This is a genomic window from Streptomyces sp. NPDC004721 (assembly GCF_053601495.1).
In genome coordinates this window covers 57672-114141 of record NZ_JBSGBZ010000002.1, presented here as the reverse complement: position 1 = coordinate 114141, position 56470 = coordinate 57672, and the positions used below count along the sequence as shown (strand labels likewise).

Annotated in this window: 53 protein-coding genes and 1 other RNA gene (2 of these 54 only partly in view); 10 read left to right on the top strand and 44 right to left on the bottom strand. The window is 71.4% G+C overall.

The window, feature by feature from the left end; translation table 11 throughout:
- Together ACWEK3_RS02175 and ACWEK3_RS02170 are read right to left on the bottom strand one after the other, a co-directional pair.
- A protein-coding gene (locus tag ACWEK3_RS02175; protein WP_365427236.1) for a hypothetical protein crosses the window boundary here: on the bottom strand, positions 1-178 show its 5' portion. 161 nt of this gene lie to the left of the window's left edge; the window shows 178 of its 339 coding nt (coding positions 1-178); the start codon lies at positions 176-178; its stop codon lies beyond the left edge, outside the window.
- Positions 179-299: 121 nt separating this feature from the next.
- Positions 300-2648: an immune inhibitor A domain-containing protein gene (locus tag ACWEK3_RS02170; RefSeq protein WP_450544550.1), complete on the bottom strand. Its 2349-nt coding sequence runs from the start codon at positions 2646-2648 to the stop codon at positions 300-302.
- A 462-nt stretch (positions 2649-3110) separates the two neighbouring features.
- On the opposite strand from ACWEK3_RS02170, the gene ACWEK3_RS02165 reads away from it, so the two are divergent.
- Entirely contained in the window at positions 3111-3404 is a 294-nt protein-coding gene (locus ACWEK3_RS02165; RefSeq protein WP_450544552.1) for a hypothetical protein, read from the top strand.
- A gap of 44 nt (positions 3405-3448) precedes the next feature.
- Here ACWEK3_RS02165 and ACWEK3_RS02160 read toward each other — a convergent pair whose 3' ends face one another.
- Both ACWEK3_RS02160 and ACWEK3_RS02155 read right to left on the bottom strand, forming a co-directional pair.
- On the bottom strand, positions 3449-4309 hold the full coding sequence (locus ACWEK3_RS02160; protein WP_453248688.1) for an RDD family protein: 861 nt from the start codon (positions 4307-4309) through the stop codon (positions 3449-3451).
- A 109-nt stretch (positions 4310-4418) separates the two neighbouring features.
- Positions 4419-5978 carry an RDD family protein gene (locus tag ACWEK3_RS02155; protein WP_453248687.1) on the bottom strand — a complete coding sequence of 520 codons (1560 nt, stop codon included), beginning with the start codon at positions 5976-5978 and terminating at the stop codon, positions 4419-4421.
- A 241-nt stretch (positions 5979-6219) separates the two neighbouring features.
- Between ACWEK3_RS02155 and ACWEK3_RS02150 the strand changes: the two genes are divergently transcribed.
- The gene (locus ACWEK3_RS02150) at positions 6220-6636 is read left to right on the top strand and encodes an SsgA family sporulation/cell division regulator (protein ID WP_453248686.1); all 417 of its coding nucleotides are present in this window, start codon (positions 6220-6222) and stop codon (positions 6634-6636) included.
- Between the two features lie 11 nt (positions 6637-6647).
- On the opposite strand, the gene ACWEK3_RS02145 is transcribed toward ACWEK3_RS02150, so the two are convergent.
- Positions 6648-8054 carry an FAD-binding oxidoreductase gene (locus ACWEK3_RS02145; protein ID WP_453248685.1) on the bottom strand — a complete coding sequence of 469 codons (1407 nt, stop codon included), beginning with the start codon at positions 8052-8054 and terminating at the stop codon, positions 6648-6650.
- A gap of 180 nt (positions 8055-8234) precedes the next feature.
- The gene (gene hppD / locus ACWEK3_RS02140) at positions 8235-9383 is read right to left on the bottom strand and encodes a 4-hydroxyphenylpyruvate dioxygenase (RefSeq protein ID WP_450544561.1); all 1149 of its coding nucleotides are present in this window, start codon (positions 9381-9383) and stop codon (positions 8235-8237) included.
- Between the two features lie 125 nt (positions 9384-9508).
- Here hppD and ACWEK3_RS02135 point away from each other — a divergent pair, with 125 nt between their 5' ends.
- The 3 genes from ACWEK3_RS02135 to ACWEK3_RS02125 all read left to right on the top strand — a co-directional run bounded on the left by ACWEK3_RS02135 (position 9509) and on the right by ACWEK3_RS02125 (position 10843).
- Positions 9509-9979, top strand: coding sequence for an Lrp/AsnC family transcriptional regulator (locus tag ACWEK3_RS02135; RefSeq protein ID WP_365436992.1), 471 nt, complete (start codon positions 9509-9511; stop codon positions 9977-9979).
- An 85-nt stretch (positions 9980-10064) separates the two neighbouring features.
- Positions 10065-10649, top strand: coding sequence for an ArsR/SmtB family transcription factor (locus ACWEK3_RS02130; RefSeq protein WP_450544563.1), 585 nt, complete (start codon positions 10065-10067; stop codon positions 10647-10649).
- Positions 10650-10660: 11 nt separating this feature from the next.
- Positions 10661-10843, top strand: coding sequence for a hypothetical protein (locus ACWEK3_RS02125; RefSeq protein ID WP_361415051.1), 183 nt, complete (start codon positions 10661-10663; stop codon positions 10841-10843).
- A 67-nt stretch (positions 10844-10910) separates the two neighbouring features.
- Here the strand turns inward: ACWEK3_RS02125 and ACWEK3_RS02120 are convergent, their stop codons facing one another.
- The 13 genes from ACWEK3_RS02120 to ACWEK3_RS02060 form a co-directional block, all read right to left on the bottom strand.
- Complete coding sequence (locus tag ACWEK3_RS02120) at positions 10911-11702, bottom strand: S16 family serine protease (RefSeq protein ID WP_450544565.1); 792 nt, start codon at positions 11700-11702, stop codon at positions 10911-10913.
- Positions 11703-12633: 931 nt separating this feature from the next.
- On the bottom strand, positions 12634-13275 hold the full coding sequence (locus ACWEK3_RS02115; RefSeq protein WP_450544567.1) for an IclR family transcriptional regulator: 642 nt from the start codon (positions 13273-13275) through the stop codon (positions 12634-12636).
- A 322-nt stretch (positions 13276-13597) separates the two neighbouring features.
- Positions 13598-15397, bottom strand: a complete 1800-nt coding sequence (locus tag ACWEK3_RS02110; RefSeq protein WP_450544569.1) for a DEAD/DEAH box helicase — start codon at positions 15395-15397, stop codon at positions 13598-13600.
- Positions 15398-15515: 118 nt separating this feature from the next.
- Complete coding sequence (locus ACWEK3_RS02105) at positions 15516-15905, bottom strand: type II toxin-antitoxin system death-on-curing family toxin (protein ID WP_453248684.1); 390 nt, start codon at positions 15903-15905, stop codon at positions 15516-15518.
- On the bottom strand, positions 15902-16102 hold the full coding sequence (locus ACWEK3_RS02100) for a ribbon-helix-helix protein, CopG family (protein WP_159767990.1): 201 nt from the start codon (positions 16100-16102) through the stop codon (positions 15902-15904). The genes ACWEK3_RS02105 and ACWEK3_RS02100 overlap by 4 nt, the downstream gene beginning before the upstream one ends.
- A gap of 41 nt (positions 16103-16143) precedes the next feature.
- Positions 16144-17610: an MFS transporter gene (locus ACWEK3_RS02095; RefSeq protein WP_453248683.1), complete on the bottom strand. Its 1467-nt coding sequence runs from the start codon at positions 17608-17610 to the stop codon at positions 16144-16146.
- 93 nt (positions 17611-17703) lie between these two features.
- Positions 17704-18312 (bottom strand): SUKH-4 family immunity protein, encoded by a 609-nt coding sequence (locus tag ACWEK3_RS02090; RefSeq protein ID WP_450544575.1) that lies wholly within the window; start codon positions 18310-18312, stop codon positions 17704-17706.
- A gap of 201 nt (positions 18313-18513) precedes the next feature.
- Positions 18514-20817: a xanthine dehydrogenase family protein molybdopterin-binding subunit gene (locus ACWEK3_RS02085; RefSeq protein ID WP_453248682.1), complete on the bottom strand. Its 2304-nt coding sequence runs from the start codon at positions 20815-20817 to the stop codon at positions 18514-18516.
- Positions 20814-23030, bottom strand: a complete 2217-nt coding sequence (locus ACWEK3_RS02080; RefSeq protein WP_453248681.1) for a 2Fe-2S iron-sulfur cluster-binding protein — start codon at positions 23028-23030, stop codon at positions 20814-20816. The genes ACWEK3_RS02085 and ACWEK3_RS02080 overlap by 4 nt, the downstream gene beginning before the upstream one ends.
- Entirely contained in the window at positions 23027-23920 is an 894-nt protein-coding gene (locus ACWEK3_RS02075) for an FAD binding domain-containing protein (RefSeq protein WP_450544580.1), read from the bottom strand. Before ACWEK3_RS02075 ends, ACWEK3_RS02080 begins: the two co-directional genes overlap by 4 nt.
- 263 nt (positions 23921-24183) lie before the next feature.
- Positions 24184-25839 (bottom strand): beta-N-acetylhexosaminidase, encoded by a 1656-nt coding sequence (locus tag ACWEK3_RS02070; RefSeq protein WP_450544582.1) that lies wholly within the window; start codon positions 25837-25839, stop codon positions 24184-24186.
- Between the two features lie 141 nt (positions 25840-25980).
- A complete protein-coding gene (locus ACWEK3_RS02065) occupies positions 25981-26262 on the bottom strand; it encodes a DUF3039 domain-containing protein (RefSeq protein ID WP_141360526.1) in 282 nt (93 codons plus the stop codon).
- 28 nt (positions 26263-26290) lie between these two features.
- Positions 26291-26860: a YqgE/AlgH family protein gene (locus ACWEK3_RS02060; protein WP_361415031.1), complete on the bottom strand. Its 570-nt coding sequence runs from the start codon at positions 26858-26860 to the stop codon at positions 26291-26293.
- 275 nt (positions 26861-27135) lie between these two features.
- Here ACWEK3_RS02060 and murA point away from each other — a divergent pair, with 275 nt between their 5' ends.
- Positions 27136-28482: a UDP-N-acetylglucosamine 1-carboxyvinyltransferase gene (gene murA / locus ACWEK3_RS02055; protein WP_376396418.1), complete on the top strand. Its 1347-nt coding sequence runs from the start codon at positions 27136-27138 to the stop codon at positions 28480-28482.
- Positions 28483-28730: 248 nt separating this feature from the next.
- Here the strand turns inward: murA and ACWEK3_RS02050 are convergent, their stop codons facing one another.
- The 15 genes from ACWEK3_RS02050 to ACWEK3_RS01980 all read right to left on the bottom strand — a co-directional run bounded on the left by ACWEK3_RS02050 (position 28731) and on the right by ACWEK3_RS01980 (position 46412).
- A complete protein-coding gene (locus ACWEK3_RS02050; protein WP_003990598.1) occupies positions 28731-29012 on the bottom strand; it encodes an HU family DNA-binding protein in 282 nt (93 codons plus the stop codon).
- Between the two features lie 297 nt (positions 29013-29309).
- Positions 29310-30725: an NAD-dependent malic enzyme gene (locus tag ACWEK3_RS02045; protein ID WP_361415027.1), complete on the bottom strand. Its 1416-nt coding sequence runs from the start codon at positions 30723-30725 to the stop codon at positions 29310-29312.
- 376 nt (positions 30726-31101) lie between these two features.
- Entirely contained in the window at positions 31102-33423 is a 2322-nt protein-coding gene (locus ACWEK3_RS02040) for a HelD family protein (protein WP_450540382.1), read from the bottom strand.
- Positions 33424-33487: 64 nt separating this feature from the next.
- Positions 33488-34297, bottom strand: coding sequence for an anti-sigma factor family protein (locus ACWEK3_RS02035; RefSeq protein WP_450540380.1), 810 nt, complete (start codon positions 34295-34297; stop codon positions 33488-33490).
- Positions 34297-34818 (bottom strand): sigma-70 family RNA polymerase sigma factor, encoded by a 522-nt coding sequence (locus ACWEK3_RS02030; RefSeq protein WP_019056398.1) that lies wholly within the window; start codon positions 34816-34818, stop codon positions 34297-34299. The genes ACWEK3_RS02035 and ACWEK3_RS02030 overlap by 1 nt, the downstream gene beginning before the upstream one ends.
- Positions 34819-35161: 343 nt before the next feature.
- Entirely contained in the window at positions 35162-35755 is a 594-nt protein-coding gene (locus ACWEK3_RS02025; protein ID WP_453248680.1) for a CGNR zinc finger domain-containing protein, read from the bottom strand.
- A gap of 204 nt (positions 35756-35959) precedes the next feature.
- Positions 35960-36997: a hypothetical protein gene (locus ACWEK3_RS02020; protein ID WP_453248679.1), complete on the bottom strand. Its 1038-nt coding sequence runs from the start codon at positions 36995-36997 to the stop codon at positions 35960-35962.
- Positions 36985-37644 (bottom strand): hypothetical protein, encoded by a 660-nt coding sequence (locus ACWEK3_RS02015; protein WP_453248678.1) that lies wholly within the window; start codon positions 37642-37644, stop codon positions 36985-36987. The genes ACWEK3_RS02020 and ACWEK3_RS02015 overlap by 13 nt, the downstream gene beginning before the upstream one ends.
- A gap of 225 nt (positions 37645-37869) precedes the next feature.
- Positions 37870-38772 (bottom strand): MauE/DoxX family redox-associated membrane protein, encoded by a 903-nt coding sequence (locus ACWEK3_RS02010; RefSeq protein ID WP_450540373.1) that lies wholly within the window; start codon positions 38770-38772, stop codon positions 37870-37872.
- A 34-nt stretch (positions 38773-38806) separates the two neighbouring features.
- Positions 38807-39424, bottom strand: coding sequence for a cell wall protein (locus ACWEK3_RS02005; RefSeq protein ID WP_450540371.1), 618 nt, complete (start codon positions 39422-39424; stop codon positions 38807-38809).
- Between the two features lie 13 nt (positions 39425-39437).
- The gene (locus ACWEK3_RS02000) at positions 39438-39641 is read right to left on the bottom strand and encodes an RlpA-like double-psi beta-barrel domain-containing protein (RefSeq protein ID WP_324838204.1); all 204 of its coding nucleotides are present in this window, start codon (positions 39639-39641) and stop codon (positions 39438-39440) included.
- 527 nt (positions 39642-40168) lie between these two features.
- A complete protein-coding gene (locus ACWEK3_RS01995) occupies positions 40169-41638 on the bottom strand; it encodes an acyltransferase family protein (RefSeq protein WP_450540370.1) in 1470 nt (489 codons plus the stop codon).
- Complete coding sequence (locus ACWEK3_RS01990) at positions 41635-43863, bottom strand: glycosyltransferase (protein WP_453248677.1); 2229 nt, start codon at positions 43861-43863, stop codon at positions 41635-41637. The genes ACWEK3_RS01995 and ACWEK3_RS01990 overlap by 4 nt, the downstream gene beginning before the upstream one ends.
- The gene (locus ACWEK3_RS01985) at positions 43863-44864 is read right to left on the bottom strand and encodes a translation initiation factor IF-2 (RefSeq protein ID WP_450540366.1); all 1002 of its coding nucleotides are present in this window, start codon (positions 44862-44864) and stop codon (positions 43863-43865) included. The genes ACWEK3_RS01990 and ACWEK3_RS01985 overlap by 1 nt, the downstream gene beginning before the upstream one ends.
- Before the next feature lie 546 nt (positions 44865-45410).
- Positions 45411-46412, bottom strand: coding sequence for a LysR family transcriptional regulator (locus tag ACWEK3_RS01980; protein WP_453248676.1), 1002 nt, complete (start codon positions 46410-46412; stop codon positions 45411-45413).
- A gap of 83 nt (positions 46413-46495) precedes the next feature.
- Between ACWEK3_RS01980 and ACWEK3_RS01975 the strand changes: the two genes are divergently transcribed.
- Positions 46496-47791: an MFS transporter gene (locus ACWEK3_RS01975; protein ID WP_453248675.1), complete on the top strand. Its 1296-nt coding sequence runs from the start codon at positions 46496-46498 to the stop codon at positions 47789-47791.
- Positions 47792-47887: 96 nt separating this feature from the next.
- Here ACWEK3_RS01975 and ACWEK3_RS01970 read toward each other — a convergent pair whose 3' ends face one another.
- The 3 genes from ACWEK3_RS01970 to ACWEK3_RS01960 are packed head-to-tail and all read right to left on the bottom strand — an operon-like array spanning position 47888 to position 49377.
- Positions 47888-48358, bottom strand: a complete 471-nt coding sequence (locus ACWEK3_RS01970; protein ID WP_450540362.1) for a hypothetical protein — start codon at positions 48356-48358, stop codon at positions 47888-47890.
- Between the two features lie 12 nt (positions 48359-48370).
- Positions 48371-48562 carry a DUF397 domain-containing protein gene (locus tag ACWEK3_RS01965; RefSeq protein ID WP_453248674.1) on the bottom strand — a complete coding sequence of 64 codons (192 nt, stop codon included), beginning with the start codon at positions 48560-48562 and terminating at the stop codon, positions 48371-48373.
- Entirely contained in the window at positions 48559-49377 is an 819-nt protein-coding gene (locus ACWEK3_RS01960) for a helix-turn-helix domain-containing protein (RefSeq protein ID WP_453248673.1), read from the bottom strand. Before ACWEK3_RS01960 ends, ACWEK3_RS01965 begins: the two co-directional genes overlap by 4 nt.
- Positions 49378-49514: 137 nt before the next feature.
- On the opposite strand from ACWEK3_RS01960, the gene ACWEK3_RS01955 reads away from it, so the two are divergent.
- Positions 49515-49961 (top strand): ATP-binding protein, encoded by a 447-nt coding sequence (locus tag ACWEK3_RS01955; RefSeq protein ID WP_450540356.1) that lies wholly within the window; start codon positions 49515-49517, stop codon positions 49959-49961.
- Between the two features lie 161 nt (positions 49962-50122).
- Positions 50123-50359 carry a hypothetical protein gene (locus ACWEK3_RS01950; RefSeq protein ID WP_453248672.1) on the top strand — a complete coding sequence of 79 codons (237 nt, stop codon included), beginning with the start codon at positions 50123-50125 and terminating at the stop codon, positions 50357-50359.
- Between the two features lie 108 nt (positions 50360-50467).
- On the opposite strand, the gene ssrA is transcribed toward ACWEK3_RS01950, so the two are convergent.
- The 5 genes from ssrA to ftsE all read right to left on the bottom strand — a co-directional run bounded on the left by ssrA (position 50468) and on the right by ftsE (position 54417).
- Positions 50468-50867, bottom strand: a transfer-messenger RNA (tmRNA) gene (gene ssrA, locus ACWEK3_RS01945).
- A 120-nt stretch (positions 50868-50987) separates the two neighbouring features.
- On the bottom strand, positions 50988-51467 hold the full coding sequence (gene smpB, locus ACWEK3_RS01940; RefSeq protein ID WP_361414989.1) for an SsrA-binding protein SmpB: 480 nt from the start codon (positions 51465-51467) through the stop codon (positions 50988-50990).
- 68 nt (positions 51468-51535) lie between these two features.
- Positions 51536-52708 carry a S41 family peptidase gene (locus ACWEK3_RS01935; protein WP_450540352.1) on the bottom strand — a complete coding sequence of 391 codons (1173 nt, stop codon included), beginning with the start codon at positions 52706-52708 and terminating at the stop codon, positions 51536-51538.
- Positions 52709-52776: 68 nt separating this feature from the next.
- Positions 52777-53694 carry a permease-like cell division protein FtsX gene (gene ftsX, locus ACWEK3_RS01930; RefSeq protein ID WP_450540350.1) on the bottom strand — a complete coding sequence of 306 codons (918 nt, stop codon included), beginning with the start codon at positions 53692-53694 and terminating at the stop codon, positions 52777-52779.
- Positions 53695-53727: 33 nt separating this feature from the next.
- Positions 53728-54417, bottom strand: a complete 690-nt coding sequence (ftsE, locus tag ACWEK3_RS01925; protein ID WP_384179555.1) for a cell division ATP-binding protein FtsE — start codon at positions 54415-54417, stop codon at positions 53728-53730.
- Between the two features lie 252 nt (positions 54418-54669).
- Between ftsE and ACWEK3_RS01920 the strand changes: the two genes are divergently transcribed.
- On the top strand, positions 54670-54861 hold the full coding sequence (locus ACWEK3_RS01920; protein ID WP_141360499.1) for a hypothetical protein: 192 nt from the start codon (positions 54670-54672) through the stop codon (positions 54859-54861).
- Between the two features lie 120 nt (positions 54862-54981).
- Here the strand turns inward: ACWEK3_RS01920 and ACWEK3_RS01915 are convergent, their stop codons facing one another.
- Complete coding sequence (locus ACWEK3_RS01915) at positions 54982-55809, bottom strand: hypothetical protein (protein ID WP_453248671.1); 828 nt, start codon at positions 55807-55809, stop codon at positions 54982-54984.
- 318 nt (positions 55810-56127) lie between these two features.
- A protein-coding gene (prfB, locus tag ACWEK3_RS01910; RefSeq protein WP_450540346.1) for a peptide chain release factor 2 crosses the window boundary here: on the bottom strand, positions 56128-56470 show its 3' end. 770 nt of this gene lie beyond the right edge of the window; 343 of the gene's 1113 nt are visible here — the last part of the coding sequence; its start codon lies beyond the right edge, outside the window — the gene reads right to left on this strand; the stop codon is at positions 56128-56130.

Sequence of the window (56470 nt, the reverse complement as noted above, 5' to 3'; positions counted from 1 at the left end):
TGCCCCGCAGGTAGACCGCGCGCAGGCCCAGGTTGCGCAGCCGGGTCAGGGCCCGGGCGCGGTTGTGCGCGTGGACGAGGACGCGCACGCCGCCGGTGCCGTCGAGGGTGGGGCTGGGCAGGTTCAGCGCCACCACCACGGTGCCGTTCGGCAGCTTGCAGAAACCTCCTGCGGCCATGCGGTCACTCCCCCGTTCCGGTCGGTGTCAATAAGCGGGTCACAGGACGCACCTAAACACGATCGGCGACAACCCGCCAGGGGGTTGCCGCCGATGTGCGCTTGACCTGCGTAAACGATGATTACTTCAGCGCGCTGCCGATCTCGATCTCGATCGTGGAGCCGTCCTCGGCCTCCTTGGTGATCTTGATCTTGGTGTTGGTGTCAGTGATCTTGACACCGCCGGCCGGGTTCGCCGGGTCGTAGTAGGTGTTGGCGCGGTCGTTGAAGACCGACACCCCCTTCGACGACTTGATCTTGGTCGCGACGCCCGCCTTGTGCAGCGTGATGCCGTCCGTGCCGTACAGGCTGAACGTCGAGTCGTAGGTCTGGATGCGGTTGCGCATCAGCGTGCCGTCGGACCACCGCAGCGCGTCGGGGTGCGAGTCGACCGGGAGGATCCGGCCGGTGCCCGGGTGCTTGCTGGTGTTGTTGTCGGCCTGGGAGGTGTCCCACTTCCAGATCAACAGGCCGTTCTGGTACGGGAAGTGCTCGACCCAGTCCGGACGGTCGGCGAAGCCGAAGTTGTACGGGCCGGTCTCCAGCGTGGTGTCGTACGACACGTACTGACGGTTCTCGGCGATGTAGTACTGCTTGTAGTCCTTGGTGAAGGACGCGCCGATGCGGGAGAAGCCGTTCGCCGTCCACGCCGGGTCCGCGCTCTCGGCGTCGTCCGCGAAGACCACCGAGCCGTCAGCGGTCAGCGTGATCCGGTCGGCGGTGAAGCCCTTCAGCGCCACCCCACCGTCGGTCTGGTAGCGGAAGCGGAGCTGGATCTTCTGGCCCGCGTAGGCGTCCAGGGAGTACGACAGCTTCTTCCAGCCGTCGACCGAGCCGTGCAGGGCCGGGTTGCCGCTGCCGTCGCGCGGGATCGGCTGCCCGTTCACCGTGCCGTCCAGGGCGGTGTAGTTGGCGCCGCCGTCGGTGGAGACCTCGGTGTAGAGGAAGTCGTAGTTGGCCTCGATGTCGTACCAGCCGTCAAGGGTGAGGGCGGCCGACTTCTTGCCAGTGAGGTCCACGGACCGGGTCAGGGTGTTCTTCAGGTTGTTGGCGCTGCCGCTCCACCACTGCATGGCACCCTGGGCCGGGGCGACGATCGTCGTGGTGACCGCCTTGTCGGGCAGGGAGACCACCACGGCCTGCCGGTGCTTGGTGTTGTACTCGGACAGGCCCAGCTTGTGCGCGGAGCTCACACCGGCCTTGGCGGTGTCGTAGTTGAGCCAGCCGAGCTGGAGCTTGTCCCAGGCGTTCATGTCGCCGGGCAGGTCGCCGATGGCTTCCTTGCCGCGGCCGAGCCAGGAACCGGAGGACATCAGCGTCCAGAAGCCGGTGGAGTTCTCGCCGCCGGCGGTGTCGTACTCGTCCGGCAGGCCGAGGTCGTGGCCGTACTCGTGGGCGTAGACGCCGAGGCCGCCGTTCTCCGGCTGGATGGTGTAGTCGCCGACCCAGATGCCGGTGTCGCCGATCTGCGCGCCGCCGAGCTTGTTGTACTCGGGGCCGGTGGCGCCGGCGTCGGTGCCGAAGGCGTACCAGCGGTGCGCCCAGATCGCGTCGGTGCCCTGGGCGCCGCCGCCGGCGGACTCGTCCTCACCGGCGTGCACGATCTGGAAGTGGTCGATGTAGCCGTCGGGCTCGTTGAAGTTGCCGTTGCCGTTGTAGTCGTAGCGGTCCCACTGGTCGTACTGGGCCAGGTCCGCCTTGATCTGGGCGTCGGTCCGGCCGGCCGCCTTCTGCTGGGCGACCCAGGCGTTCACTCCGTCGCTGACGATGTTCCACACGCTCGGGCAGTTGGTGGAGCCGCACGCGTTGTTGCCGTAACGGGCTTCGTTCCAGGGCACCTTGACCCAGTCGGAGACCTCGCCGTCGACCGAGTAGCGGCCCGAGGACTGGGTCTCGTAGTACTTCTTCACCGACTCGGTGTTCTTGCCGGTGCCGAAGTACAGGTCCTGGAAGTGCTGCTGGTTGTAGTCCTTCTGCCAGGCCGTGGAGTTGTCCTTCTTGCGGTCCGGCGCGGCGATCTCGTTGTGCAGCGGGCCGGGGGTGCCGCCGTACTTCGGGTCCGTCTTGTCGCCGAACTCGACCAGGATGGTGAAGATCTTGTCGGTCTTCTCCCGGCCCAGCTCGACGTACTTGGTGTCGCCCTTCTTGCCCTTGAGCTCCACGACCTTGGAGCCCTGGCGGTCCTGGACCTTGGTCTTGCCGGCGATGACCTGGCTCAGGGCCTCCTGGCGCTGGGCCTTCTGGGTCTTGCTCAGCGGGCCGTCCAGGTCGTGCGAGTGCTGCTCCACCGGCTGCGGGTCGTGCCGGGTCACGGAAGCGGAGTCGGCCGTCGTCGCGGCCTCCGCCATGGCGAACGTCGAGAACGTGGCGGTGGCCGCCGCGAGCGCGACACCGATCGCGGTCGTTCTGAACGTCCAGCGTCTACTGGTCACTTGTGGTCCTCCCCTGCCGCGTCCGTGCGCGCGGAAGGGGGGTCATGGGCCATGGAAAGGTCCGCGCACGATGAACGCGTGTAGTCAAGTGACGTCATTCGACTAGACGTTCGCAAGAAAAAACAGACCTTGACTTGAACCCGTCAAGTGCACTATGCGGAGCGGGTGTTCGGTTTACGGACACGGGTGTACCAGGGCCGAACGGCCCCGACGGGCGCGTGCGCCGGTCCACTCCGTGGACCGCATGACTCCGTGCGCCCCCCGTGCACCGGCACCACGGGTTAGGTCGTGCTTACCAACGGTTCCACTCGGGCAAACAGGCGAATAGAGTCGATCGGCGGACCGCCGGGAAACCGGTGGAATGCCAGGCCGACACCGTGTCACACCTACAGATCCCTGTCCGCACCCTCCCCCGCAGCGAGAGGCACGGAGGGAGACCGCCACTTCCGAGGACCGATTGCCATGCCTCGTCCCACTGCCGCACAGCTCGCCTACGGTTCCTGCACCGTGATCTTCTCGACGCTCGCCATGCTGCTGCTGTCCCGGACGACTTCGGGCCTGGGGATCGTGGTCATCGCCCTCGCGGCCCTCGCGCTGGGGCTCCTGGTCGCCATGACGGTCCCGATGCCGAAGGCGCACACGGCCGAGCAGGCCGGCGCCCGGCAGGCACGGGCCCAGACGCGGGTGCGGGCGCGGACGCACCGGGAGCCCGTCACGGCCGGAGTCGAGCCCGTACGGGGGCCGACGGCCTCCTGACCTCCTCCGGCTTTCGCCGGCCTCCTCGCCGCCCCGGGCCGGGGTCAACCGGTGCTGACCACCACCGTCTTGGCCACCTTGTCGTGCAGGCCCTGCTTGTAGGGGCGGTCGAAGAAGCTCCAGCCGCCGCTGATCGCCAGCCACAGGCAGGCGCAGCAGAACCAGAAGGGCACCCAGAGCACCGCCGCGCGTGCCAGCGCGGTCGGGACGGACGGGGTGGAGCCGTCGTCGAGGTTGGCCACCCGCATGCCCAGCCACTTCTTGCCCAGGGTCTGCCCGTATTTGGAGATCATGAAGGTGTCGTAGGCCACGTAGAGCACCACGCCGACCACCGACTGCGCCACGGACTTGCCGACCTGCACGTTCTCGGCGTTGACCGCGTACTCGTTGACCCGCAGGCCCCAGGTGATCAGGGTGACGACGATGCCGACCAGGACCAGGTCGACGATCCGGGCGAGGGTGCGTTTGCCGCTGTCGGCGAGCGGGGGCATGCCGGCGAGCGGGTCACCGCCGTAGGGACCGCCGCCCTGCCCGGCTCCGCCGTAGGGGCCGCCACCGCCGTAGCCGCCGCCCTGCGGACCGTAAGGCCCTCCGCCGCCCTGCGGACCACCGCCGTACGGCCCACCGCCCGGGGGCCCGCCGCCGGGCGGTGGTTGCTCTCCGGGCGGCGGAGGCTGCTCTCCGGGGGGCGGGGGCATGCCTGCTGACGGGTCGTCGGAGTACGGGGAGCCGCCGGACCGTCCGCCTTCCTGGCCGCCGCCCCACGCGCCGCTGCCCTGCCCGCCGCCGCCCTGCCCGTCGTCGCTCCGCGCGTTCCCGCCCCACGGACCCTCGCCGTGGGGTGGTCGCCGTCCCCCGGGGGAAGGGGGCCGCGGTCCGGAGCCGGGGGGCGGTTCGGTACTCATGCGCCGAGTGGATCGCGAGCCCGCCCGCCTCGCATCCGGTGCGCGGCCGTACGGATGAGACCGGCACGGATGAGACCGGCGCGGGTACGGAGCCGCCCCGCCGGCCTCGTCAGCCCGCCACGAAGGTGTGCGCCGCCTTGTCGTGCCAGCACTGGCGCCACGGCCGGTCGAACAGGCACCACGCCATGCCCACCAGACCGATGCCGAGGAGCCCCGGGACACCCCAGACGAGCCAGCGGCGCAGGGCCGGGCCGAACGACGGGGGCTCGTGGCCCTCGATGTCCCGCACCTCCAGGCCGCACAGCTTCTTGCCCAGGGTGCGGCCCCACTTGGCGGTGGGCAGCACCTCGTAGACCACGCCGAAGAGCAGCAGGACGGCGAGGACGACGCCGAGGTACGTCCCCGTGGTGCCGTCCAGGAGCCAGACCGTCACCGTGCGGCCCGAGAGCCGGGCCTCTTCGATCTTGCCGTTGACGTGGTCAATCGCCTTGGTGCCGAGCGGTACGGCGGCCACGGCGGTGACGCACCCGAGGACGACCGAGTCGACGATCCGGGCGGCCAGCCGCTTGCCGAGGCCGGCGGGCCGGGCCGCCGCCTGCCGCCGCGCCGCCGCCTGGAACGGGTCCTCGACCGGCGGCTTCCAGGGCGTTACGGGCTGCTGCTCACCCGACCCGGCGAGCCGGTGCACCTGCTGCGCCCAGGAGGACTGCCCACCACCGGCACCACTGGTCAGCGGCGTCGCGGTGGGCGCGCCGGGGCCCTGCGGTCCACCCGGCTGAGGGGGCGGGGCCGACGGGGAGGACATCGGGGGCGCGGCCGGGGCGGAAGCCTGTGCGGCGGCACCACCGGCCCGGGATCCGGCCTGGCCCGGCGCCTGCGCGACTGCCGCCCGCGCGGCGGCGGCCTTTCCGGCCCCGAAACCGGGACCGCCGGCACCTCTCGCGGCGGGCCCTCCGGCGGCGGGGGCCCCGGCCGCCCCGGCGCCGCCCGGGGAGCCGGCGCCACCGGACAGGCCCGGCCCGCCGGAGCCGGACGCGGCCTCGGAGGCGGGCGAGCCCTGCCCGGGAAGGCCCGGCACGCCTGCCCCCGGAGTCGAGGGAGGCACCGCGCGGAAGGTCATCGTGCCCTCGTCGACGGGCGTGCCCGGTCCCGGAACGCCGGGGACGGCGTCACCCGGGGTCCCGGGAGCGCCACCCGTCGTGGGGCGGCGGAAGACGAACGTGCCGTCGGAGCGGCCCCCGTCCCGGGCCTGATCCGCGTCGGCCGGTGCGGGGTCCGCCGTGTGGGCCACCCTCGGGTCGGCCGCGGCCGGGGCGCCCCAGGAGACGCGGCGGTCCTGCTCGCCGCCGAAGCCGGACTGCCGGTTGCGGTCGGCGCCCCACGCCGACGCCGGTTCGGGCCGGCCGCCCTGCGGTGCCGCGGCGGGATTCGGGTCGGCGACGGGGTCCTCGTCGAAGAAGTGCGGTCCCGTCTCCTCCACCGCCGGGACCGCCGCGGTGTGCACGCCGGGCGGCGGTCCGAGCGGCTCGCCGTCGGTCGGTGCCGGGCGGCTGGTGCCCGGCACCCAGGCGGCTCCGTTCCAGTACCGGACGTAGCCAGGGATGGACGGGTCCGGGTAGTAGCCTTCGCGGGGCCTGTCGTCACCGGGTGCCGGGGTTGGGGCGCTCATGTCCGTCGTCCCGTATCTGCTCGGAGGTCGTCTTGAGGGCCTCCACATCTATCAGACCGGGGCAGCCGACACCGCCGGTCCGGCCGGACCCACTCCTTTCCGGGCAACCTCGTACACATACTTCACGATCGCGCGAGATCCGGATCGAAAAAGTTCGGACAACCCGCGTAATGCCCGGCGTCCACCGCCCTCTCCCTTCCCACGGGCCCACCGAGGGGCCCGTGGGAGAGGGGAGAGAACCATGCGGCACATCGTGGTGGTGGAGCGCGAACTGGAGCTGAGACTGATCCTGTCGCCCGAGTGCGGCATCCCCGTCCCGGCACGGCTCTCCTACCGCACCGACGACCCGTACGCCGTGCACGTCGTCTTCCACGTCGACTCCGAGCACCCCGTGCACTGGACGTTCGCCCGGGAACTGCTCGTGGAGGGGGTGTTCCGGCCGTGCGGGGAAGGGGACGTGCGGGTGTGGCCGTCGAAGGCGTTCGGCCGCAGCGTGGTCCTGCTGGCGCTGAGCGCGCCCGCCGGCGAGGCCCTGCTGGAGGCGTCCGCCGCGCTGGTGTCGGCCTGGCTGGAGCGCACGCTGCGCCTGGTGCCGCCGGGCAGCGAGGGCGAGCAGCTCGGCATCGACGACGAGTTGGCCGGACTGCTCGCCCAGTGAGCGCGGGGGCGTCAGAACAGCTTGCCGGGGTTGAGGATGCCCAGCGGGTCGAAGGCCTGCTTGATCGCCCGCTGCATCTCGACCCCCACCGGGCCGATCTCGCGCGCCAGCCACTCCTTCTTCAGCACGCCCACGCCGTGCTCGCCGGTGATGGTGCCGCCGAGTTCGAGGCCGAGGGCCATGATCTCGTCGAAGGACTCGCGGGCGCGCCGCGACTCGTCGGGGTCCTGCGCGTCGAAGCAGACGGTCGGATGGGTGTTGCCGTCGCCCGCGTGCGCGCAGACCCCGATGGTGAGTTGGTACTTCTCGGCGATGCGTTCGATGCCGTCGAGCATCTCGCCGAGCCGGGAGCGGGGCACGCACACGTCGTCGATCATCGTCGTGCCCTTGACCGCCTCCAGCGCGGTGAGCGACAGCCGCCGTGCCTGCAACAGCATCTCGGACTCGGCGGCGTCGTCGGCGGGGACCACCTGGGTGGCGCCGGCCGCTTCGCACAGCGCGCCGACCGCGGCGAGGTCGGCGGCCGGGTCCGGCGTGTCGAACGCGGCCAGCAGCAGCGCCTCGGTGGTCTCCGGCAGGCCCATGCGGGCGAGGTCGTTGACGGCCTTCACCGTCGTACGGTCCATGAGTTCGAGCAGGGAGGGCACATGTCCGCCCGCCATGATCCGGCACACGGCGTCGCAGGCGGTGGCCGCGGAGTCGAACTCGGCGGCCAGCACGAGTTGTTGCGGCGGCTGCGGCCTGAGCGCCAGAACGGCCCGCACGACGATGCCGAGCGAGCCCTCGGACCCGACGAACAGGCGCGTCAGGTCGTACCCGGCGACGCCCTTGGCCGTGCGGCGGCCGGTGGACATCAGCCGCCCGTCGGCCAGCACGACGTCCAGGCCGAGCACGTACTCGGCGGTGACCCCGTACTTCACGCAGCACAGACCGCCGGAGGCGGTGCCGATGTTGCCGCCGATGGTGCACATCTCCCAACTGGAGGGGTCCGGCGGGTAGTACAGGCCGTGCTCGTTGACCGCGCGGGAGAGCGCGGCGTTCACGACGCCCGGCTCGACGACCGCGACCCGGTCGACCGGGCTGATCTCCAGGATGCGGTCCATCTTGGTCAGGGACAGCACGATGCAGCCGTCGGAGGCGTTGGCCGCGCCGGACAGGCCGGTGCGGGCGCCCTGCGGTACGACCGGGACACGTAGTTCGGTGGCGGTGCGCATGACGTGCTGGACCTGTTCCACCGTGCGCGGCAGGACGACGACGGCCGGGGCGCCGGACGGGCAGAAGCTGGCCATGTCGTTGGCGTAGGAGGCTGTGACATCGGGATCGATGAGGACAGCCTCGGCCGGCAGGCCCGTGAGGAGCCGATCGGTGAGGTTGCCCTGGGCTTCGTCGGGTGCGGCTTCAATGCGGCTCACGATCACAGCGTCGCACCCGGGGCCAACCGTGTGAACCCCGCCGGACCCGCCCCTCGGCCTGCCGGGTGACGGTCGCCGCCCTGACGCCCCGGTCCGGTGAGCGGTGCGACGGCGGCCCGCCCGCCGCGCGGGTGTCGCGGCGGGCGGGGTGCCCGTGGACGCGGGGCCCGTGGGCGGCAGACGGGTTCAGAGGTTCCCGCGGCGCTCCTGCTCGCGCTCGATCGCCTCGAACAGGGCCTTGAAGTTGCCCTTGCCGAAGCCCATCGAGCCGTGCCGTTCGATGAGCTCGAAGAAGACGGTCGGGCGGTCCTGGACCGGCTTGGTGAAGATCTGCAGCAGGTAGCCGTCCTCGTCGCGGTCGGCGAGGATCTTCAGCTCGCGCAGGGTCTCCAGGGGCACGCGGGTGTCGCCGACCCACTGGCCGAGGGTGTCGTAGTAGGAGTCGGGCGTGTCCAGGAACTCGACACCGGCGGCGCGCATCGTGCGTACGGTCTGCACGATGTCGTTGGTGTTGAGCGCGATGTGCTGGACGCCGGCGCCGCCGTAGAACTCCAGGTACTCGTCGATCTGGGACTTCTTCTTGGCGACGGCGGGCTCGTTGATCGGGAACTTGACCTTGAGCGTGCCGTCGGCCACGACCTTCGACATCAGCGCGCTGTACTCGGTGGCGATGTCGTCGCCCACGAACTCCTTCATGTTCGTGAAGCCCATGACCTTGTTGTAGAACTCCACCCACTCGTTCATACGGCCGAGTTCGACGTTGCCGACGCAGTGGTCGACGGCCTGGAAGACGCGCTGGGCGGGCGACTCGACGATGGGCTTCGCGGCCACGTAGCCGGGCAGGTACGGACCCTCGTAGCCGGTCCGCTCGACCAGGGTGTGGCGGGTCTGGCCGTAGGTGGCGATCGCGGCGAGGACGACCGTGCCGTGCTCGTCCTTCAGCTCGTAGGGCTCGGTCACCGAGCGGGCACCGTGTTCGATGGCGTACGTGTACGCGGCGCGCGCGTCCGGGACCTCGATGGCGAGGTCGATGACGCCGTCGCCGTGCTCGGCCACGTGCCGGGCGAGGAAGGTGCCCCAGTCGGTGGCGGGCTTGACCACCGAGGTGAACACGAACCGGGCGGAGCCGCTCTCCAGGACGTAGCTCGCGGTCTCGCGGCTGCCGTTCTCCGGTCCGGAGTAGGCGACCAGCTTCATGCCGAAGGCGGTGGAGTAGTAGTGCGCCGCCTGCTTGGCGTTGCCCACGGCGAAGACGACCGCGTCCATTCCCTTGACCGGGAAGGGGTCGGCCTGCCGGGCGGTCGCGTCGGGAGTGAGGTGTGTGGTCTGCGTCATAGCGGAAGCGTCACCCGGTCTCGCAAGGTGCGCAATAGTTCGCACATTCACTGGGCAATGTGCTCGGTGAAGGCGGCGGGCCTTCAGACTTTCTGTACAGGATGACCATTGGGGAGGCGGGACGCGTGGCGATCGATCATCTGGACGGCCGCATCATCGTGCTGCTGGCGCGCGAGCCGCGCATCGGCGTGCTGGAGATGTCACGGCGGCTGGGGGTGGCGCGAGGGACGGTCCAGGCGCGCCTTGACCGCCTTCAGGCGCGCGGGGTGATCCGCGGTTTCGGCCCGGAGGTGGACCCGGCAGCGCTCGGCTATCCGGTCACGGCGTTCGCGACGCTCCAGATCCGGCAGGGGCAGGGCCCGGACGTACGCGCCCATCTGGCGACCGTGCCGGAGGTGCTGGAGCTGCACACCACGACCGGCACCGGCGACATGCTGTGCCGCCTGGTCGCCCGCTCCAACGCCGATCTCCAGCGCGTGATCGACCGCGTGGTGGGGTTCGAGGGCATCGACCGGGCGTCGACGGCGATCGTCATGGAGAACCCGGTGCCGCTGCGGATCATCCCGCTGGTGGAGCAGGCGGCGGAGGAGGAGTGACCGGGGCGGCGGCTGGGCGACCGGCCTAGGGCGAGTTACAAAGAACTCGTTGCAAGGGACTCTTTGCAACGCTATCTTTGTACGCATGAACGAGCCCAGGGAATGGCCGGTCCGCCCTCTCGACGCCCGCTCACTGCGAGGCCTCGCCCATCCGCTGCGCATGCGCCTGCTGACCACGCTGCGGCACGGCGGGCCGGCCACCGCCTCCCAACTGGCCGCGAAACTCGGCGAGTCCAGCGGAGCCACCAGTTACCACCTGCGCCAGCTCGCCGCGCACGGGTTCGTCGAGGACGCGCCCGAGCACGGCAAGGGGCGGGAGCGCTGGTGGCGCGCGGCCCACGGGGGAGTGAGCTTCGACGACGCGCTGCTGAAGGACCCCGACCCCGAAGTGCGGGGTGCCGCGGACCTGTTCCTGCACGAGGTCGCGAACCAGCACACTCGGGAGCTGGCGACCTGGGGCGGCACCAGGACCGACTGGCCCGAGGCCTGGCGTCGCGCCTCGGACATGAGCGACTGGACACTGCGTCTCACGCCGGCGCTCGCCCTCGACCTCATCGAGAAGATGCACGAACTCGTGGAAAGCTACCGGGCCCTGGCCCCCGAGGACGGCACCGCGGACACCGAGCAGGTGCGCGTCCACACGCACGTCTTCCCCACCCACACGGACTGAGAGGCCGCCCCATGCATGCCGAGACCCATCTCGTACTGCACCGCACCCGCGCCACCGAGTTCCGGGCCGAGGCCGACGCGTACCGGCTGGCCGCCCGGACCGACGGGCCCGGCGCCCTGCGCACCCGGCTGGGCTGGACCCTCGTGGAGCTCGGCCTGCGTCTGGCCGCGCCGAGGACGGCTCCCGCCCTGTAGGACGGGGTGGAGGGCCGGGCCTAGTGCTGTGGCCGGAAAGGTTGCCGGAACCTTTCCGGTCGCAGCACTAGCAGCTCGGGACCGTGTCCAGGCCCTTGTCCAGGACCAGCAGGGCGTTGACCGCGCTCTTGAGGGTGGTCACCGGGACCAGGCGCAGACCCTTGGGGAGTTCGGACTTGGCGTCGGCGCACTCGGCCTCGGGGACCAGGAAGACGGTGGCGCCGTCCCGGCGGGCGGCCTGGGTCTTGAGGGCCACGCCGCCGACCGCGCCGACCGTGCCGTCGGCGTTGATGGTGCCCGTACCGGCGATGGTGCGGCCGCCCGTGAGGTCTCCGCCGTTTCCGTTGCCGTGGAGCTTGTCGACGATGCCGAGGGAGAACAGCAGGCCCGCACTGGGGCCGCCGACGTCGGCGAGCTTCAGCGTGACCTTGACCTTCTTGTCGCTGATGCCGAGGTACTTCAGGGCGGCCTGCGTGGCCGCGTCCTGGGACTGCCGCATCTGCTCCGCGTTGTGCTGCTCGATCTCCTTGACGCTGTTGCCGCTCGGGTAGACCGCGTCGCGCGGCATGACCGCCCGGTCGGTGGCGAACCAGCCGTCGATCACGTCCCCCAGCGAGACGTTCGCGTCCGGGCCGGTGGCCTCGATGGTCGTCATACGGAGCTGGCCGCTCGTGCTGCGGATGGGCGCGCCGGAGATGGTGATGACCTGGGTGCCCTTGTTCTCCCCAAGCACGTTCGCCGTCATCCCGGGCTGGGCCACCGAGAACGGCAGCGGCGCGAACACCGCCGTGGCGATCAGAGCCGCGACGGGCACCGCGCAGACGGCGAGGGCCTGGGAACGTGTGAGACGAGAGAGCACGGGATCAATCTATCCCCCGAACGACATCCGGCCACCCGACAGCCGTTCCCGGCCCCCAGGCGACGGTCGCACCGCCGACGGCCAGGACGGGGGTGGGCTCGACGGCACGGCACGGGTGGGCTCAGCGCACGGCACGAGTGGCCTCGGCAGCACGGCACGAGGTGCACCCGCCGCCACAGGGACAGCGAGAAGTAGCCGCCCCCACGGCACGAAGGGCGCCCGCCGCCACAGCACGACGTAAGCCGCCGCCAATGCACGCGGTACCCCCGCCGACACGGCACGAGATAAGCCGCTGCCACAACACGAAGTGCACCCGTCGGCACGGCACGACGTGGCCGCCGGCACAGCCCGAGGTGGGCGGCCGGGACAGCACGGGGCGACCTCCCGGGACGGCACGAGGTGGGCCGCCATCGCGGCACGAAGTGTGCCGCTGGCACAGCACGAGGTGGTCCGCCGGGACAGGACGGGGTGAGCCGCCGGGACAGCACAGGGTGGACCGCCACCGCGCGGCACGAGACGGGCCGCCGCCAATGCACGCGGTGCGCCCGCCGGCACAGCACGAGGTGGTCCGCCAGGACAGGACGGGGCGAGCCGCCGGGACGGCACGAGGTGGGCCGCCACCGCGGCACGAAGTGTGCCGCCGGCACAGCACGAGGTGGTCCGCCGGGACAGGACGGGGTGAGCCGCCGGGACAGCACAGGGTGGACCGCCACCGCGCGGCACGAGACGGGCCGCCGCCAATGCACGCGGTGCGCCCGCCGGCACAGCACGAGGTGGTCCGCCGGGACAGGACGGGGCGAGCCGCCGGGACAGCACGAGGTGGGCCGCCACCGCGGCACGAAGTGTGCCGCTGGCACCCCACGCGGTGCGCCCGCCACCACCGCACGGCGTAGGCCGCCGGCGCGGGGCCAGGCAGACCCCGCGGTAGCGGTTAGCGGAGGGCTTCCGCCACCTCGCGGGCCGCGTGTACGACGCGTGGGCCTACCCGTTCCGGTACGGAGTCCGCCAGCATGACGACCCCGACGCTGCCCTCGAGGCCCGTGACGCCGAGCAGCGGGGCCGCCGCCCCGCAGGCCCCGGCCTCCAGTTCGCCGTGGGTCAGGGTGCAGCCGGGGTCCACGGCCGGCTGCCGGCGGGCCGCGAGTATCGCCTTGCCCGCGGCGCCCCGTTCCAGGGCGTGCCGGAAACCGGCCCGGTAGGCCACGTGGTAGTCGGTCCACGTCGGTTCGACCACGGCGACGGCCAGCGCCTCCGTGCCGTCCACCAGCGTCAGATGCGCGGTCGCCCCGATGTCCTCGGCCAGCGACCGCAGCGCGGGCAGCGCCGCCTCCCGTACCAGCGGATGCACCTGGCGGCCCAGCCGCAGCACTCCCAGCCCGACCCGGGCGCGGCCGCCCAGGTCACGGCGGACGAGCGTGTGCTGCTCCAGGGTGGCGAGCAGCCTGTACACCACGGTCCGGTTGACGCCCAGTTTGTGCGACAGCTCGGTGACGGTCAGCCCGTGGTCCGTTTCGGCCAGCAGTTTGAGGACTCTCAGTCCCCGGTCGAGCGTCTGGGAGGTCTCCGCGGTCACGACGCCCACTCCTTAGTGGTGAGGTCGGCGGCCCTCTTCGCGTCGGGCACGTCACCGGGTCCCGTCGGTGACGTGCCGCAGAGGCCGCCGATCGGCCGGCGGTCCGGGCCGCCCCGGACTGAAGTCGCTTCACGGCTGCGCTCCGCGGCGGCCCTGCCACGGTGCGTCGGCGTAGCGGGACATTAGCGAAGCCGGTTCGCTGAGCGGAAGCCTCCGTCCAGAATCCGGTCACCGTCCGGTACGGAGTGCGGTGTTCCTCCCGATACGTACTCCGGCGGTGCCGTCGGACCACGCATCAGGAACGCGCGGTGGCACCCCCGTGTCACTTCATCCGCGTCGCCCACTCCTGCACCTTGGCGATGCGCTGGCTCAACTGACCCGCCGTCGCCTCGGCGCTGGGCGGGCCGCCGCACACCCGGCGCAGCTCGGTGTGGACGACCCCGTGCGGCTTGCCGCTCTGGTGGACGTACGCGCCGACCATCGTGTTGAGCTGTCGGCGCAGCTCCATCAGCTCCTTGTGGGACACCACCGGCCGCCGGTCGGCGGGCAGTTCGAGGAGGTCGGCCTCGGTGTCGGGCCGCTTGCGGCTGTGCGCGATCTGCCGGGCCTGCCGCTTCTGCAGCAGCATCTGCACCTGTTCGGGTTCGAGCAGGCCCGGGATGCCGAGGTAGTCCTGCTCCTCCTCGCTGCCCGGGTGGGCCTGCATGCCGAACTCGGCGCCGTCGTAAAGGACCCGGTCGAAGACGGCGTCGGACTCCAGCGCCTCGAAGGGCAGCATGTCCTGCTCGCCGGTGTCCTCGTCCTGCTCCCGGTTCGCCTCGTCCATCTCCTTCTCGGACTCGGCGTACGGGTCCTCCTCGCCGTCCTTCTTCGGCTTGTCGAGGGCGTGGTCGCGCTCGACCTCCATCTCGTTGGCGAAGGTCAGCAGGTCCGGGACGGTCGGCAGGAACACGGAGGCGGTCTCGCCCCGCCTGCGGGACCGTACGAAACGGCCCACGGCCTGGGCGAAGAAGAGCGGGGTGGAGATGGTGGTGGCGTACACCCCGACCGCGAGCCGGGGCACGTCGACGCCCTCGGACACCATGCGGACGGCGACCATCCAGCGGTCGTCGCCGCCGCTGAAGTCGTCGATCCGGTTCGAGGCGCCGGCGTCGTCGGAGAGGACGAGTGTCGCGCTGCTGCCCGTGATCTCGCGGATCAGCTTGGCGTAGGCGCGGGCGGAGTCCTGGTCGGAGGCGATGACCAGGGCGCCGGCGTCCGGGATGGCCTTGCGGACCTCGGTCAGCCGCTGGTCGGCGGCGCGCAGCACGGCCGGCATCCACTCGCCGCGCGGGTCGAGCGCGGTGCGCCAGGCCTGGCTGACGGCGTCCTTGGTCATCGGCTCGCCCAGCTTGGCCGCGATCTCGTCGCCCGCCTTCGTGCGCCAGCGCATGTTGCCGCTGTAGGAGAGGAAGATGACGGGCCGGACGACGCCGTCGGAGAGGGCGGAGCCGTAGCCGTAGGTGTAGTCGGCGGCCGAACGCCGGATACCGGCCCCGTCCTCCTCGTACGTGACGAACGGGATGGGGTTGGTGTCGGAGCGGAACGGCGTACCGGTGAGGGCGAGCCGGCGGGTCGCGGGCTCGAAGGCCTCCAGGCACGCCTCGCCCCACGACTTGGAGTCGCCGGCGTGGTGGATCTCGTCGAGGATGACGAGGGTCTTGCGCTGCTCGACGCGGTTGCGGTGCAGCATGGGGCGCACGCCGACACCGGCGTACGTCACGGCGACGCCGTGGTACGACTTGCCGAGCGGGCCCGCGCTGTACTCCGGGTCGAGTTTGATCCCTATCCGTGCGGCGGCCTCCGCCCACTGCTTCTTCAGGTGCTCGGTGGGCGCGACCACGGTCACCTGCTGGACGACGTGGTGGTGCAGCAGCCAGGAGGCCAGGGTCAGCGCGAAGGTCGTCTTTCCGGCGCCGGGGGTGGCCACCGCCAGGAAGTCGCGGGGCTGGGTCTGGACGTACTTCTCCATCGCGGCCTGCTGCCAGGCGCGCAGCTTCCCGGCGGTACCCCAGGGGGCGCGACCGGGGAAGGCGGGCGAGAGGTGATGCGAGTGGGACGAGCTGGCGGCGGTGGTAGTCACGGTCTCCGGTTCGCTGTGCTGGGGGGCTCGGCTACGTATGACGACCGGGCCACCCTACCGGCGGCCCGCCGGTGTCAACGCGCCGACGGCACGGCGTCACCCGGGGATGGGACTGAGGTCACATCTCTCGCTCCGCGAGCTCCCGCAGCGCCTCACCGATCACCTTGACTTCTTCGAGAGCGCCCGTCGCCACGCCGATGACCAGGCGCTCGGCGGCGTCGATGTCCGGGCGCAGCTGCACGTTGTTCAGCGCCAGGAAGACGACGCAGGACGTCCAGGCCGTGCGCTTGTTCCCATCCATGAAGGGACGGTTGATGGCCAGCGACTGCAGGAGTGCCGCCGCCTTGTCGTACAGGTCGGTGTACGCCTCCTGCCCGAACATCGAAGCTGACGGCCGGTGCACCGCCGACTCCAGCAGGCCCGCGTCACGCACGACGACTTTCTGATCGTCCACGGCGAGTTCGGCGATGGCCAGGACGCCCTCGGCCGACAGATAGATGCACGTCACTTCAGCCGCTCCAGGAGCTCTGCCCACTTGGCGGTCTGCTCCTTGGCCGCCTTGCGGACCAGCGCCTCGTGCGCCGTCCTGGCCAGGTAGTCGTCCACGGCCCTCAGCACTATCGCGTGCATGCTGACGCCCTCCTCCTCGGCACGCAGCTTCAGAGCTTCCGTCTGGTCGTCACGGAGACGCAGGTTCATGGCCATACCAGAACAGTACCAACGAGGTGGGGTCAAAGTGGTACCAGTCAGGAGTGAACCCGCAGCCGCCGCGTCACCCACACCCCCGCCAGGGCCACCGCCGCCATCGGCAGGAACACCACCGCGAACGCCGCCGGGTGGGAGGCGGAGGTCGTCGCGGTCGTGTGGGCCACCGTGCCGCCGCCGAGCGCGGCGAAGGCGGCGCCGCCCGCGGCGAGCAGGACGACGTTGGAGAGGGCGTCGGAGATCTGCAGGGCCGCGGAGTTGGTGCCGGCCTCCTCAGGGGCGGACAACCGCAGCAGCAGCACGCTGGTGGAGGCGATGACCAGGCCCATGCCGAAGCAGCCGAAGGCCCAGGCCACGGCGACCGTCCAGACCGGGACGGCCTCGATCAGCACACTGGGCGCGGCGGCGATGGCCGCGGCCACCAGCACCATCCCGAGGGTCATCAGCCGCTCCCGGTGCTGCGCCATCCGCGGCCGCGACTGCACCCATGAGCCCAGCGCCCAGGTGACCCCGCCCGCCGCGAGGGAGAACCCGGCGAGCGTCGGGGACAGCCCCCGCTGGGTGACGAGCATCAGCGGCACGAAGGACTCGGCGGCGATGAACGAGCCCGCCGCGACCCCACGCAGCAGCACCACGGACGGCAGTCCGCGCGCCGCCCGGTACGTGCCGCGCGGCAGCAGCCCCCGCACGGCCGGGACCAGCAGCGCGGCCCCCGCCACTCCGGGCAGCAGCGACAGCCAGCGCAGGTCCTGGGCCGCGTACTGCAGCAGCCCGGCGCCCAGGGAGATGCCGAGGGCGAGCCGGATGCGGCGCAGGTCGAAGGAGGACCGCTCAGCGCCCTCCCCCGCACTCTCCCCCACCGGGCCGCCCGCCCGCCGCCGTATCTGCGGCAGGGCGATGGCCAGCGGGAACACCACGAGCACCGGGATGCCGACGAACACCCAGCGCCAGCCCAGGTGTTCCGTCACGGCGCCCGAGGCGAGCGGGCCGACGATCGACGGGACCACCCAGGCCGCGGCGAACGCCGCCATGATCGACGGGCGCAGCCGCTCGGGGTAGGCCCGGCCGACGACGACGTACAGGGCGACGATCACCAGGCCGCCGCCGAGTCCCTGCACGGCCCGCCCCGCGATGAACACCCACATCGTGCTCGCCGTTCCCGCCAGCAGCAGCCCGGCCACGAACGAGCCGATCCCCGCGGTCAGCGGTGCCAGGGGGCCCCGGCGGTCCGACCACTGCCCGGAGAGGACCATCCCGAACAGGCTGGTGGTGAAGAACCCGGAGAACGCGAACGCGTACAGCGACACCCCGTCCAGTTCCCGCGCCGCGACGGGCATCGCCGTACCGACGGCGGTCGCCTCGAAGGCGATCAGCAGGACGACGGAGACGATCCCGATGCTCAGCGCCCGGTGGTTGCGGCTCAGCACGGTGTCGGTCGCCACGTCGTGGGGACCGGATCTGTCAGAGATGTCCGCGACCTCGGTGTCGCGTGGTTCCAGGGCGCTCATGGTCGCCAGCGTAAGGTGCGCAGCCCACTTTGGCCCCTGTCGGGAGTCGGCCCGTGGCCGGGACCTTGGTCGTAGGCCGTGCGACCGAGCGGTTCAGCGGCGGGCGGCCCGGCGGCGCAGGAGCCAGAGGGTGAAGGCGAGGGTGGAGACGTCCTTGGTGAGGGGGGCCGGGGCGGCTTCGGGGCCGGTCCAGGTGAGGACCGCGCCGGTGGTGCCGTCGACCAGCAGGCTGCTGCCGCCGGCGAAGCGTCCGAGGCGTATCAACTGGTGTGCGCGGGCGGGGAGTTCGTCCGGCCAGAAGTCGTCGGGGCACTCGTCGGCGCAGAACTCGGCGAGCGTCGGCAGGGGTACGTCGGTGTCGGACTGGAGGAGTACGCCGTCCTCGGGCAGGCCCGTGTCGCGCAGGAAGCGGCGGGTGGGCTCGTGGGTGAGCGTGGCGGGGAAGTCGACTTCCTCGTAGCGCGCGATCCGGCCGTGGCCGAACTCACGGTGCAGCAGGCGGGCGCGCAGGTCGAGGGTCAGCCCGGAGGCGGTGCCGGGCCTCACGGCCGGCACCGCCGGGCGGACACGGGCCGCCGGACGGGTGGGAGCCGCCGCCGGGCGGAACGCGAACTCGCCGTACCCGCGGCGCAGATCGCGGCGCAGATCGCGGCCCGCCTCGGGCAGGGTGATCACCCTGACAACGGTGTCGGTCGTGCTCATCGCTCCCCCGTGCGGTTCGGTTCAGGTTCCGGAACGGACGGCGTCCCGGGCTGGGCGGGTCCGGCGCCGCGCCTCGGGCGACGGCCCTCGTCTCCACTGCCCGAAGACTACGCCCCCTCACTGACAACGCCCCAGAACGGAAGACGCCGGGCGGGCGCCCGGCGTTCCCTTCCGGCCCGGGTCACCGCGGGCGAACACCGCTCACTGCGTGGTCACGACCGCGGCCTGCGGGCGGATCGGCAGGCGGTTGACGGGACGGCCCGTGGCGGCTCGCACCGCGGAGGCGACGGCCGCCGGGGAGGTCACCACCGGTACCGCGCTGACCGCCTTCGCTCCGAAGGGGGCGACGACGTCCCGCTCCTCGACCAGTTTCACGATCCGGACGTCGGGCGCGTCCAGGGCGGTGGGCAGGGCGTAGCCGGTGAGGTCGGGGTGGCGGACCAGTCCGCGCGGGGTGCGCAGGTTCTCGGTGAGGGCGATGCCCACGCCCTGGGTGACACCCCCCTCGATCCGGGCGGCCAGCTGGGCCGGGTTGAGCACCCGGCCCACGTCCTGGGCGAGAGCCATCTCCACGACCCGCACCGAGCCCAGTTCGATGTCCACGTCCACCACCGCGCGGATGGCGCAGAAGGCCAGGCCCACGAAGGCGTCGCCCTGGCCCGACTCGTTCAGCGGCTCGGTGGGGTGCGGGCGGCACTGGGCGGTCGCCCACAGCTCCTTGCCGTCCAGCGCCTCCGTGACCGTGGTCGACAGCACGCCGTCGTACGACGTGATCTTGCCGTCGGTGATCTGGAGCAGCTCGGTGGACATGCCGAACTTGTGGGCGAGCGGCTGGAGGAGCTGGGTGCGGACCATCTTCGCCGCGCGTTCCACCGCGCCGCCCGACACCCAGGTGTGGCGGCCGCGGCAGCCGGCGCCGGCCGGCGGCTGGTCGGTGTCGACCGGGGCCACGTGCACCTCGTCGATGCCGAGCGTGTCCTGGACGATCTGCCGGGCGAGCGTCGTGAAGCCCTGGCCGGACTCCACCGCCGCGCACAGCACCGTCGCCACGCCGTCCTGGACCCGCACGGTCGCCGTGGAGACCTCGTCGGCGCCCTCGGCGCCGAGCATGTGCACCATGCCCAGGCCGTAGCCCACGCCCCGGCGCACCGCGCCCGGTTCGCCCGCTCCCTCGAGGCCGCCGGGCAGCAGCCACTCGTCCTCGGGGACGTCCTTGGGTAGTGGCGGCAGCGGGTGGTCCCGTACGGCCTGGAGCAGTTCGGCGACCGGGGCCGGGCACGTCACCGTCTGGCCGGTCGGCAGCACGTCGCCGGTCGCCATGACGTTGCGCAGGCGCACCTCGGCCGGGTCCAGGCCGAGTTTCTTGGCCAGCTTGTCCATCTGCGCCTCGTAGGCGGCGCACACCTGCATCGCGCCCTCGCCGCGGACATGGCCGGAGGGCGGGTTGTTGGTGCGCACGGCCCAGCCCTCGATGAAGGCGTTCGGGACGACGTAGGGACCGCAGGCGAAGGACACGGCGGCGGCGAGGGCGTCGGAGGACGTGTCGGCGTAGGCGCCCGCGTCCAGCAGGATCTGCGCCTCGACCTTGACCAACGTGCCCTCGGCGTCGGCGTGGTGGCGGTAGCGCAGGAGTGTCGGGTGGCGGTGGGTGTGGCCCAGGAACGACTCCTCGCGGGTCGCCGTGAGCTTCACCGGGCAGCCGGTCCTCAGCGCCAGCAGGCCGAGCGGGAGCTGGAAGCCCTGGTCCTCGCGGTCGGCCGTGGCACCCGGCACACCGGTGACGACGATCTTCACGCGCTCGGGTTCCAGCCCGTAGCAGGCGGCGAGCGCGTCGCGGTCGGCGTGCGGGTCGGTGGAGGCCAGGTACAGCTCCACGCCGCCGTCGGGGCGGGGCACCGCGAGACCGGCCTCGGCGCCGATGGGGGCCGGATCCTGGCGGCCGATGCGGTACAGGCCCTCGACGACGACCTCGCCGGCCGCCTCCGGGTCGCCGTGGCGCAGCGGGATGTGTCGGATCAGGTTGCCGTCGGGGTGCAACGGCTCGGCCTCGAAGGCCTGTTCGGGGTCGGTCACCGGGTCGAGCACCTCGTACTCGACGATGACGGCGGCGGCGGCCATCCGCGCGGTGTCCGGGTGGTCGGCGGCGACGGCCGCGATGGGCTCGCCGTGGTGGCGTACGACCTCGGAGGCGAACACCGGGCGGTCGGGCGTGCCGCGGCCGTACACCGGGCGGCCCGGGACGTCCTCGTGGGTGACGACGGCCCGTACGCCGGGCATCTCGCGCGCGTGTGCCGTGTCGATGGACACGATGCGCGCGTGCGGGTGCGGCGAGCGCAGTACGGCCGCCCACAGCAGGCCCTCGGCCCACAGGTCGGCCGCGTACGGGAAGGTGCCCTCCGTCTTGGCGCGGGCGTCGGCGGCCGGCAGCGAGGAGCCGAGACCGTGCGGCAGGGGTTCGGGCGCGGGGGCGGTCTCCGCGGCGGCGGTGGCGGCTTCGTTGCTCACGCCTGGCCTCCGTCCTGGCCGTAGGGGTCGTGCGGTGCCGGGGTGTCGAACGCGGAGGGGTGGACCCCGCCGGCGCCCGGACCCGCCTGGTGGGGGATGCGCGGCTCGTCGGCCTCCTGCTCGGCCTCGTCCGCCGCGGTGTGCGCCTCGCGTTCGGTGACGACCTCCTTGACGGCCTGGAGGACGCCCCGGTAGCCCGTGCAGCGGCACAGGTTGCCGCACAGTGCCTGGCGGGTCTCCAGCTCGGTCGGGTCCGGGTTGCCCTCCAGCAGGTCGTGCACGGTCATCGCCATGCCGGGCACGCAGAAGCCGCACTGCACCGCGCCGCACCGGGCGAGCGCCCGCTGCACGTCCGAGGGCTGCCCGTCCACGGCCAGTCCCTCGACCGTGCGCACCTCGCTGCCGGCCGCGGTGACCGCGGGCACCAGGCAGGAGGCGACCAGGCGTCCGTCGACCTGTACGTTGCAGGCGCCGCACTCGCCCTGCGAGCAGCCGTCCTTGGCGCCCGCAAGCCCGAGCCGCTCGCGCAGCACGTACAGCAGCGACTCGCCGATCCAGGCGTCGGTGACGGGCCGGTCGGCGCCGTTGACGCGCAGCACGTACGAGGCGAGCGGGTGCTCGTCCTGCGGGGGCGCGGGAGGCGGGTCCTCCTCGGTGGCGGCGTCCGGCTGTCCGGCGTCCGGGCCGGCGGCCGCGCCGTCCGGGGCCGCGGAGCCGGAGCCCGTGACGGGCTCTCCGGCGACCCGGGAGGGCGACTCGGACTCCTGGGGCGAGCCGGGCCACGCGGGCGGCTCGGCGGGCCCCTCGGCGGCCTCCATGACCCCTCGGACGTCCTCGCCGGCCTCGCCGGCCTCGACCGCGCCGGAGGCCGGCCGCGGGGAGTGCGCGCCGGACTCGGCCGGGGACTCGGACCGGGGCGGCGAGGCCTGGACGCCGTGTTCCGCGCGGAGTTGGGCTTGCCGCTCCGCCGGGGAGCCGGTGGTGCCCTGTCCGTGCGCAGCCCCCGGTCCCGGAGCGGCGGCGGTGTCCGCGCCGGGGCCGGTCACGGTCGGCGGGAACGGCCGGGCGGCCTCCGCCGCCGGCTCCTCGCCCGCTTGCCGAACTCCCGCCGGACGGCCGTCCGCACGGCCCGCGCCCGGAGCCGTCGGCTCTCCTTCACGCGCGCCGTCCGCCGAAGTCCCGGCCCTGTAAGCATCCTGGACCGCCCCGGCACCATACGCGGCCGCGCCGGGCCCTCCGGCCGGGGAACCACCACCGGTCACACCACCTGCAGCGGGAGCCCCCGGCAACCGCACGTCCGCGCGCGAGCCGTCCGCCACCGTCCCGTACGCGGCTTCAGCCGCCCCGGCACCGTGTCCGCCACCGTCCGGCCGCCCGGCCGGGGAACCACCACCGGCCACACCGTCCGCAGGGGAAGCCCCCGGCAACCCCACGTCCGCGCGTGTGCCGTACGCCGCCTCGGCCGCCCCGGCACCCTGTCCGTCACCGCCCGGCCCTCCGGCCGGGAACGCGGTGCCGGTCGGTCCGTTCTCGTAGGCGTTCGCGGTCGGTGCGCTCCCGTGCGGGCCGCCCGCCGGGGGCTCGCCGGGCTGTCCGGGCGCTTCGGCTTCGGTGCGGGGGCGGCTCCAGGCCTGGCCGACCTCCTCCGTGGCCCACGGGGCGGCCGCGCCGCCGGGGAGGGTGGCCGGAGGGGTACCGCCCCACTGCTGGACCAGCGACGACGTGGTGAACTCGCCTGATTCGTCCGGGATGTCACCCCCGGCGACCGGGATCGACCACTGTCCGGTCACGTCCTGTCCGGGCGCGGGAGGGGCCTGAGCGGCCGGGCCCGCCTGGCCCGCCTGCGTCTCGTCGAAGTTCCACTGCTGGGTGGCCTCCGGACGGTACGTGAACCGGTCGCCCGCGCCCGCGTCCTGCGGCACGGCGTTCGGGTCGGGCCACTGGGCGCCCTGGGCGGGCGTGCCCGGCGCGGCCCAACTGCCCGTACCCGCCGGGTCGTTCGCTGCAGGTGGGGCGGGCGTGACCGCTATCGGCGGCGGCACGTAGCCGTGGCCGGGCGCCGCGAGCGGGCTGTGGGCGGCCAGGAGGGCGTCGATGCCGCCCTCGGGCAGCTTCACGAACGCGGTGGCGCCGTCGTCGTACTCGCCCTGCGGCAGCGGGTCCCATCGGCCGCCGCTGCCCGGCGTGCCCTCCGCGTGCTGGTCGTCGGTCACGACAGCGCCCTCCCCAGTGCTCGTCGGGCCAGCGCGGCGACGATGCGCCGCAGGTGCAGTACGGCGGGCGGAAGCTGCTGCACGGAGCCGTCCTCGGCCGGGACCGGATCGGGGATGCAGGCCGCGGCCACGTACTCGCCGAAGGCGTTCTGCGCCTCCGGGACGATCACGCGGCCGTTGTCCCAGTCGATGAGCTGGGCCACCCAGCGCTCGGCGTCCAGCGGCCGCAGCGGCATCGGCGCTATGGCGCCCACCGCGCACCGCACCCCGCGCCGGGCCGGGTCGAGGACCAGTGCCACGGACGCGACCGCGCGGCCCGGTCCGGTGCGGCCGGTCGCCTTGAGGAAGACCTGCGGCGCGTGCAGCAGCGGCACGCGCACGTAGCCGATGAGCTCGCCCGCACGGAGCATCTCCACGCCGGCCAGCAGGTGCGACACCGGGATCTCGCGGCGGGATCCGCCCGGGCCCGCGATGATCAGGATCGCCTCCAGGGCGGCCAGCACCGGCAGCGCGTCCCCGGTGGGGGCGGCGGAGGCGACGTTGCCGCCCAGGGTGCCCGCGTTGCGGATGTGCGGCGGGCCCGCGGCGCGCGCCGCAGCGGCCAGCGCCGGGATCAGCGCGGCGAAGTCGGGGCGCCCCATGCGCGCGTGGGTGAGGCCGGCGCCGAGCAGCGCGTGGCCGTCCTGGTACTGCCAGCCGCGGATCTCGCTGATCCGGCCGAGGCCGACCAGCGCGGTGGGCCTGAGCTGCCCCGAGTTGACGGCGGCCATGAGGTCGGTGCCGCCCGCCACGGGCACCGCGGCCGGCATGGCGGCGAGTGCCGCCACCGCCTCGTTCAGCGTCGTGGGCAGCGTGACGGCCTGCGCCGCCTGAGGTGCGTGCGTGGTCAAAACCGGCTGCCCCTTCCCGCTGCCCCCACTGGTCCCACCTGTGCTGCCGTACGGTACGTGCCGACAAGGCGGACGTGGCAACTCTGGCACATCTTCGCAGGGCCCGAAGACAGGGGTCCGCTAGGTGGCATTCGCCCACCTCATCGGAGACATGGTCCGTTTTGGCACACCATCACCGATGCGAGCGAATTCCCACTCTTCGCTGACTCTTGCGGTCTTTTTCCGGCACCTGTTCGAGACGGCGGGCGGAGCCGGCCGTTCCGCTACCTCGGCGGCGGGCCGTCGAGGGGCCGCCCGAGGATGCCAGGGCGCCGCTGCCACGGGTGCGGCCCGGTGGGCGGCCGGTAGCGGACGCCCAGGGCGTCCAGACGCCCGTAGTGGGCGGTCATCCGCCGCTCGAAATCCGGGAAGTCCCGTTCCGCCGGGGCGGGCAGGGCACTCCAGGCCACCTCGGCGAACGCGGCCAGTCTGGGGAACGCCTGGTAGTCCACGCGCGCCTGATCCTCCATCACCTCGGTCCACACGTTGGCCTGCGCGCCCAGCACATGGCGGGCCTCGGCCGCGTCCAGCTCCGGGGGGACCGGCTCGAACCGGTAGACGTCCTCGAGGGTGCGCACGAAACCGATCGGCACGGGCTCGTCCTCGCCCGGGGCCTGGCGGTGGTCCAGGTACACCTCCTGCTCGGGGCACATGACGACGTCGTGGCCGGCCCGCGCGGCGGCGATCCCGCCCGCGTACCCGCGCCAGGACGACACCGCGGCCCCCGCCGCAAGGCCGCCCTCCAGGATCTCGTCCCAGCCGATGAGCCTGCGCCCGCGCGCGGTGAGCCAGGCGTCGAAGTGGCCGACGAACCAGGCCTGGAGCTCGTCCTCGCCGGCCAGTCCGAGTTCCGCGATCCGCGCCCGCGCGGTGGGCGAGGCCCGCCACTGCTCCTTGGGGCACTCGTCACCGCCGATGTGGAGGAACCGCGAGAACCCTGAGGAGCCGTTGGACGTCACGGCGTCCGCGGGGAACAGGTCGAGCAGTTCCTCGAAGACGCCCTCGTAGAAGCGCAGGGTGGTGTCGGTGGGGGCGAGGACGTTCGGGTTGACGCCCCAGTCGTCCCAGACGGTGAGGGCGGCGGTGTCGACGACGTCGGTGTTGCCGAGTTCCGGGTACGCGGCGATGGCGGCCTGCGAGTGCCCGGGCACGTCGATCTCGGGGACGACGGCGATGTGCCGCTCGGCCGCGTAGGCGACGATCTCCCGGATGTCGTCCTGGGTGTAGTGGCCGCCGTGCGGTTTGTCCTCCCACAACGGGGACGCCCGGTGGCCGAATCTCGTCCGCGCCCGCCAGGAGCCGACCTCCGTCAGCCTCGGGTACCGCTTGATCTCGATCCGCCAGCCCTGGTCGTCCGTCAGGTGGAAGTGCAGCACGTTGAGTTTGTGCGCGGCCATCAGGTCGAGGTAGCGCAGGACGCCGTCCTTCGGCATGAAGTGGCGGGCCACGTCGAGCATCAGGCCGCGCCAGCGGAAGCGGGGGGCGTCCTCGATCACCCCCGCCGGGACCGCGTGGGCGGCGTCCGGCCGCAGGGGGGCGCGCCGGAAGGCGTCGGGGCCGAGCAGCTGGCGCAGGGTCTGCGCACCCCAGAACACCCCGGCCGGGGAGCCGCCGCGAATCTCGACGCCCCGGCCGGCGACGGCGGCGAGCCGGTACGCCTCGGGCTCCAGGGAGTCGTCCAGGCGCAGCCGTACGGAGTCCGGGTCGTCCTCGGCGCCGGGCGGGAGGGGCAGGCCGAGGGCCGAGCCGAGCGTGCCGCGCAGCCAGCGTTCGGTGCCGCCGGTGCCCTCGGCGGCCCACAGGGTGGTGCCCCGGTCGAGCGGTACGGCGCGGTCCGGGGAGCCGGCCGCGGCGCGCGGGGCCGGAATCACGTCGGTCATGCCACCCATGGGTAGCGTCGGCCGCGACGCAGCGCAACGAGCGTTGCACATCGTGCACAGGCCGTCCGACGACACAGGCCCCCGAGGCACGCCGGAGCGCGCCTCGGGGGCCCTGCGAGTCTCTGCCGAGCGGGGAGCCGGTTACTTCTTCTTGTCGTCGCCGCCTTCGCCGCCGCCGCTCATGGATTCGTAGATCTCCTTGCACAGCGGGCAGACGGGGTACTTCTTCGGGTCGCGGCCCGGCACCCACACCTTGCCGCACAGCGCCACGACGGGCGTACCGTCGAGGGCGCTCGCCATGATCTTGTCCTTCTGGACGTAGTGGGCGAAGCGCTCGTGGTCGCCGTCGCCGTGGGACACCTGCGGCGTCGGCTCGACGAGGGTACCCGTACCAGTGCCGCGCTCGGGCTCGAGAGTGCTCATACGGCAAGGGTACTGAAGGGCCCGGGCATCAGTTGAGCGAAGGGTCGTCCGGATATGTGGCGACCATCGCCAGTTCGTTGCGCTGGCGGCGCAGCACCTCGCGCCACAGCCTCTCGGGGGACGGGCAGGACACGTCGCCGGGTTCCGACTCGACGACGTACCAGGCCCCTTCCGCCAGCTCGTCCTCGAGCTGGCCGGGGCCCCAGCCGGCGTACCCGGCGAAGATCCGCAGCGAGCCGAGGGCGGAGGCCAGCAGCTCGGGAGGTGCCTCCAGGTCGACGAGACCGATCGCGCCGTGCACCCGGCGCCAGCCCAGCGGGGCGCCCTCGCCGGAGCCGCCGGGGATGACGGCGACGCCCAGTGCGGAGTCCAGCGACACCGGGCCGCCCTGGAAGACGACGCCGGGCTCCCCGGTGAGATCCGCCCAGCCCTCCAGGATGTCGCCCACGTCCACGGGGGTGGGACGGTTGAGGACGACACCGAGGGAGCCCTCCTCGTCGTGGTCGAGAAGGAGCACCACCGCACGGTCGAAGTTCGGGTCCGCCAGGGCGGGCGTGGCCACGAGCAGCCGCCCTGTGAGCGAGGACACCTCGGTCATGCCAGACATGATCCCGCATCTTCCCTGCGCATGGGGAGCCAATCCGGCTACGGGGGTGAGCGCAGCTCAGGGGACACGGAAGCGTCACCGGCGCACGGCGGCCGCGGTGACCGCACGTGCCCGGTGCTCAACGGGGCGTGTTGGCGCAGGGTCCTGAGCCAACCCGGGCCGCCGACGGGCTTTCTGAAGGGGGGCGCATGGCGATTACCCTGTCTGTCCGGCCCCCTCCGAAGTGATCGGCCGGACCCTGCCCACCTCATCGGAACGCGAGATACATGACCGTCAACGGCACTGATGACGTACTGCTTGTCCACGGCGGAACCCCGCTGGAGGGCGAGATCCGTGTCCGCGGTGCGAAGAACCTCGTACCGAAGGCCATGGTCGCCGCCCTGCTGGGAGGTGAACCAAGTCGCCTCCGCAACGTTCCGGACATCCGTGACGTGCGTGTCGTGCGCGGTCTGCTGCAACTGCACGGGGTGACGGTCCGTCCGGGTGACGAACCGGGTGAGCTGGTGCTCGACCCGACCCGGGTGGAGAGCGCGAATGTCGCCGACATCGATGCCCACGCGGGCTCCTCGCGCATCCCGATCCTGTTCTGCGGGCCGCTGCTGCACCGCCTGGGGCACGCGTTCATCCCCGGCCTGGGCGGCTGCGACATCGGCGGCCGGCCCATCGACTTCCACTTCGACGTGCTGCGGCAGTTCGGCGCGGTCATCGAGAAGCGGGCGGACGGGCAGTACCTGGAGGCGCCCAAGGGGCTGCGGGGTACGAAGATCCAGCTGCCGTACCCGTCCGTCGGCGCGACCGAGCAGGTGCTGCTGACGGCCGTGCTGGCCGAGGGTGTCACCGAGCTGTCCAACGCGGCCGTGGAGCCGGAGATCGAGGACCTGATCTGCGTCCTGCAGAAGATGGGCGCGATCATCGCGATCGACACCGACCGCACGATCCGGATCACGGGTGTGGAGAAGCTCGGCGGCTACACCCACCGGGCCCTTTCGGACCGGCTGGAGGCCGCGTCCTGGGCGTCGGCGGCGCTGGCGACCGAGGGCGACATCTACGTCCGCGGCGCCCAGCAGCGGTCGATGATGACCTTCCTGAACACCTACCGGAAGGTCGGCGGCGCGTTCCAGATCGACGACGAGGGCATCCGCTTCTGGCATCCGGGCGGCCAGCTGAAGTCCATCGCGCTGGAGACGGACGTGCACCCCGGTTTCCAGACCGACTGGCAGCAGCCGCTGGTGGTCGCCCTGACCCAGGCCACGGGCCTGTCGATCATCCACGAGACGGTGTACGAGTCGCGTCTGGGCTTCACCTCCGCGCTCAACCAGATGGGCGCCCACATCCAGCTCTACCGCGAGTGCCTGGGCGGCTCCGACTGCCGCTTCGGCCAGCGCAACTTCCTGCACTCCGCCGTGGTGTCCGGCCCGACCCGGCTCCAGGGCGCCGACCTGGTCATCCCCGACCTGCGCGGCGGCTTCTCCTACCTGATCGCGGCCCTGGCCGCCCAGGGCACCTCCCGTGTCCACGGCATCGACCTGATCAACCGCGGCTACGAGAACTTCATGGAGAAGCTCATGGAACTGGGCGCCAAGGTGGAACTCCCCGGCCAGGCCCTCGGCTGATCCACGATCCCCCAGCCGGGCCGGCCGACGCCGCCCCGGCTGGGGGTCCGGGGGTCATCCCCCGGGCAGGCACAGCCTCCCGGCCGGGCCCTCGGCTGATCCGCGCTGCCCCGGTGGCCGCCGGGGGAAGGTGTGTACGACGTTGGGGCGGCCCCCGGTGAGGGGGACCGCCCCATGGGCGTCGTGGTGGCCTGAGGGCCGGCCTGCAGCGCCTCGTACGCCGTCCCGCGGCGTACGAGGCTGCGAGGTCACTTGCCCTTGGCCGCTTCCTTGAGCTTGCTGCCCGCGGAGACCTTCACGCTGTAGCCGGCCGGGATCTGGATCGGCTCGCCGGTCTGCGGGTTGCGAGCGGTGCGAGCGGCACGGTGGGTGCGCTCGAAGGTCAGGAAACCAGGGATGGTGACCTTCTCGTCCCCCTTGGAGACGATGTCGCCGACGACGTCGGCGAACGCGGCCAGCACGGCGTCGGCGTCCTTGCGGGTCACCTCGGCACGGTCGGCCAGCGCGGCCACCAGCTCACTGCGGTTCATGTTGTTACTCCCGTGTTCTTCTTGCCGTTGCGGCGAGGCCGCATGTTGGGCACAGCGAAGCCGATGCTGCCAGGTTCCTCGGTGAGTCCCCGGACCCGGGTCCGTCGCCGAACCCTCGCGCCCAGAGAGGCATCCTGCCCCCACCTGCGGCGCGAATGCCAATCCGGCACCCATAGGAGTCGTGAGAACACCCTTGGGAGTCACACGAAGAGATGCCCGAGCCTGGCCGTCACGATAAGGCTCCACCGGCGGTGGGGTGCTTCGCGACGCGCCGGTTTCCCGACGCCGTGGCAATCGTCACGCCGTTGCCTCCGTCTTCGCGGCCGCCTCCCGGACCGCCCCGGCCACCGCGCCGGCGACCTTCTCGTTGAAGACGCTCGGGATGATGTAGTTCGGGTTCAGCTCGTCCGCCGTGACCACGTCGGCGAGGGCGTGCGCGGCGGCCAGCATCATCTCCGTGTTGACGGTCCGGGACTGCGCGTCCAGCAGGCCGCGGAAGACACCCGGGAAGACCAGCACGTTGTTGATCTGGTTGGGGAAGTCGGAGCGACCGGTGGCCACAACTGCCGCCGTCTGACGGGCAATTGCCGGGTCCACCTCGGGGTCGGGGTTCGCGAGCGCGAACACGATCGCACCCTCCGCCATGGCGGCCACGTCGTCGCCGTCGAGCACGTTGGGCGCCGAGACGCCGATGAAGACGTCCGCGCCGTGCACGGCCTCCTTCAGCGTGCCGGTCAGGCCCTCCGGGTTGGTGTTGTCCGCGATCCAGCGCAGCGGGGAGTCCGGGGCGGCCCCGACGAGGTCCTCACGGCCGGCGTGCACCACACCGTGGATGTCGGCGACGACAGCGTTCTTCACGCCCGCCGCGAGCAGCAGCCGCAGGATCGCCGTGCCGGCCGCGCCGGCGCCGGACATCACCACGCGCACGCTGTCGATCGACTTGCCCACCACGCGCAGCGCGTTGGTCAGCGCGGAGAGCACGACGATCGCGGTGCCGTGCTGGTCGTCGTGGAAGACGGGGATGTCGAGGGCCTCGCGCAGCCGGGCCTCGATCTCGAAGCAACGGGGCGCGGAGATGTCCTCCAGGTTGATGCCCGCGAAGCCGGGGGCGATCGCCTTGACGATCTCGACGATCGCGTCGCTGTCCTGGGTGTCCAGGCAGATCGGCCAGGCGTCGATGCCGGCGAAGCGCTTGAAGAGGGCCGCCTTGCCCTCCATGACCGGCAGTGCGGCCTTCGGGCCGATGTTGCCCAGGCCCAGCACGGCCGAGCCGTCGGTCACGACCGCAACCGAGTTGCGCTTGATGGTCAGGCGCCGGGCGTCCTCGGGGTTCTCCGCGATAGCCATGCACACGCGGGCCACACCGGGGGTGTAGACCATGGACAGGTCGTCACGGTTGCGGATGGGGTGCTTGGACGCCATCTCGATCTTGCCGCCGAGGTGCATGAGGAACGTACGGTCCGAGACCTTGCCCAGCGTGACGCCCTCGATGCCGCGCAGCTTCTCGACGATCTCCTCGGCGTGGGACGTCGAGGTGGCCGCGATGGTGACGTCGATACGGAGCCTCTCGTGGCCCGACGCGGTGACGTCGAGGCCGGTCACCGAGCCTCCGGAGGACTCCACGGCCGTGGTGAGCTGCGATACGGCGGTTCCGCCCGCCGGCACCTCCAGACGGATGGTCATCGAGTAGGAGACGCTGGGCGCCGTTGCCATGGCCGACTTCCTCTGCTTTCACCGTGTCGCGAAGTTCTGCCGTCCGATCGTCGCACCTACCCCCGAGTACGTGCCAGCCGCCCCGGGTTGTGGACGTAGTGTTCACCGAGAGGTGCAGTTTTCGGAAACTGAATTCCACCATACGAGAACTGTCGAGGGACGGAAGATGCGCAGGCGGCAAAAGAGGCCCACGTCACATGAGTGACGTGGGCCTCCTGGAGATTTGTATGACACCGACCCGCCATGCTCGCCTCGCGGCAAGTGGTCGCTCGTAGCGACGAAGGTTGGGCCCGGGGGCTTGGATCGGGCCGGTGTCGTACCCAGGCTAACAAACGGATGCCTCATGGCCATTCCCGTCGCTGCGGTTACCCCGGGTTCAGTCCCGCAGCAGATCCGGCACCCCGGCCCCGTCCGGCTCGTCCCGCTCCCCGGAGACCACCGTCAGCTGCTGGGTGGCCCTGGTCAGCGCCACGTACAGGACCCGCAGGCCGGCCGGGGACTCGTCCGCGATCTCCGCGGGCGAGACGACGATCGTCGCGTCGTACTCCAGACCCTTGGCCTCCAGGCTGCCGAGGGCCACCACCCGGTCGCCGAGCCCGGCCAGCCAGCGCCGGGCCTCCTCACGCCGGTTCATGGCGACGACCACGCCGACCGTGCCGTCCACCAGGTCCAGCAGTCGCTCGGCCTCCGCCCGCGCGCTCTTCTCCACGGAGCCCCGGACGACGGCGAAGCGCGGCTCCACCCCGGTGGAGCGCACCGCCGTCGGCGCGGTGGAGCCGGGCATGGCCAGGGCGAGGACCTTCGAGGCCAGGTCGGCGATCTCCGCCGGGTTGCGGTAATTCACGGTCAGCTCGAAGCGGCGGCGCGGCCGGGTGCCCAGGGCCTCGTCGCGGGCCTCGGCCGCCTCGTCCGGGTCGGACCAGGAGGACTGGGCGGGGTCGCCGACGACCGTCCAGGTGGCGTGCCGGCCGCGGCGGCCGACCATCCGCCACTGCATGGGCGTGAGGTCCTGCGCCTCGTCCACGATGACGTGCGCGTACTCGGTGCGCTCCTGCGCGAGGCGCTCCGCCCGCTCCCGCTGCGACTCCTCGCGTACGGGCATCAGCTCCTCGAGACCGGTGAGGTGGTCCAGCGGGTCCAGTTCGCGCTTCCGGCGCGGCCGGGCCGGGGTGCCGAGGATCGCCTGGAGCTCGTCGAGCAGGGCGACGTCGTGCACCGAGTACCCGTTCCGCCGCAGCGAGCGGGCCACCCGGCGCACCTCACCGGGGTTGAGGATCCGGCGCGCCCAGCGGCCCAGCCGCCGCTCGTCGGCCATGGCGGTGAGCACGGCCGACGGGGTCAGCTCGGGCCACCAGGCGTCGAGGAAGGCGACGAAGGAATCCTCACCGGTCACGTCCTCGTCGAAGGAGGAGCGCAGCTCGGCGGCGAGTTCCGCGTCGGTGTGCCGGCCGGCGGCGCCCGACTTCTCCCACAGGGCGTCAAGCAGCAGCTTGCGGGCGCGCGGGCGCAGCAGGTTGACCGGCGCCGTGCCGCCGAGGGCGGTGCGCCGGACGTGGTCGAGCTCCTCGGCCTCCAGCTCCAGCCGGCGGCCGAAGGCGACGACCCGCAGCCGGTCCGGTGAGCCGTTCGACTCCAGCGCGCCCCGCGCCGCCTTGCGCAGCACCTTCAGCATCCGGTACGAGCCCTTGGCCCGCGCCACCGCCGGAGAGTCGTACAGCGTGGCCTCGGCGCCGTCGACGAGCGAGCCGATCGCCCGGATGGCGACCTGGCCCTCCTCGCCGAGCGAGGGCAGCACGCCCTCGGTGTAGGCCACGAGCAGCGGTGTCGGGGAGACGATCAGGATGCCGCCCGCGTAGCGGCGCCGGTCCTGGTAGAGCAGGTAGGCCGCCCGGTGCAGCGCCACCGCCGTCTTCCCCGTCCCCGGACCGCCCTCGACGTACGTCACCGAGGCGGCGGGGGCACGGATGACCAGGTCCTGCTCGGCCTGGATGGAGGAGACGATGTCCCGCATGGTGTGGCCGCGGGCCTGGCCGAGCGCGGCCATCAGCGCGCCGTCGCCGATCGCGGGCAGTTCGCGGCCGTCGAGGTGGGCCTTCAGCTCGGGACGCATCAGGTCGTCCTCGACCCCGAGCACGCGCCGCCCCTTGGAGCGGATGACCCGCCGGCGCACGACCCGGCCCGGGTCGACCGGGGTGGAGCGGTAGAACGGGGCCGCGGCCGGTGCCCGCCAGTCGATGACCAGCGGGGCGTAGTCCTCGTCGAGGACGCCGATGCGGCCGATGTGCAGGGTCTCGGCGATGTCCGCCGTGCCGTCCTCGCGGACCGCGCCCTCGGCCGGCTCGACCGCGGTGTACGCGCCGTCCGGGCCCTTCCTGCCGTCCTTGCCGAGCAGCAGGTCGATACGGCCGAAGAGGAAGTCCTCGAACTCGTTGTTCAGCCGGTTGAGGTGGACGCCCGCCCGGAAGACCTGCGCGTCGCGCTCGGCCAGCGCGCCGGGTGTGCCCACCTGGCCGCGCTGGGCCGCGTCGCGCATGAGGAACTCGGCCTCGTGGATCTTCTCCTCGAGACGGCGGTACACCCGGTCCAGGTGCTGCTGTTCCACACCGATCTCTCGGTCCCGTACGGAGTCGTGCGCCGCTTCGTGCGCTGCGGCGTGGACCGATCCGACCGCGGAATCCTGTTGAGCCTGTGCGGCCACCGGGCCCCCTTCTGACGTGCTGGGCAGCCGTCAACCGTACGCGAAGGGGGCCCGCTCACGGAAGCTAGGCGGGTACCTCGACGAGTCGTTTCCCGTCGAAGGTCATCACCTCGAAGTGGTCGATCTGGTTCGGCTCCAGGGCCGCCCCGCCGCGGACGTAGAGGGGGTCCTTGGCCTCCTCCGTCTTGGCGTTCGGGACGCCGTAGCCCCACTTCGGGACGGACCAGGAGGTGACCGTCTCACGCTCGCCGTTCTTGCCGACGGCGATGAGCGAGCACTTCTGCGGGCCGGTGACGTTGTTCAGCTCGAGAACGGCGTTCGTGCCCCAGTCCTTCTTCTCGACGGCGACCGTCGCGGTGACGTTCGTCGTCGGGTCCGTCGCCGTGACCTTGTCGGGCATCGACTCGAAGGCGGACTTCGCGGGGCTCGCGGCCACCGTGGTGCTGCCGCCGCCGTCCGAGCCGCTCACCGCGACCGCGGTCAGCGGGCCGCCGATGATCAGCGCTGCCGCCGCCGCGACCATGTAGAAGCCGCGCCGGCGCTTCTGGGCGCGGCGCTCGGCGACCTCGTCGACGAGCTTCTCCACCAGGCGCGGGCTGGGCTTGGCCGAAAGGGACTCGCCGACCGCGGGTGCGCCGGAGCCCGGCAGGTCCGCGAGCGCGGCCAGCATCGGCTCCATCCCGGCGAGTTCGTCGAGTTGCTGGGCGCACCACTCGCAGGTGGCGAGGTGCGCTTCGAAAGCGGTTGCCTCGGCGTCGTCGAGAATCCCGAGGGCGTAGGCGCCGACGGTCTCGTGCTCGTTCGGAGCCGGGGTTCCCTGCATGGCCCCAGACATACCCGCACCACCCGTTCCGAATCCCCCGTACACGCTCATCACGCCGTCACCCCCCGCTCCTCCAGTGCCAGCTTCATCGACCGCAGGGCGTAGAACACCCGAGAGCGGACGGTGCCGCTGGGTATGCCCAGTGTCTCGGCCGCCTCATTGACGGTACGCCCTTTGAAGTACGTCTCGACGAGCACCTCCCGGTGGGCCGGGGTCAGGTCGTCGAGCGCGTCCGACAGCGTCATCAGCCACAGCGCCTTGTCGATCTCGTCCTCCGCGGGGATGACCTCCAGCGGCGACGGATCGACCTCCTGCGGCCGGGCCTGCCGGCTGCGGTGGCCGTCGATGACGATGCGCCGGGCGACCGTCACCAGCCAGGGGCGTACCGAACCGGTGGCTCGATTGAGCTGACCGGCGTTCTTCCAGGCACGGATGAGCGTCTCCTGGACCACGTCCTCGGCACGCTGCCGGTCTCCGGCCACCAACCGCAGGACATACGCGAGGAGAGGTCCGGCGTGCTCGCGATAGAGCGCACGCATCAACTCCTCATCAGGTTCCGAGGACTGGGACATGCGATGTCGGGCCCTCGATCCACGTTCATTGGCCACGGCCGCATCCTTGCGCACGCCCACCTCCGGTGTCCGGGGCTTCCCCCCAGTCGGTCGCTCGCCGACGGGTACGGATCTCGGGCACGCCGTGTTCAAAACCGGCCGACGGATTTCTGGGGGGTGCCGTGACGAGGGAGGACATGGGCGCACATTCCCCCCGCTTGGTCTTTACATTTCCGACACAGGAGCGGGGGTGCGAGCGCTTCCCGCACCTGGCGGGAACCAAACGGAGTGTTACCGAAATCACTTCGGCGCGGAATGCCCACAACCGGCAAATGAGGCCCGGGAGTTGTCGCTCCCTGCCCCTCTACGGCTGTGTGAGGGCGGCACGTCGGCGGTGGCGGGCCACCCGTTCGCGGTTCCCGCAGACCTCGCTGGAGCACCAGCGCCTCCGGCGCCCCCGGGACGTGTCCAGGTACACGATCGGGCAGTTGTCGCCCTCGCACTGGCGCAGGCCCGCCCGTGCCGCGGGATCGGTGAGCAGCTCCACGGCGTCCCGGGCGACGGCCGCGAGCAGGGCCGCGCACGCGGGTGGGCCCGCCAACTCGCGTACGAGGGTGCCGTCCTCGCCTCGTACGGCACGGGGTGCCGGCGGCGCCGTACGGGCGATGTCGTTGACGCGGGCGAGCGCGAGATCGTACGCCCGGGACTCCTGGGCGAGATATCCGCGTACCAACTCCCCTGCATCTCCCCGCAGTTCCCGGAAACCCGTGAGCCAGGAGTCGTCGGCGTGCGCCAGCGGGCAGCCGGGCGGAACCAGCCCCGATCCGGTGATCCACGCGCGCAGCGGCGCGAGGGAGTCCAGCCGTTCCACGGGATGGGTGGTGGAGAGGAGATCCAGGCAGACCCGCCCGGCGTCGAACCTCAGCTCGTACGGGCCCGTGGCCGCAGCCAGTGCCATGCGCCTGTCACCGCCTAGGCTCACCCCGGCCGGCAGGCCTCGCCGGGGCATCGTCGGAGGCCGGAAATCCATTCCCTCCCACAGTGCCCGCCCACCGGCCGGACCGGTAGACCCCGGGCGGCGCGGGACCGCCCTCTACCGCGGGTGGTGGGGCCCGCTGCCGTAGGGGCCCCTTTTTCGGTTTTTCGGTTGTCCGGCTTCGGCTCAGCGGTTCACGGCCTGGATCTCCTGAACCGTGACGTCCTGGGTGTTGCCGAAGGTTCCCTCGGGCAGGTCCCCGCCGGTACCGCCGGTACCCGTCCAGTGGATCTTCCAGGTGATGGTGGCCCGCAACCGGTACGAGCCGTCGCCGGACGACCGCAGGTACTTCACCCCGCAGGGCGGCGTCCGGTCGGCCTTCCCCTTGGCGTACGCCTCACCGACACGGCCACCGTTGATCGCGCAGACCCCCGAGGCGGGGTAGGTCTCGGCGTCCGCCGTACCGGGATCGATCTTCAACGAGACCGGCTCGGCGGTGGTGGTCGCGGAAATCCCCAGCACCGGCACGGAAGCCGTCACGGAAACCGGCCTGAACCGCGCCCCGTCCAGCCACGCCCAGGTCGGCAGATTCACCTTGGTCGCCCCCGCCGGGGCAAGCGTCACGTCGGTACCGGGGACACGGATCTCGTTGTAGGCGAGTTCGGCGAGGATCCGTGGGGTCACGGCATTCTCGATGTTCGCGGGCGGAGCAGTGCCCTGATCGACCCAGAAGATCGGCTCATCGCACTTGTCCCAACCCGGCGGGAAGTCCTTGTTGACGTACGAGTCCCACCAGTAGCCCTTGCCGGACTTGTCTTTGTTGAAGTCCTTGTACGGGTGGCCGTCGACGTACCGGTCACGCTGCTGGGCGTCCCACTCGTGCCCGGTGGACTCCGCCTCCCAGATCGGCTCCAGGTACTTCTGCAGTTGCTCCGGCGTGTACTTGGGGGCATACCAGCAGGCGGGCGGCGTCCAGGACGAAACCGGGGCGACCGGACCCACGGAACTGCCGGTGCCGTTCTTGGAGCGATCGAAAACAATGCCGCCGGCCGTCGCGGAGATCGTGTCACCGTCGGCTCCGCCCGAAGTCTCCTCCCCCGAGGACGGCGTCTGCGCACCGCCGCCAATCTTGTTGTCCGCCAAGGCGGGAGAAGCACCTGCGAAGGTCGAGGCAATCAGGGCCAGCACAAGCAGCCCCCGTAGACTCCCCGTCACGGCTGGCACTTGGCGCTCCCCCTCTGCGAGGCAAGCTTCTCGATGGTCCAGACACCCTTGTCGTTCTTGTGCAGCCGGGTGCTGTACAGGACGTAGCTGTTCTTGGTAACGGGAGTCTTGTCGACCTTCTTCGACTTCAGGTACAGGTCGTACGCCTTGCCCTGATCCTCACAGTAGAGAAGGGACGCACTGTCGGGGCCGCTGACATCGACTACCGGGTTGTAGTAGCGGTAGCTGCCGGTGGCGCGCGCCTCGGCCTTCACATACGCCTCGATGAACTGCTGCGTCTGCGCCGCGGCCTCACCCTCGTAATAGAACCGGTACGCCTCGTCGAGCGGGTTCTGGTTCACGATGGCAAGGTCCACCGACTTGATCGCCTGCTCGCTGTCGGCCAGCACGGCGTCCTTGTCCTGGTTCCCCGTCCTCGGCCAGTCAAAGGTGTACGACAGATCCGACGGCAGCTGAATCTTGGGCCGTTCCACCGCCGCAGAGGCCGACGCGCTCGGCGAAGCCGAAGTCTCTCCCCCTGTATCCGCGCCCGCGATCTTGTCGTTGGCTTTGGCGCCGCCGTCGCTCCCTCCGCAACCGGCGAGGAGCAGTGCGGCCGCCGTGCCGGCGACGACTGTGGTGAGCACACGGGTTGGACGGCGGGTCACAGCAGGCTCCTGGTGGGGCAGGTGGGTTGGGCGAAACAGCCGACACGCTATCGAGATCACCTACACCCACACCAGCGCGAGCCCTCGCTCCCGCACAGCTTCCTCACCAACTGAGCTACAGCCGGCCCGCTACCGAAATCACCCGCGCCCACACCACGAGGCGGACAGCTCACCGTCCCTGCGTGGACATACGCAGGGACGGTGAGCCGTGTGGGGGCCTGGCCGTCAGCCGAGCGTGGGCAGAGCCCTGCGGGGTGGGACCGCGTTCAGTAGGTCCGCCGCCAGTGGTTCGCCGGTGTTCGCGTCGATGAAGCTGACGCGGACCACCGGATCGCCGGGGGTGTCGCGGCCGGCGGTGGCGTCCAGGGCGAAGACCACGGAGACCGGCCGCGCGTTCTCCCGCGTGACGTACACGCCCGAGTACAGGAGGATCCGCCAGCCGTCCTCCTCCCAGTGATCCAGCAGACCAGACCGGACCACCGGGAACGCGGTCTGCCAGGCGAGGGAGTTCTCCAGCAGTTCGACGCTGGCGGCGACCGGCACACGGTCCCCCGGCTCGCTGCCGAAGAGCGGATGCCCGAAGACACGCAGCCTCAGCCGGCGCAGCGGCAACAGCCACCACCGGTCGAGATCGACCGACAGCGCCACCAGGACGGCCACCGCCACGGCCAGGAACACGAGCGAGCCACCGGGCCGTTCGGTGAGCGTGGACCACCAGACCCCGTGTGCCACCACCGCCGTCGCGCCACCCACGAGCACCAGTGCGGCGCGCGCGAACGCGCGCCAGGTGATCGGGGTGTTCTCGTTGGCGGAGCAGCCGCAGGACGACTCCGGTGCCAGCGCCCGGCCGTAGCCGAGATAGCCGAGGAACCCGGCCCCGAGGACGGCGGTGGCCGCGCCCGGCACCGGGTTCGCCGGTACGGCCAGCAGCCCCGCGGCGAGCAGGAGTTCCACGGCGCCGGTGCCGCGCAGCACCAGCGCCGCCCGCTCGCTGCTGCGCAGCATCCGGGCCAGCGCCGTCTTGGGTGCCCGGCGCGCGGTGTCCCGGTCGAAGAGCTTGACCGCGCCGGTCCACCCCAGCAGACCCGCGAGGACCAGCGGTACGAGGCCCTTTGTCAGTGAGAGCATCCTTCCCTCCCCTTCTCCTCCTCGGATCCGGCCGTCAGTGCCCGACGGAGATACGGACGACGTCCACCGAGTTGTCGGACGGCCGCCAGGCCCCGAGCACCTGGGCGCTCTGTCCGATGCGCAGCCGGGACAGGTCCGAGGTGAGCGCGCGCCCCGCGTAGGAGGCGTTCGTCGTGTCCTGACGGACGTGGCCGACGATCTCGTGCTGCCCGTGGGAGAAGTGCACCCGGTTCTTCGCGATGCCGCGGATCGTGGTGTCGATGTTCACGATGTTCACCCACACCGCGTCGGCGGCGACGGTGCCGTCCGGCATCGGGACGCCCCGCGCGTACAGCCCGTCCCCGATCTCGATCTCGGCCGCGGTGGTGGGCCGGACCTTCCAGACGCTGGTGACGTTGGTCATCTGGACCCGGGCGTGGTCGCCGTAGGACCCCGCGACCTCCAGGACACTGCCGGTGATACCGGTGATCCGGCCCTCCACGAAGGCCGACTTGGGGATCGCCGGGTCGAGCGACGGCTCGGCGGCGAAGGCAGCGTCGGCGTCGAAGCCGCCGAGGGCCGACGCGCCGACGATGGTGACGCCGCTGAGCGCGGCCGTGGTGAGGAAGCGCCGCCGGCCCAAGCCGCCGTCGTCCTTCTGACGGTACGTCATGACGAACTCCCCCTCACTCGTAGATGTAGACCGGCAGCTTGCCGGAGCTGAGGTTGCCGATCGCCGAGAAGGCGGCCGGGGTCAGGTCCAGGACGCGGTTGGTGCGGCAGGCGCCGTTGCAGCAGGTGGCCTCGCCGCACCAGTCCTTGGTGCGCGGTCCGCAGTCGGTGATCGTGATGCAGACGGTGGCGCCGGAGCACTGGTGTCTGATGTTCATCACCGCACCGCAGCCGCGTCTGGGGATGTTCTCGCCGCACAGGTCGGGCCGGGTGATGTTCCAGCATGCCTGTGACGCGTTGGGCCAGGCGCCGTGATTCGCGCTGGACCGGCAGTTGCCGCAGGCGCCGCCACCTGCGCTGCCGCACGGACCCCAGGAGGATCCGCAACAGAACCAGCTCGTTTCACCGGCCCATAGGCTGGTCGATCCGCAAGCCATCGTGCCGTCTCCCTTTGTCGCTGAATGACGCGCGTGAATGGGCGTGCACGCACACGTCGGAATGAGCACAGGATGACGCGTGCATGACAATTTCAGTGCGAGGGTTGTGCGCACAAAGCACCCCCATGATGCGCCCGTCTACGCGCGTTGGCCAGAGCCCGGCAGCACTCCAACTCAGCGCTCTGCAGGAGTACTTCGGTGCCCCGCGCCCAACGGACGCGGGGCACCCGGCCCTACGGGCCCCAAGCTCAGTAGGCCCCAGCCCAACAGGCCCCAGCTCAGTGGGCCCCGGGCTCAATGGCCCCGGCTCAGTGAGCCCTTGCCGCCCGCTTCTTCTTCGCCCCGTTCGGCCACAGCCGGGGCTTGCGCTTCGCCGCCAGGTCCTCGATCCAGCCGACGGACAGTATGGCCAGGCCTATCAGCGGCCAGACGAGCACGAACTGCCAGAAGAGTTCCGTCGAGTCCAGCCACGACGACGCCGTGTCGCTCTGCATGAAGGGCAGGTCGTAGGCCAGGTCGAGGATCGGCACCGTCGCCATGATGAGCAGGTTGTGCCAGAGGTAGATCGTCACCGCTCGGTTGTTGGAGAGGGTGATGAGCTTGTCCCACTTGGCCAGCCGGCCCGGCAGCGTCTGCCACGACGGCGAGTACTGCAACAGGATCACCACGATGCCGAACGACCAGGTCGCCTGCGCGAGCGGGATGTCGTTCAGGTCCCAGCCCTCGGAGCCGAGGTGGCCTGACGCCCACCACAGGCCGAACGCCATGAACGCGGCCGCGCCGGACACCGCCGCATAGCGCGGGATCTGCTTCAGCATGCCGTTGTTGTGGGCGAAGCCGAGCACCCAGCAGCTGCCGTACACGGCGAAGTCCTGGACCGCGTTGCCGGTCTCGCCGGGGATGGTGACCAGCCCGGTGCCGACCACGGCGGTGAGCGCCAGCGGGAACAGCAGGGTCGCCCACGGCACCCGGCGGAACGCCCACAGCAGCAGCGGGGAGGCGAGCACGAACCACAGGTAGGCCCGCAGGTACCACAGCGGACCCGCCGCCTGGTCCGCCCAACTGCTCTCCAGCAGCCCGGACTCGGAGCCGATGCTCAAGGGGTACGGCGGGGCGCCGATCGGCACCAGGTAGTTGAACACGCTGACCGGGCCCCAGAGATGGCCCCCGAGGTCCGGGTCCTTCGCCGGACTCCAGCCCTGCACGAACAGGATCCCGAGTATCAGCGCGCCGAACACCCACAGCGGGGGAAGCAGCCTGCGCACCCTGCTCTTGATCACGGACAGGGCGGGACGGTTGAGCGAGCGCGCCATGAGCGAGCCCGCCAGCGCGAACATCACGCCCATGGACGGGAAGAGGACCGACAGCCAGGCCCAGCCGAAGAGGTGGTACGCCACCACACGTACCAGGGCGATGGAGCGCAGCAGGTCCAGATAGCGGTCACGGCCGGGAGCGGCCGGCTTCTTCTCGGCGCCGGCGGCGTAGGCCCCGCCGGTGGTGTCCGCCGGGGCCGACCCGTTCACCGTGTCCGTCGTCTTCTGCGCGGGGAGCCGCACCTCGCCCGCACCGTCGTGCGGCCATCCAGCCGTGGTCCCGGCCGCGTACCCGCCCGCGGTACCGGCCGTCGTCCCCGTCGCGTCCCCGTACGGCCAGTTCCCCGGGGCCGGCCCCGAGCCGGCGGGTGCCGAGGAACCGTAAACGGGGCCCGGCCCCGGGGGCGTCCCCGGTACGCCCCGCGGCGGTGTGCCGTCCGCCGTCCCGTACTCGTGTGCCGTCATCCGACGGGCCTCCGTTCACTGCCGCTGCCCGTCGCCCGCTGTTGCGAGATCGAACCCGGCGCCTCCACCACCCCGGTGCGCCGCAGTTTCTGCCAGCGCAGCCGACCGCCGGTGAGCGCCGTCATCCAGGACCGGAGCAGGACGACGTACATCAGTTGCCGATAGAGGATCTGCTGGAGCGGCAGCGAGATGAGGTGGCTCATCCGCTCGCGGTCCAGCCGGAAGGCGTACGCGGCGCAGAACGCCTGCACCGCCAGGACGCCGAGCCAGGCGCCGACGGTCTTCTCCGTGGGGCCGAACACCAGCCCGTACAGCAGGAAGACGTCGATCAGCGGGGCCAGCAGCGGGGCCACCACCATGAACAGGGAGACGAACGGCAGTCCGACGCGGCCGAAGCGGCCCGAGGGGCCCCGCTCCACAACGGCCCGGCGGTGCTTCCAGATCGCCTGCATGGTGCCGTACGACCAGCGGTAGCGCTGGGACCACAGCTGCTGCACGGACTCCGGGGCCTCGGTCCAGGCGCGGGCATTCTCCGCGTACACCACCCGCCAGCCGTCGCGGTGCAGCGCCATGGTGACGTCGGTGTCCTCGGCGAGCGTGTCCTCGCTCATACCGCCGACCCGCTCCAGCGCGCTGCGCCGGAAGGCGCCGACCGCTCCGGGGATGGTCGGCATGCAGCCGAGGATGTCGTACATCCGGCGGTCGAGGTTGAAGCCCATCACGTACTCGATGTGCTGCCAGGCCCCGATGAGCGAGTCCTTGTTGCCGACCTTGGCGTTGCCGGCGACCGCGCCGACCTTCGGGTCGGCGAAGGGCTGCACCAGCTCGCGGATGGTGGACGGCTCGAACACGGTGTCGCCGTCCATCATCACGATGATGTCGTACCGGGCGTTGGCCAGGCCCCGGTTGAGCGCGGCCGGCTTGCCCGCGTTGAGCTGCCGGATGACCCGCACACCAGGCAGGTTCAGGTTCTCGACGATGCGCGCGGTGCCGTCGCTGGAGCCGTCGTCGATGACGAGCACCTCGATCGGATGGTCGCTCGCGACGAGCGAACGCACCGTGTTCTCGATGCATTTGGCCTCGTTGTACGCCGGGACGAGGACCGACACCGGCCGGGTGATCGGTGCGTCGGGGCCCCAGCGGAAGGTCTTCTTGCGCACCCGGCGGGCGTGCGCCCCGGAGAGCAGCAGCATCAGGCCGAAGCGGACGAGGACGAGGGAGCCGATGACGGCGAGACCGACGACCAGCGCGCCGGTGAGCTCGTCCGACGCCTGGACCAGGAAGATCCAGGCCCGGCCCTTCCACAGCTCGACGCCGGCGACCGGGGTGTGCGCGCTGGGTGCGCCGAGGGCCTCGGTGAGGTTCTGGAACTTGTAGCCCTTGGCCTGGAGTTCGGGCAGGAACTTGTCGAGCGCCTCGACGGTCTGGTGCCGGTCGCCACCGGAGTCGTGCATCAGGACGATGGCGCCGTCACCGTGCTCCGGGGTGGCCCTGCGGATGATCTCGTCGACACCCGGCTTCTGCCAGTCCTCACTGTCGGTGTTGTTGAGGACCGTGAGGTAGCCGCGGGAGCCGACGTACTCGGTGACCGGCCAGGACGCGTTGTCCATCGCGTCGGCGAAGGAAGAGTACGGCGGCCGGAACAGCGACGTGCGGATGCCGGCGGCGCCCTCCAGGGCCATCTGGTTCTGGGACAGCTGCCAGTCGATGCCGCCGGGGGACTTGTAGGACAGGTCGGGGTGGTTGAAGGTGTGCAGCCCGATCTCGTGTCCCTCGCGCACGATGCGCTTGACCAGGTCCGGGTACTGCGAGGCCATGGTGCCGGTGATGAAGAACACCCCGTGCGCGTTGTGCTTCTTGAGCACGTCGAGCACCTTGGGGGTCCACTCGGGGTCGGGACCGTCGTCGAAGGTGAGGACGAGCCGGTGCTTGGGCACGCTCAGGCTGGCGGTCTTGCCGCTGCGGGTGTCGATGACCGGGCCGCCTTCGAGGATCTCCTCGGGCACCTTGTCGTAGGCGGTCTCGGGCCTGATGCGGTAGTCGGCGAGGATCTCGCTGTGCACATAGCCGCGCAGCATCAGCATCGCGGTCATGGCGACCAGCAGCATGACGGGGAGCACCCAGCGCATGGGCAGCCGGCGGCGTCGCAGATTGACGGGTGCCGGGGCACGCTGGGGTCGCCCGTCGCCGCTGGAAGAGCGGCGACGGCTGGAACGGGAGGCCATCAGAGGACGTTCTCCGGAGAGTGGTTGGGTGTGACGCCGGGCCGGTCGGCGGCCGGGCCGGTGGCGACGGGGTTCGTCTTGGGGGCTCCCCCGGCGTTGTTGTTGGTGGTGACGCCGCTGCCGCCGGAGTTGCCGGGCGGGGACGGGTCCGGGCCCTGGCCGGGGTCGCTCGTGCCCGGCTCGGGCGACGACGGGCCCGGGTCCGGGGTCGAGCCGTTGCCTCCGGTGGCGGGCGGCACGCTGCGGTCCGGGGTGGCCTTCTTCGTGCTGGACACCGAGGGCGCGGGGTTGCTCGGCGCGGCGGGTGTCCCACCGGACACGGCCGGGACTCCCGTCACGGCGGTGGATCCCGCGGGCGGGTTCACATCGGTGCTCGGGACGGTGGGGGCGGAGGGGTCGGCGGCGGCCTCGGGCGAACCGCTGGTTTCCGGGGACGGGCTCGTGGCATCCGACGGCCGCGGGGACTCCTTGACCTTGCTCGCCGGCTGATCGTCGGCGCCCGGGACCGGGACCGGTACCCAGGGGGCGGCGGCGTTGCCGGACAGCAGGGTGACGACGATGACGACCGCGTAGACCGCACAGGCGAGGCCGATGGCCATGCCGAGTCGGCGGAAGCGGCGGCTGCGGCGGCCGGACTCGTCGACGAAGACGGGCCGGTCGGCCTCCTTGCCGGCGGGGCCGGCCGACCCGAGGGTGCCACCCGGCCGCAGGCTCACGGCGTCGAGCTGCACGGTGACCTCGTGCGGGTCGTGGGTCTCCCAGGGGTCCTCGACCTGCACCCGCAGGGGGCCGGTGCCGACGGGACCGTTGCCCGCGCCCGTCGGCGCCCCGGGTGCCGCGACGCTCGACGCTCCGGGCAGCACCTGGGTCTCCGCCGCGGCCACGGGTCCAGGCAGCACCTGCGTCTCAGCGGCAGCAGCCGATCCGGGCAACAACCGCGTCTCGGCCGCCGATCCGGGGAGCATCCGCGTCTCCGCAGCGGCCTCCGGGTCGGCCGTCATCCAGGTGTCCGCCCTCGGCCCCGACCCGGGCAGCACCTGGGTCTCCGCCGCGGGCGCCGTTTCGGCGGGGCGGCCCTTGTCGAACCAGGAGCCCTCCGCCGAACCCGGACCCCGGCCCTCGCCGGCTCCCTGCGGGCGTCTCCGCGCACCGTCCTGACCGGCCGTCGGCCAGGCGGCCGTCCGTCCGGCGGCACCCGGCCACGCGCCCCGGACACCGGATTCCGATGCCGCTTCGGAGTGGTGGCCTGATTCCGGTTCCGTGTCGAGAGCGTCACCGGTTATGGGTGACTCGCCCGGGTCCACGGCCCCGGCCGTCTCGCGGCCCGCTCCGGACAGCGATCCGGATCCGCTCGGTTGGGCGTGATCTGGCCATTTGTCGACGCGCACGTGCTTCCCCCCAGGGGCATGACTTCCAGGTGGGCTTACGAATCCGGGCCTACATACTGCCGTCGGGCCAGGGCCCCCACCCGGCCCGAGCGCCCCCCTTATCACAGTGCACCCGGGTCCCCGAATGTATCGCATGTGGCCATGCCATGGAGATCGGTCTCAGATGTGTGCACCCATCATGAGCGCGTCCCTGGCCGGAATCCACCCCTCCATCGGTCTGTGCAACCACCCTTCCTTGTCCGCCAGTTCGGCGGCAGAACGCCTGAGCGCTTCCAATCCCGGATGAACCAGACCTTTTCGCCACACCAGCGACACCGGCGACAGCGGAACAGGTTCGACGAGAGGCCGCAGAACCGTCTGGGGCATCGCCGGAAAGTCGACCACGGCGAGGATCGGGTTCCGGTGCTTGGCCATGATCCGCCGGAACTCGGCCACGCCGATCGCGAGCGGAGCGGGCGGTGCGATGCCGATGCCGCGCCCCTCGAACAGGTCACGCGCGAGGTCGGTCCACTCCGGCGTGCGGGGATTGCCCGCGCCCGCGTACACGGTCTCCCCCGCCAGCGCGTCGAGCGGCACCTGCTCCAGATGCGCGAGCCGGTGCCCCTCGGGCAGGATGACGGCCATCCGCTCGTACCGCACGGGCTGGTGCAGCAGCCCCTGCCGGACCACGGGATCGAGCCCGGCGAACCGGCCGAACGACGCGTCGAGCCGGCCGGCCAGGATCTCGGCGGCGGCACCGGTCAGACCGCTCTCGAAGCGGGTCATCAGTTCCAGGTGCGGGACACGGGAACGCGCCCGGTCCAGCACCCGCTCCCCGAACAGGCCCGGGCTGTTGACGTCGACGAGCAGCGGCCGCTCCGGCTCGCCCTTACCGAAGGCGTCGAGCAGCGCGCGATGTGCCTGAAGCACCCGGCGGGCGTACGGCAGCAGCCGGGTGCCCTCGGCGGTCAGCGTGACCTGCCGGGTGGTCCGTACGAACAACACGGCGCCCAACTCCCGTTCCAGCCGCCGGATGTCGCGGCTGAGGGCTTGCTGGGCGACGTACAGCCGCGCGGCGGCGCGCGTGAAGTGCAGTTCCTCGGCGACGGCGACGAAGGCGCACAGCAGGCGGGGGGCGATCCCCTCGGCGGGGAGGTACGGCGGTCCGGGTTCGGCAGGCACCGGCCGAAATTACAACGCAGATGAGTCAATCGCACCCGATCAGGTGTTGGACCGCAGGTCAGCGCAGGGGCGACGGTGACGTCATGCCGAAAGCCCCTGCCTCGTCCGCCACCTCGGCCTCCGCCCCGACCGCCGCCCCGACTGCCCCGGACGGCCGCGTCTCCCTGCTCGCCCCCTACCGCCGCCTTTTCACCCTCCCCGGCACCCGCGCCTTCACCGCCGGAAACCTGATAGCCCGGCTGCCGTCGGGCATGTTCGGCGTGAGCGCGGTCGTCATGATCGCCGGTACGCGCGGCTCGTACGCGCTGGCCGGCGCCGTCACCGCCACCGGCCTCGCGGCAACCGCGGTGACCGCACCTTGGATCGCCCGGCTGGTGGACCGGTACGGACAGGCCCGGATCGCCGTACCCGCCACCGTCTGCGCGGTACTGGGCAGCCTGGCCCTCCTGCTCTGCGTGCGCTACGACGCCCCCGACTGGACCCTGTTCGCCGCGTACGCCGCCACCGCGACCACCCCCAACACCGGCGGAATGTCCCGCGCCCGCTGGGCGCACCTGCTGAAGTCCGACCCCGAGACCCTGCACACCGCCAACTCCTTCGAACAGGCCGCGGACGAGCTGTGCTTCATGCTCGGCCCGGTCCTCGCGGCCTTCCTCACCGGGACGTTCTTCCCGGAGGCCGGCACGCTGGTCGGCGCCGTACTGCTGCTGACCGGCATCCTCGTGTTCGCCGCCCAGCGCTCGACCGAGCCGCCGCCGAGTCCCCGTACTCCCGCGCGGGCGCCCCTGCGCGCCCCCGGAATGCCGGCCCAGCTCGCCGTCTGCCTCGCCATGGGCGCGGTGTTCGGCGCGATGGAGGTCGTCACCGTGGCGTTCGCGGACGAGCAGGGCCATCGGTCGGTGGCGGGCGTGGCACTCGGCCTCCAGGCGGCCGGTTCGTGCGTGGCCGGGCTGGTGTACGGGGCCCTGCGACCGGCGGGCCCGGCCGGACGGCGACTGCCGTGGTGCGTGGCGGCGATGACGGCCCTCATGGCCCTGCCGCTGCTGGCCGCCGCGCTGACCGGTTCCCTGCTCGCGCTGTCCGGCGCACTGCTCGTCGCCGGTACGGCTACGGCGCCCACCATGGTGACCAACATGACCCTGGTCCAGCAACGCTCCCCCGAGGGCCGCCTCAACGAGGGCATGACCCTCGCGGTCACCGGCCTGCTCGGCGGCATCGCCTGCGGCAGCGCGACCGGCGGCTGGATGGTCGAACACGTCTCGGCGACGGCGGGTTACGGGGTGCCGGTGTTGGCGGCGGCCGTGGCGCTGCTGATCTCGCTCACCCAGCTCGGCGCCGCGTCCGACGGGCCGGGCACCGGCCGCGATTCCCGCCATTGACGCGCTTCATGCTTCCAGCGCACGTTCACCCGAGGCATCGCCGTGGGCGCCGTCAAGTAGCCCGGACTCCGGGCCCGGGGCGGCGCCCCCGCAGGGTCAGGCGGGTACGGCGGCGCCCCGTGCGGCTCGGCGCTCGCGCAGCATGGTGCGGACAGTGCGCACCCGCCAGGCGGTGAAGGCCAGGATGACGACACCCGTGAGGGCGGGCCACTTCCACCCCCCGCCGCCGTCCTGGACGGCGGTGTGTGCGGCGGGGCTGTCGACACGCGCGGGGAGGGAGGCGCCGGGCCGCTGCTTGAAGATCCCGTCGACTGCGACGCTGCTGATTCCGACGCTGTGATCGTCCGACTCGAAAGAGCCCTCGCAGGCCCAGCCGTCCGACCACAGATCCTTCCAGCCACCGCTGGCAGGCACACACTCGGTGACGCGAACGGTCCCCGCGACACCGCTGAGTTCGGCGTACCCGTGGCCGGCGCCCATGACGGTCAGGAACAGGCCCACGAACAGCCCGACGACGGCGAGGGAGATCTCCCGGGGCAACGGCGGGAGGAGACGGAGCAGGAACATGTGTGGATCATGTCATGACCATGCACGGGTGGTGTACGCGAGGAACTCTGACCAGGCGTCGGCGTCCACCGCGAAGCGGTGGCTGTTGACGCCGAGTTTGGAGTCACGGATGTGGATGGTGTGGGGGGAGGTGGCGACTTCGACGCAGGCGCCGCCCTGCGAGTCGCTGTAGCTGGACTTGAACCATGCCAACGGTTCGTTCATAGCTCCTTCGCCACCTTCCGGATGAACGCGGCCGACTCCTCAACTCCGAGAGCCTGCATACGGATCATCCCATGCACCTGCGTCAGGTCGCTGACCCTATTTGCGTCAGCGTGGAGCACGCTGGTCTCCGGACCCTCAACGTACGCGAAGCGTTCGTGTTCGTCAGTCTCGAGCAAGATGAACGAGCCGTTGAGCGCGAGGCCGCTGCACTTCCCGAAGGGCAGGACCTGGATGGACACGTTGCGCCACCCGCCGATCTCCGGCAGTTGGAGCAGTTGCTGACGCATCACCTCCCGTCCGCCCACCTCCGTGCGGAGCGCGGCCTCATAGATCACGAAGCCGTAGACAACCTTGGCGCGACGCGTCAGCGCCCCTTGCCTTTCCAGCCGCGCTCTGACCCGCTCCTCCACTGTCTCGTCGTCCAGCGGTGGACAGCTCTCACCGATCAGTGCTCGCGCGTACTGCTCGATCTGCAGTAGGCCGGGAATCAGCCCGAGCGAGTAGTCGTGCACGGCGATGGCCTCGGCCTCGATCGCCATGTACTCCTGCGACCGCGCGGGGAACGGCTCGGGTTTCAGGAACTCGTGCGCGGCAACCAACTTGCCGCGCGCCCGGCAGAGTTGATCCGCGACCTGCAACAACCTCAGCGTTGGCCGACGCCGCCCGCACTCCATCGACTTGACGTACTCGTAGTCGTAGCCGGCCTCTTCGGCCAGGGCCTGCCGGGTGACCTGGGCCTCCTCCCGCCACAACTTGATTTGCCCACCGCAGTAACGCCAGTTCTGCTGCGCCTGCTGGGAGTCCCCCGTAGCCACGCGCCCTCACCCGCCTCCCGCCGCCGCACCGTGTACAGCCACGCTGCGTACCCGACCCGCTACTTCCGAGGCTAGGCACAGGCCAGCAGCATTTTCCCGCCGAACGACGGAGAATCACACGCAAGGAACCAGCCCGTATGCCGACGCCGCACCGCTCACCCACCGCGCTCCCCCAGGACATCGAGTTCCGCTTCGCCCGCGACGCGCGGAGCGTGCGCCGGGCCCGGGTGCTCCTGCGCGAACAGGCAACGTCGTGGAAGCTGCCCGACGAGGTGACGGAGACGGCGGTGCTCCTGCTCAGCGAGCTGATGACGAACGCCTACCGTCACACGAAGGCGCCCGGCCGGGAGATCCGGGCGCGCTGCGTACTGAGCGAGGAGGGCCGCCTGCGCATCTCGGTCACGGACGCGAACGACACGCTGCCGGCACCCCGGGAGGCATCACCGGAGGACGAGTCGGGCCGGGGCCTGACGCTGGTGGAGACACTGGCGAACGACTGGGGCGCCGAGCCCCGCCCCGGCGGCATCGGCAAAGCGGTGTGGTTCGAGCTTGAGCTGGGCCCTCGAGCGAGGGCAGAGATGTGATGTCAGCGCTGCCAGTACCGTGGGCACCGGAAGCCCACCTGAAGGAGCCCGGCGTGACCACGCAACCCGAACAGGGGCACGAGCCCGTCCCACGCCCCGAATGAACCCCTGAAGCCGTCCGCGTTGCCCTGGCCCGCGTCGCTCCGCACCGGCTGGGCGAGATGGAACAGCACAAGGAACAGGCGCTGGCCACGGCCATCCCGGACGGCAAGATCGGTCACTTGCAGCACTGGCTCACGCACTGGCAGGTCCAGGTCGAGATCGAGCGCCGGCCCGAACTCCACGCCCGCCACCATGCCGCTCTCGCGGCGATCAACGAGAGCAGCGACTCAGAGGCCGAGTCGCCGCACTCGGCGGAACCCTGCACGCCGACCCGGACGCCCGAGAGTTCTCCGTGACAGCCGTCCTGCCTCTGGAGTGACGCTGCGCGCAAGGCAAAGGCCCCGCCGCTCGAAAGCGACGGGGCCTTTGCCCACATGGGTGAAGGAGGCTCGGGAGCCTCCCGATCGTGGAGATGGCGGGAATCGAACCCGCGTCCAACGGTGCGGAACCAGGGCTTCTCCGTGTGCAGTCCGCTTCGCTTTTCTCAGCCCCGGAGATCACGCGGACAAGTCTCCGACGGGCTCAGTCACTGTTTGGTTTCCCTCTTCACCCCGTGACCGGGATCAAGGTTTAGTCCCCTAGCTGATGCCAGGATCCGGGTCGGGAACAGCCCCGGGCTGACACTCCCTTAGTAGGAGGCTCGCTCTGCTACCTGAGATCAGGCAGCGAGGGCGAAGGCCTGCTGGGAGGAATCGCGCTTGGTGTTGGCGATTATTTTTTTCGGCCTGTGGTTTACGAGATCATGGCCGCTTCCTCGACACGCTTCCCCTGCCTCGACAACCGCTGTCGAAACCGATCATCCCCATGTTGATTTTTCAAAGCCCCTCCGCAGAGGGGATCCGCACCGGCTTCGCGGTGCTGATGTCATCGTACGTGACCAACGCAGGTCCGTGCCAGCGTATTCCCCGCGTCCCGGACCTGCCGCTACGCCCGCTGCCTGCGCCGCGCCGCCGCCACCGCGCGGTCCGTCTCACGGCGGTCCTGCTTCTCGCGGAGCGTCTGCCGCTTGTCGTACTCCTTCTTGCCCTTCGCCAGCGCGATCTCGACCTTGGCCCGGCCGTCCTTGAAGTACAGCGCCAGGGGGATGATCGTGTGACCCGTCTCCTGGGACTTCGACTCCAGCTTGTCGATCTCCTCCCGGTGCAGCAGCAGCTTCCGCTTGCGGCGGGCGCTGTGGTTGGTCCAGGTGCCCTGGCTGTACTCGGGCACGTGCACGTTGTGCAGCCACGCCTCGTGCCCGTCGAGCTGCACGAACCCGTCGACCAGCGACGCCCGCCCCTGACGCAGCGACTTCACCTCGGTCCCCATCAGCACCAGACCGGCCTCGTAGGTGTCGATGATGAGGTAGTCGTGCCGCGCCTTCTTGTTCTGCGCGATCAGCTTGCGCCCTTTTTCCTTAGCCATAGTGCCCCCCATTTTCGCACTACGGAGGGGGTGTGCGGGAAGCGTATTAAAGGGTGTGCCCGCCCGGACTAGGACGCCTCGCCCAGGCCCGTCAGAACCGTCCGCGCGCGTCGCAGCGCGTCCTGCCCGGCGTCCAGGTCCGGGGTGATGCCGTGGCCGTCCACGGCGTGCCCGCCGGGGGTGCGGTAGTGCCCGACCGTGAGCTCGGCGACCGAGCCGTCGGGCAGCCGGCTCGGCATCTGCACCGAGCCCTTGCCGAAGGTCCGCGAGCCCACGACGACCGCGCGGCCTCGGTCCTGGAGGGCGCCGGTGAGCAGTTCGGCCGCGCTCATCGTGCCGCCGTCGACGAGTACGACCAGGGGCCGGGTGGTGTCCCCGCCGGAGCCGGCGTGCAGGGCGCGCTGGTCGCCGTCGACGTCGTAGGTGGCGACCAGGCCGCCGTCGAGGAAGGCGGAGGCGGTGGTGACGGCCTCGGTGACCAGGCCGCCGGAGTTGCCGCGCAGGTCGAGGACGATCCCGCCGGTGGCCGGGGAGCGGCGTGCGGCGGTGCGAACCTTGTCGCCGACGCCCTTCGTGAAAGCGGCGATCTTGATGACGGTCACGCCGCCCGTCGACCGCCGTACCGTGACCGGGTCCGTCGACAGGCGGGCCCGGCGCAGCGTCTGGGTCCACGCGCGCTTGCCGCGTTGCAGGCCGAGGATGACGGTGGTGCCGGCGGGCGCGTCGTCGGCGTCTCCGCGCAGCAGCGCGACCACGTCGGTCACCGGCAGCCCGTCGGTCCGCTCGCCGTCGACGCTGCGCAACCGGTCGCCCCGGCGGATACCGGCGGCCGCCGCGGGCGAGCCCGCCCGGACCTTCGCCACCTCGACCCGGCCGTCCCGCCGGCGCCGCGCCGACAGTCCGACGCCGGTGTACTGGCCGTCCAGGGCCTCCTGGAACTCCTCGTACTCGCCCCGGGAGTAGACGGCGCCCCAGCGGTCGCCGCTGCGGCTGACGGCACGTGCGGCGGCCTGCACGGGGGACTCGCCGACGGCCATGGCCTCGGCCGCCGCCCGGGTCACTTCCTCGGGCCGCCCCACGGGCACGGCCGAACCGGCCTCGCCCGCCTGGGACTTGCGGCCGTCGTGGCCGGGCAGCGAGCCCGTCGCCGCGCCCGCCACCAGCACGCTCGCGAAGACCAATGTCAGGGCGGCCCCGGCGCGGCCGCGGCGGGGCTGGCGGAACAGGTCACGGCCCGACATGGCGGTGAGTCTAGGACAACGCCCCGAGGCCGTACGGTCGCTCGACCGTACGACCTCTTTGGCGTGCGTCACACCTTCAGGTACTTGCGCAGCGCGAAGAACGCGGCCAACGCCGGCATCAGGACACTCGTCGCGAGGATGAGCGGCAGCTTCGTCAGCACCGCGTCCCAGCCGATGAAGTTGATCAGATTCAGCTTCTCCGACAGGGCGAGACCGTGGTCGATGATGAAGTACCGCGCGGTCACCAGGAATCCGCAAGCGACCCCGCCGCCGATCAGCCCGGCGACCGCCGCCTCCATGATGAACGGCGCCTGGATGTAGAAGCCGGAGGCGCCCACCAGGCGCATGATCCCGGTCTCACGCCTGCGACTGAACGCCGAGACGCGCACGGTGTTGACGATCAGCATCAGCGCGACGACCAGCATCAGCGACATCACCGCGCGGGCAGCCCAGTTCATGCCGTTCAGCAGCCCGAAGAGGTTGTCCAGGATGCCCTTCTGGTCCTGCACGGACTGCACCCCGTCACGCCCGTTGAAGGCGCTCGCGATGACCTTGTACTGCTCCGGGTTCTTCAGCTTGATCCGGTACGACTCCTGCATCTGGTCCGGCGTGATGGTGCTGGCCAGCGGGGTGTCGCCGAACTGCTGCTTGTAGTGCTTGTACGCCTCGTCCTGCGACTCGTAGGTGACCTTCTGCACCACCGACATCTTGTTCAGGTCGGAGAGGATCGTCTTCTTCTGGTCCTCGGTGACCGCGCCCTTGGCGCAGTTGGGGTCACCCTGGGCGTTGCTCTTGTTGCAGAGGTAGATCGAGACGTTGATCTTGTCGTACCAGTAGCCCTTCATGTTGTTGACCTGGTCGCTCATCAGGAGCGACCCGCCGAACAGGGCGAGCGACAGGGCGACGGAGACGACGACGGCGAAGGTCATCGTCAGATTGCGACGAAGACCGACACCGATCTCCGACAGGACGAACTGGGCGCGCATGACGTCTGGTCAAGCCTTTCCGTCGTGGACTGGTCAGTGCTGGTAGCCGTAGACGCCGCGCGCCTGGTCTCGGACGAGACGGCCTTTCTCCAGCTCGATGACGCGCTTGCGCATCTGGTCCACGATGTTCTGGTCGTGGGTCGCCATCAACACGGTGGTGCCCGTCCGGTTGATGCGGTCGAGCAGCTTCATGATGCCGACGGAGGTCTGCGGGTCGAGGTTGCCGGTGGGCTCGTCACAGATGAGCAGCTTGGGCCGGTTGACGAAGGCGCGCGCGATGGCGACGCGCTGCTGCTCACCACCGGACAGCTCGCCGGGTCTGCGGTCCTCCTTGCCGCCGAGCCCGACGAGGTCGAGCACCTGCGGCACGGACTTGCGGATCTCGCCCTTGGACTTGCCGATGACCTCCTGAGCGAAGGCGACGTTCTCGGCGACCGTCTTGTTGGGCAGGAGGCGGAAGTCCTGGAAGACCGTGCCCAGCTGGCGGCGGATCTGCGGGACCTTCCAGTTGGAGACGCGCGCGAGGTCCTTGCCCAGGACGTGCACCTGGCCATGGCTGCACCGCTCCTCGCGGAGGATCAGCCGCAGGAAGGTGGACTTTCCGGAGCCGGAGGACCCCACGAGGAACACGAACTCGCCCTTCTCCACTTCCAGGGAGACATCCCTGAGGGCGGGGCGGGTCTGCTTGGGGTAGACCTTGGAGACATTGTCGAATCGGATCACGGATGCACCACGTGTCGCCGGGGGTAGATGAGCGTGACCATACGCGAACCGAGTACGGGCGCGCAGTCGCCGGTCATGGTTACGTGTGGGTTGTGTGTTTTTGTACGGGGCATATTCTCGCGGAGTTGGTACAAGCCCCGTGCTTGTGGAGCGACCCGCGCGCCGTCCCGGCGAACCTGGCATGGTGGGGAGGGAACGTTCGCGCGCGCGTGGGCGTTGACAGAGTGGAACCGGCGCAAGGAGGGCGAGCGCATGACGTACGACCGGCTGGTGTGCGCGAACTGCGCGGCGCCCGTGAGCGAGGGCCGGTGTCCCGTGTGCCGTGCGAACCGCGAGCGGCTGCAACAGGAGAACTTCTTCGCTGGGCTGAACCCGACGGCGCTGATCGCGCTGCTGGTGGTGCTGATCGCCGCGGTGGCGCTGCTGGCCCACCAGACGGTGTAGGACGCACACCGAGGACAACGTGCAGGGGCCCGGAGCTTGTCGCTCCGGGCCCCTGGTCATTCACTCACACGTACGCCCCGCACCGGATGTCGCATACGGTGCGTACGCCGGTCGCCACGCTCAGGCAGCAGCGCCGCCGCGGCCCTCCATGAGGCGCGGCAGGAACCGGAAGCCGATACCGCCGGCGATCATCGTGGCCGCGCCGACCAGCAGGAACGTGGTCTCCGCGGCACCGGTCTCGGCGAGCTCCTGGCCGTTGCCCTGCGCGGACGGGTTGCTGTCCGAGCCGGTCTCGGTCAGGGCCGAGGAGCCCTGCTCCTGCGGGACGGTGTTGTTGTTGCCGCCGCCGTTGGGGATGGTGCCGCCGTTGCCGCCGGAGCCGCCGCCGTTGTTACCGGAGCCGCCGCCGTTGTTGCCGGAACCGCCGTCGCCGTTGCCGCCACCGTTGTTACCGGAGCCGCCGTTGTTGCCGGAACCGCCGTCGCCGTTGCCGCCACCGTTGTCACCGGTGCCGCCACCGTTCTCGCCGTTCCCGCCGCCGTTCTCGCCGTTCCCGCCGCCGTTCTCGCCGTTCCCGCCGCCGTTCTCGCCGTTCCCGCCGCCGTTCTCGCCAGAACCGCCGTTCTCGCCGTTCCCGCCGCCGTTCTCGCCAGAACCGCCGTTCTCGCCGTTCCCGCCGCCGTTCTCGCCGGAACCGCCGCCGTTCTCGTTACCGCCGGTCTCGCACGTCGGGTCGACGGCGATGTCGCAAGGGTTGCCCGGGTCTTCGTCGCTCGGGCCGTCCCCGCCCGTCAGGGACACGTTCGCCTTGATGCCGGTGCCGCCGACGCCGGCGCTGACACCGAGGTCGAGGGCCGAGGCCGCGCCCGCGGCGGTCAGCGAGGCGCCGGCAGCGATCACGGCACCGGCCGCGATGCGCGCGACACGGACCCGCGTCTTCTTCGTCATATGATTGCTACCCCCAGTAGCTGAATCGTCTTCGAGCGGCGCGCGGGGCCGTGATCAACGGGGGTAGTTGGCGCAATGCAGATCCCCCCGGTTCACATGCGCCCCAGAAATGTGCATGCCACGTTTTACCCTTCCCGCTTTTCAGAAGACCGTCAAGGTCGTTGCGGGCGCGATGTCCAACTGTGCGGTGTTTGCGCGTGGTTGGAGTCTGTGAGCGTGACGTAAAACCCGGACATCGGCCAACAGAAAAGGCAACTGCCGCTCCTGCAGCGGCAGTTGCCTTGTCGACAAAGGGTCGATTTCTGAATTCCCAGGCGGCTACTTGCCCTGGTCCTGCTGCTTGCGCCAGCGAATACCGGCCTCGAGGAACCCGTCGATCTCGCCGTTGAACACGGCCTCGGGGTTGCCGACCTCGTGCTCGGTGCGCAGGTCCTTGACCATCTGGTACGGGTGCAGGACGTAGGAGCGCATCTGGTTGCCCCAGGAGTTGCCGCCGTCGCCCTTGAGGGCGTCCATCTTGGCCTGCTCCTCCTGGCGGCGACGCTCGAGCAGCTTCGCCTGGAGGACGTTCATGGCCGTGGCCTTGTTCTGGATCTGCGAGCGCTCGTTCTGGCAGGAGACCACGATGCCGGTCGGGATGTGCGTGAGGCGGACCGCGGAG

Bases quoted from the DNA above. Each gene is read 5' to 3' on its own strand.
- ACWEK3_RS01950 (WP_453248672.1), top strand. From the start codon at position 50,123: ATGGAACAGCACAAGGAACAGGCGCTGGCCACGGCCATCCCGGACGGC.
- hppD (WP_450544561.1), bottom strand. From the start codon at position 9,383: ATGACGCAGACCACACACCTCACTCCCGACGCGACCGCCCGGCAGGCC.
- ACWEK3_RS01955 (WP_450540356.1), top strand. From the start codon at position 49,515: ATGCCGACGCCGCACCGCTCACCCACCGCGCTCCCCCAGGACATCGAG.
- ACWEK3_RS01935 (WP_450540352.1), bottom strand. From the start codon at position 52,708: ATGTCGGGCCGTGACCTGTTCCGCCAGCCCCGCCGCGGCCGCGCCGGG.
- ACWEK3_RS02025 (WP_453248680.1), bottom strand. From the start codon at position 35,755: ATGGCACTGGCTGCGGCCACGGGCCCGTACGAGCTGAGGTTCGACGCC.
- ACWEK3_RS02100 (WP_159767990.1), bottom strand. From the start codon at position 16,102: ATGGCCATGAACCTGCGTCTCCGTGACGACCAGACGGAAGCTCTGAAG.
- smpB (WP_361414989.1), bottom strand. From the start codon at position 51,467: ATGGCTAAGGAAAAAGGGCGCAAGCTGATCGCGCAGAACAAGAAGGCG.
- ACWEK3_RS01975 (WP_453248675.1), top strand. From the start codon at position 46,496: ATGCCGAAAGCCCCTGCCTCGTCCGCCACCTCGGCCTCCGCCCCGACC.
- ACWEK3_RS01995 (WP_450540370.1), bottom strand. From the start codon at position 41,638: ATGACGGCACACGAGTACGGGACGGCGGACGGCACACCGCCGCGGGGC.
- ACWEK3_RS01990 (WP_453248677.1), bottom strand. From the start codon at position 43,863: ATGGCCTCCCGTTCCAGCCGTCGCCGCTCTTCCAGCGGCGACGGGCGA.
- ACWEK3_RS02005 (WP_450540371.1), bottom strand. From the start codon at position 39,424: ATGACGTACCGTCAGAAGGACGACGGCGGCTTGGGCCGGCGGCGCTTC.
- ACWEK3_RS01920 (WP_141360499.1), top strand. From the start codon at position 54,670: ATGACGTACGACCGGCTGGTGTGCGCGAACTGCGCGGCGCCCGTGAGC.
- ACWEK3_RS02065 (WP_141360526.1), bottom strand. From the start codon at position 26,262: ATGAGCACTCTCGAGCCCGAGCGCGGCACTGGTACGGGTACCCTCGTC.
- ACWEK3_RS02045 (WP_361415027.1), bottom strand. From the start codon at position 30,725: ATGGCAACGGCGCCCAGCGTCTCCTACTCGATGACCATCCGTCTGGAG.
- murA (WP_376396418.1), top strand. From the start codon at position 27,136: ATGACCGTCAACGGCACTGATGACGTACTGCTTGTCCACGGCGGAACC.
- ACWEK3_RS02000 (WP_324838204.1), bottom strand. From the start codon at position 39,641: ATGAACATCAGACACCAGTGCTCCGGCGCCACCGTCTGCATCACGATC.
- ACWEK3_RS02095 (WP_453248683.1), bottom strand. From the start codon at position 17,610: ATGAGCGCCCTGGAACCACGCGACACCGAGGTCGCGGACATCTCTGAC.
- ACWEK3_RS02070 (WP_450544582.1), bottom strand. From the start codon at position 25,839: ATGACCGACGTGATTCCGGCCCCGCGCGCCGCGGCCGGCTCCCCGGAC.
- ACWEK3_RS02030 (WP_019056398.1), bottom strand. From the start codon at position 34,818: ATGTCCCAGTCCTCGGAACCTGATGAGGAGTTGATGCGTGCGCTCTAT.
- ACWEK3_RS02035 (WP_450540380.1), bottom strand. From the start codon at position 34,297: ATGAGCGTGTACGGGGGATTCGGAACGGGTGGTGCGGGTATGTCTGGG.
- ACWEK3_RS01985 (WP_450540366.1), bottom strand. From the start codon at position 44,864: ATGACGGCCGACCCGGAGGCCGCTGCGGAGACGCGGATGCTCCCCGGA.
- ACWEK3_RS02060 (WP_361415031.1), bottom strand. From the start codon at position 26,860: ATGACCGAGGTGTCCTCGCTCACAGGGCGGCTGCTCGTGGCCACGCCC.
- ACWEK3_RS01915 (WP_453248671.1), bottom strand. From the start codon at position 55,809: ATGACGAAGAAGACGCGGGTCCGTGTCGCGCGCATCGCGGCCGGTGCC.
- ACWEK3_RS02150 (WP_453248686.1), top strand. From the start codon at position 6,220: ATGCGGCACATCGTGGTGGTGGAGCGCGAACTGGAGCTGAGACTGATC.
- ACWEK3_RS02050 (WP_003990598.1), bottom strand. From the start codon at position 29,012: ATGAACCGCAGTGAGCTGGTGGCCGCGCTGGCCGACCGTGCCGAGGTG.
- ACWEK3_RS01965 (WP_453248674.1), bottom strand. From the start codon at position 48,562: ATGAACGAACCGTTGGCATGGTTCAAGTCCAGCTACAGCGACTCGCAG.
- ACWEK3_RS02160 (WP_453248688.1), bottom strand. From the start codon at position 4,309: ATGAGTACCGAACCGCCCCCCGGCTCCGGACCGCGGCCCCCTTCCCCC.
- ACWEK3_RS01970 (WP_450540362.1), bottom strand. From the start codon at position 48,358: ATGTTCCTGCTCCGTCTCCTCCCGCCGTTGCCCCGGGAGATCTCCCTC.
- ACWEK3_RS02130 (WP_450544563.1), top strand. From the start codon at position 10,065: ATGAACGAGCCCAGGGAATGGCCGGTCCGCCCTCTCGACGCCCGCTCA.
- ACWEK3_RS02090 (WP_450544575.1), bottom strand. From the start codon at position 18,312: ATGAGCACGACCGACACCGTTGTCAGGGTGATCACCCTGCCCGAGGCG.
- ACWEK3_RS02165 (WP_450544552.1), top strand. From the start codon at position 3,111: ATGCCTCGTCCCACTGCCGCACAGCTCGCCTACGGTTCCTGCACCGTG.
- ACWEK3_RS02155 (WP_453248687.1), bottom strand. From the start codon at position 5,978: ATGAGCGCCCCAACCCCGGCACCCGGTGACGACAGGCCCCGCGAAGGC.
- ACWEK3_RS02010 (WP_450540373.1), bottom strand. From the start codon at position 38,772: ATGCTCTCACTGACAAAGGGCCTCGTACCGCTGGTCCTCGCGGGTCTG.
- ACWEK3_RS02125 (WP_361415051.1), top strand. From the start codon at position 10,661: ATGCATGCCGAGACCCATCTCGTACTGCACCGCACCCGCGCCACCGAG.
- ftsX (WP_450540350.1), bottom strand. From the start codon at position 53,694: ATGCGCGCCCAGTTCGTCCTGTCGGAGATCGGTGTCGGTCTTCGTCGC.